Origin of the sequence: Tepidimonas aquatica (assembly GCF_007556585.1) — a bacterium.
Classification (GTDB): Bacteria; Pseudomonadota; Gammaproteobacteria; order Burkholderiales; family Burkholderiaceae_C; genus Tepidimonas; species Tepidimonas aquatica.
Genome location: NZ_VJNA01000020.1, coordinates 1 through 51532, shown reverse-complemented (window position 1 = coordinate 51532; position 51532 = coordinate 1). Strand labels below are relative to the sequence as shown.

43 protein-coding genes and 1 pseudogene are annotated in these 51532 nt (G+C 68.2%); 10 read left to right on the top strand and 34 right to left on the bottom strand.

Annotated features, from left to right (window positions below):
- The first annotated feature begins 57 nt into the window (after positions 1–57).
- Entirely contained in the window at positions 58–2355 is a 2298-nt protein-coding gene (locus tag Taqua_RS08760; protein WP_246094667.1) for a penicillin-binding protein 1A, read from the top strand.
- A 24-nt stretch (positions 2356–2379) separates the two neighbouring features.
- On the opposite strand, the gene cyaY is transcribed toward Taqua_RS08760, so the two are convergent.
- Complete coding sequence (gene cyaY / locus Taqua_RS08755) at positions 2380–2709, bottom strand: iron donor protein CyaY (protein ID WP_144326306.1); 330 nt, start codon at positions 2707–2709, stop codon at positions 2380–2382.
- A 15-nt stretch (positions 2710–2724) separates the two neighbouring features.
- Here cyaY and lptM point away from each other — a divergent pair, with 15 nt between their 5' ends.
- Both lptM and lysA read left to right on the top strand, forming a co-directional pair.
- A complete protein-coding gene (gene lptM / locus Taqua_RS13790) occupies positions 2725–2877 on the top strand; it encodes an LPS translocon maturation chaperone LptM (protein WP_144326305.1) in 153 nt (50 codons plus the stop codon).
- Positions 2864–4165 (top strand): diaminopimelate decarboxylase, encoded by a 1302-nt coding sequence (gene lysA, locus Taqua_RS08745; RefSeq protein ID WP_144326304.1) that lies wholly within the window; start codon positions 2864–2866, stop codon positions 4163–4165. The genes lptM and lysA overlap by 14 nt, the downstream gene beginning before the upstream one ends.
- A 113-nt stretch (positions 4166–4278) precedes the next feature.
- Here lysA and ccsB read toward each other — a convergent pair whose 3' ends face one another.
- The 3 genes from ccsB to Taqua_RS08730 form a co-directional block, all read right to left on the bottom strand.
- Positions 4279–5637, bottom strand: a complete 1359-nt coding sequence (gene ccsB / locus Taqua_RS08740; protein ID WP_144326303.1) for a c-type cytochrome biogenesis protein CcsB — start codon at positions 5635–5637, stop codon at positions 4279–4281.
- Position 5638: 1 nt separating this feature from the next.
- Positions 5639–7780: a cytochrome c biogenesis protein ResB gene (locus Taqua_RS08735; protein WP_144326302.1), complete on the bottom strand. Its 2142-nt coding sequence runs from the start codon at positions 7778–7780 to the stop codon at positions 5639–5641.
- A 168-nt stretch (positions 7781–7948) separates the two neighbouring features.
- Positions 7949–8563: a c-type cytochrome gene (locus Taqua_RS08730; RefSeq protein ID WP_144326301.1), complete on the bottom strand. Its 615-nt coding sequence runs from the start codon at positions 8561–8563 to the stop codon at positions 7949–7951.
- Positions 8564–8688: 125 nt separating this feature from the next.
- Between Taqua_RS08730 and yihA the strand changes: the two genes are divergently transcribed.
- The gene (yihA, locus tag Taqua_RS08725) at positions 8689–9330 is read left to right on the top strand and encodes a ribosome biogenesis GTP-binding protein YihA/YsxC (RefSeq protein WP_144326300.1); all 642 of its coding nucleotides are present in this window, start codon (positions 8689–8691) and stop codon (positions 9328–9330) included.
- A gap of 41 nt (positions 9331–9371) precedes the next feature.
- Positions 9372–10298 carry an alpha/beta fold hydrolase gene (locus Taqua_RS08720; protein WP_144326299.1) on the top strand — a complete coding sequence of 309 codons (927 nt, stop codon included), beginning with the start codon at positions 9372–9374 and terminating at the stop codon, positions 10296–10298.
- Here Taqua_RS08720 and Taqua_RS08715 read toward each other — a convergent pair.
- A complete protein-coding gene (locus tag Taqua_RS08715) occupies positions 10278–11123 on the bottom strand; it encodes a lysophospholipid acyltransferase family protein (protein ID WP_144326298.1) in 846 nt (281 codons plus the stop codon). The genes Taqua_RS08720 and Taqua_RS08715 overlap by 21 nt on opposite strands.
- Positions 11124–11324: 201 nt before the next feature.
- Between Taqua_RS08715 and metK the strand changes: the two genes are divergently transcribed.
- Positions 11325–12509: a methionine adenosyltransferase gene (metK, locus tag Taqua_RS08710; RefSeq protein WP_144326297.1), complete on the top strand. Its 1185-nt coding sequence runs from the start codon at positions 11325–11327 to the stop codon at positions 12507–12509.
- A gap of 254 nt (positions 12510–12763) precedes the next feature.
- On the opposite strand, the gene Taqua_RS13235 is transcribed toward metK, so the two are convergent.
- The 25 genes from Taqua_RS13235 to rfbB all read right to left on the bottom strand — a co-directional run bounded on the left by Taqua_RS13235 (position 12764) and on the right by rfbB (position 42056).
- Positions 12764–13096, bottom strand: coding sequence for a hypothetical protein (locus Taqua_RS13235; protein WP_185969595.1), 333 nt, complete (start codon positions 13094–13096; stop codon positions 12764–12766).
- Between the two features lie 91 nt (positions 13097–13187).
- On the bottom strand, positions 13188–13706 hold the full coding sequence (locus tag Taqua_RS08700) for a hypothetical protein (protein ID WP_144326296.1): 519 nt from the start codon (positions 13704–13706) through the stop codon (positions 13188–13190).
- A gap of 102 nt (positions 13707–13808) precedes the next feature.
- Positions 13809–15344, bottom strand: coding sequence for a methyltransferase regulatory domain-containing protein (locus Taqua_RS08695; RefSeq protein ID WP_144326295.1), 1536 nt, complete (start codon positions 15342–15344; stop codon positions 13809–13811).
- A gap of 165 nt (positions 15345–15509) precedes the next feature.
- Positions 15510–18386 carry a DUF4214 domain-containing protein gene (locus tag Taqua_RS08690; RefSeq protein ID WP_144326294.1) on the bottom strand — a complete coding sequence of 959 codons (2877 nt, stop codon included), beginning with the start codon at positions 18384–18386 and terminating at the stop codon, positions 15510–15512.
- Between the two features lie 212 nt (positions 18387–18598).
- Positions 18599–19609: an acyltransferase family protein gene (locus Taqua_RS08685; RefSeq protein ID WP_144326293.1), complete on the bottom strand. Its 1011-nt coding sequence runs from the start codon at positions 19607–19609 to the stop codon at positions 18599–18601.
- Between the two features lie 27 nt (positions 19610–19636).
- Positions 19637–19840, bottom strand: coding sequence for a hypothetical protein (locus Taqua_RS08680; protein WP_144326292.1), 204 nt, complete (start codon positions 19838–19840; stop codon positions 19637–19639).
- Between the two features lie 58 nt (positions 19841–19898).
- Positions 19899–22112, bottom strand: a complete 2214-nt coding sequence (locus tag Taqua_RS08675) for a glycosyltransferase (protein ID WP_144326291.1) — start codon at positions 22110–22112, stop codon at positions 19899–19901.
- A 19-nt stretch (positions 22113–22131) separates the two neighbouring features.
- Positions 22132–23145, bottom strand: a complete 1014-nt coding sequence (locus tag Taqua_RS08670; RefSeq protein WP_144326290.1) for a class I SAM-dependent methyltransferase — start codon at positions 23143–23145, stop codon at positions 22132–22134.
- The gene (locus Taqua_RS08665) at positions 23142–24368 is read right to left on the bottom strand and encodes an ABC transporter ATP-binding protein (protein WP_185969594.1); all 1227 of its coding nucleotides are present in this window, start codon (positions 24366–24368) and stop codon (positions 23142–23144) included. Before Taqua_RS08665 ends, Taqua_RS08670 begins: the two co-directional genes overlap by 4 nt.
- A complete protein-coding gene (locus Taqua_RS08660) occupies positions 24358–25182 on the bottom strand; it encodes an ABC transporter permease (protein WP_144326289.1) in 825 nt (274 codons plus the stop codon). Before Taqua_RS08660 ends, Taqua_RS08665 begins: the two co-directional genes overlap by 11 nt.
- Positions 25183–25202: 20 nt before the next feature.
- Entirely contained in the window at positions 25203–26258 is a 1056-nt protein-coding gene (gene gmd, locus Taqua_RS08655) for a GDP-mannose 4,6-dehydratase (RefSeq protein WP_143969576.1), read from the bottom strand.
- 115 nt (positions 26259–26373) lie between these two features.
- Positions 26374–27492, bottom strand: a complete 1119-nt coding sequence (locus Taqua_RS08650) for an MraY family glycosyltransferase (RefSeq protein WP_246094666.1) — start codon at positions 27490–27492, stop codon at positions 26374–26376.
- Positions 27493–27495: 3 nt separating this feature from the next.
- On the bottom strand, positions 27496–28701 hold the full coding sequence (locus Taqua_RS08645; RefSeq protein ID WP_185969593.1) for a glycosyltransferase: 1206 nt from the start codon (positions 28699–28701) through the stop codon (positions 27496–27498).
- The gene (locus tag Taqua_RS08640) at positions 28679–30118 is read right to left on the bottom strand and encodes a mannose-1-phosphate guanylyltransferase/mannose-6-phosphate isomerase (RefSeq protein WP_143969578.1); all 1440 of its coding nucleotides are present in this window, start codon (positions 30116–30118) and stop codon (positions 28679–28681) included. The genes Taqua_RS08645 and Taqua_RS08640 overlap by 23 nt, the downstream gene beginning before the upstream one ends.
- Positions 30119–30130: 12 nt before the next feature.
- Positions 30131–31510, bottom strand: coding sequence for a TolC family outer membrane protein (locus tag Taqua_RS08635; RefSeq protein ID WP_144326288.1), 1380 nt, complete (start codon positions 31508–31510; stop codon positions 30131–30133).
- A gap of 4 nt (positions 31511–31514) precedes the next feature.
- Positions 31515–32882, bottom strand: a complete 1368-nt coding sequence (locus tag Taqua_RS08630; protein ID WP_144326287.1) for an HlyD family type I secretion periplasmic adaptor subunit — start codon at positions 32880–32882, stop codon at positions 31515–31517.
- A 46-nt stretch (positions 32883–32928) separates the two neighbouring features.
- Positions 32929–34689, bottom strand: a complete 1761-nt coding sequence (locus Taqua_RS08625; RefSeq protein WP_058615472.1) for a type I secretion system permease/ATPase — start codon at positions 34687–34689, stop codon at positions 32929–32931.
- Between the two features lie 11 nt (positions 34690–34700).
- A complete protein-coding gene (locus Taqua_RS08620) occupies positions 34701–36473 on the bottom strand; it encodes a type I secretion system permease/ATPase (protein WP_058615471.1) in 1773 nt (590 codons plus the stop codon).
- Positions 36457–37107 carry a hypothetical protein gene (locus Taqua_RS08615; protein WP_058615470.1) on the bottom strand — a complete coding sequence of 217 codons (651 nt, stop codon included), beginning with the start codon at positions 37105–37107 and terminating at the stop codon, positions 36457–36459. Before Taqua_RS08615 ends, Taqua_RS08620 begins: the two co-directional genes overlap by 17 nt.
- Positions 37108–37129: 22 nt before the next feature.
- Positions 37130–37702, bottom strand: a complete 573-nt coding sequence (gene rfbC, locus Taqua_RS08610; RefSeq protein WP_058615469.1) for a dTDP-4-dehydrorhamnose 3,5-epimerase — start codon at positions 37700–37702, stop codon at positions 37130–37132.
- Positions 37687–38577 (bottom strand): glucose-1-phosphate thymidylyltransferase RfbA, encoded by an 891-nt coding sequence (gene rfbA / locus Taqua_RS08605; RefSeq protein ID WP_144326286.1) that lies wholly within the window; start codon positions 38575–38577, stop codon positions 37687–37689. Before rfbA ends, rfbC begins: the two co-directional genes overlap by 16 nt.
- A gap of 88 nt (positions 38578–38665) precedes the next feature.
- The gene (locus Taqua_RS08600; RefSeq protein ID WP_235587504.1) at positions 38666–39193 is read right to left on the bottom strand and encodes a FlgO family outer membrane protein; all 528 of its coding nucleotides are present in this window, start codon (positions 39191–39193) and stop codon (positions 38666–38668) included.
- A 35-nt stretch (positions 39194–39228) separates the two neighbouring features.
- On the bottom strand, positions 39229–39915 hold the full coding sequence (locus tag Taqua_RS08595; protein WP_144326285.1) for a hypothetical protein: 687 nt from the start codon (positions 39913–39915) through the stop codon (positions 39229–39231).
- A gap of 66 nt (positions 39916–39981) precedes the next feature.
- Entirely contained in the window at positions 39982–40953 is a 972-nt protein-coding gene (rfbD, locus tag Taqua_RS08590) for a dTDP-4-dehydrorhamnose reductase (RefSeq protein WP_058615465.1), read from the bottom strand.
- Complete coding sequence (rfbB, locus tag Taqua_RS08585; RefSeq protein ID WP_144326284.1) at positions 40950–42056, bottom strand: dTDP-glucose 4,6-dehydratase; 1107 nt, start codon at positions 42054–42056, stop codon at positions 40950–40952. The genes rfbD and rfbB overlap by 4 nt, the downstream gene beginning before the upstream one ends.
- 353 nt (positions 42057–42409) lie before the next feature.
- Here rfbB and Taqua_RS08580 point away from each other — a divergent pair, with 353 nt between their 5' ends.
- Together Taqua_RS08580 and Taqua_RS08575 are read left to right on the top strand one after the other, a co-directional pair.
- Positions 42410–42916, top strand: coding sequence for a ComEA family DNA-binding protein (locus tag Taqua_RS08580; protein WP_144326283.1), 507 nt, complete (start codon positions 42410–42412; stop codon positions 42914–42916).
- A 78-nt stretch (positions 42917–42994) separates the two neighbouring features.
- Positions 42995–43252 carry an acyl-CoA-binding protein gene (locus Taqua_RS08575; RefSeq protein ID WP_144326282.1) on the top strand — a complete coding sequence of 86 codons (258 nt, stop codon included), beginning with the start codon at positions 42995–42997 and terminating at the stop codon, positions 43250–43252.
- A 73-nt stretch (positions 43253–43325) separates the two neighbouring features.
- Here the strand turns inward: Taqua_RS08575 and Taqua_RS08570 are convergent, their stop codons facing one another.
- Positions 43326–45431, bottom strand: coding sequence for a molybdopterin-containing oxidoreductase family protein (locus Taqua_RS08570; protein WP_144326281.1), 2106 nt, complete (start codon positions 45429–45431; stop codon positions 43326–43328).
- Positions 45432–45519: 88 nt separating this feature from the next.
- Between Taqua_RS08570 and Taqua_RS08565 the strand changes: the two genes are divergently transcribed.
- Positions 45520–46731 (top strand): M20 aminoacylase family protein, encoded by a 1212-nt coding sequence (locus Taqua_RS08565; RefSeq protein WP_144326280.1) that lies wholly within the window; start codon positions 45520–45522, stop codon positions 46729–46731.
- A gap of 9 nt (positions 46732–46740) precedes the next feature.
- Here Taqua_RS08565 and Taqua_RS08560 read toward each other — a convergent pair whose 3' ends face one another.
- From Taqua_RS08560 to Taqua_RS08550, 3 genes are read right to left on the bottom strand one after another with little or no spacing between them, the layout of a single operon-like run.
- Positions 46741–47583, bottom strand: a complete 843-nt coding sequence (locus tag Taqua_RS08560; RefSeq protein WP_144326279.1) for a type III pantothenate kinase — start codon at positions 47581–47583, stop codon at positions 46741–46743.
- 46 nt (positions 47584–47629) lie between these two features.
- Complete coding sequence (locus Taqua_RS08555; RefSeq protein WP_144326278.1) at positions 47630–48754, bottom strand: MBL fold metallo-hydrolase; 1125 nt, start codon at positions 48752–48754, stop codon at positions 47630–47632.
- Between the two features lie 28 nt (positions 48755–48782).
- Positions 48783–49028: a metal-sensitive transcriptional regulator gene (locus Taqua_RS08550; RefSeq protein ID WP_144326277.1), complete on the bottom strand. Its 246-nt coding sequence runs from the start codon at positions 49026–49028 to the stop codon at positions 48783–48785.
- 209 nt (positions 49029–49237) lie between these two features.
- Here Taqua_RS08550 and Taqua_RS08545 point away from each other — a divergent pair.
- Positions 49238–51388, top strand: a pseudogene (locus Taqua_RS08545) (methylmalonyl-CoA mutase family protein); the annotation flags it as partial.
- Positions 51389–51532: the final 144 nt, after the last annotated feature.

The window sequence follows — 51532 nt, the reverse complement described above, 5'->3', positions numbered from 1 at the left end:
CCCCGCGCCCAACACACGCCCACCCCCAAGACCGCGCCCAAGCCGTGGTGGTTGCGCGTGTTGCTGGGCACGTTGGGGGTTTTGGTAGCGTTGTTGGCCACCGGTGCGATGCTGGTCGCGCTGGGGCTGGCGCTGGCCTATCCCAACCTGCCCGACGTCAGCGAGCTGGCCGACTACCGACCGAAGCTTCCGCTGCGCATCTACGCCCGCGACGGCACGTTGCTGGGCGAGTTTGGCGAAGAACGCCGCATCGTCGTGCCGTTCGAGGACATCCCACCGGTGATGATCAACGCCGTGCTGGCCATCGAGGACGCGCGCTTCTTCGAGCACGGCGGCGTGGACTACCGGGGCCTGCTGCGCGCGGCGCTGGCCAACCTGGGCGAAGCCAAAAGCCAGGGCGCCTCCACCATCACGATGCAGGTGGCGCGCAACGTGTACCTCTCCAGCGAAAAGAGCTACCTGCGCAAGCTGTACGAGATTTTGCTGACCTTCAAGCTGGAGCACACGCTGACCAAGGAGCAGATCCTGGAAATCTACATGAACCAGATCTTTCTGGGGCAGCGCTCGTACGGTTTTGCCGCCGCGGCGCAGGCCTATTTTGGCAAGCCGCTCAAAGACTTGACGGTGGCCGAAGCGGCGCTGCTGGCGGGACTGCCCAAAGCGCCCTCGGCCTACAACCCCTACCGCAACCCCAAGCGCGCGCGGGCACGCCAGCTCTACATCATCGATCGCATGCTGGAAAACGGCTTCATCACCGAAGCCGAGGCCAAGGCTGCGCGCGCCGAGCCGCTGCGTCTGCGCCGCGGCGCTGACGACGATGGCGTGCGTGCCGAGTACATCGCCGAGATGGTGCGCCAAACCATCGTCGCGCGCTACGGCGAGCACGCCTACACCGCCGGGCTGCAGGTGTACACCACGGTGGATGCCAACCTGCAGCGGGCCGCCTGGCGGGCGCTGCGCAACGGCGTGCTGGCGTTCGAGCAACGGCAGTTCTACCGTGGACCGGAGCGTTTTATCGACCTGCCGGCCGACCCAGCCGCACGCGAAGCCGCGATCGACGAAGCGTTGGCGGCATTGCCGGACAACGACACGCTGCTGACCGCGGTGGTGCTGTCGGCCAGCCCGACCAAGGTGGTGGTCGCGCGCGGCGACGGCGGCACCATCGACATCACCGGTGCGGGGCTGGACCCGGTGCGCTCCGGCCTGCACGCCAAGGCGCCGCCGCAGCTGAAGCTGCGCCCGGGGGCGGTGGTGCGCATCGTGCAAACCCCGCAGGGGTGGGTGTTGACGCAAACGCCCGAGGTGGAAGCGGCGTTCGTCGCCGTCGACCCGCGCGACGGCGGCATCCGCGCGCTGGTGGGGGGCTTTGACTTCGACCGCAACAAGTTCAACCGCGTCACCCAGTCGCAGCGCCAGCCGGGCTCGAGTTTCAAGCCGTTCATCTACTCCGCCGCGCTGGAAAAAGGCATCATGCCGGCCACCGTGGTCAACGACGCGCCGCTGTTTTTCCCGGCCAGCGTCACCGGCGGCAAGCCTTGGGAGCCCAAAAACTACGATGGCCAGTACGACGGTCCGATGACGGTGCGCACGGCACTGGCCAAATCCAAAAACATGGTCTCGATCCAAATCCTGCGCGCCATCGGCACCGACTACGCGCAGCAGTGGATCACCCGCTTTGGCCTCGACCCGGCCAAGCACCCGCCGTACCTGACGATGGCGCTGGGCGCCGGCGCGGTCACGCCGCTGGAAATGGCCGCCGGCTACGCCGTGTTCGCCAACGGCGGGCACTACCTGCCGCCGGTGCTGATCACCCGCATCACCGACCCCAAGGGTCGGGTGCTGCTGCAAGTACCGGGGCAACAGACGGACGAGGCCAACCGCACCCTGCCCGAGCGCAACGCCTTTGTGATGAGCCAGTTGCTCAACGAAATCACGCGCAGCGGCACCGCGGCGCGCGCCCAGGCCACGCTCAAGCGCCCGGACGTGTACGGCAAAACCGGCACCACCAACGACGCGCAGGACGCGTGGTTCGTCGGCTTTCACCCCACCTTGTCAGCCGCCGCCTGGTTGGGCTACGACCAGCCCCGCAACCTGGGCCGGCGCGCCACCGGTGGGGCGCTGGCGCTGCCGATCTGGATCGACTTCATGGCGCAAGCGCTGCGCAACGAGCCGGTGCACGAACTGCAACCACCGGCGGGTGTCGCCTTCAGCGGTGGCGACTGGGTGTTCGAAGAATACGCTGGCGGCAACTACGTGCGTCGGCTGGGCTTCGAGGGTGACAACAGCATGCCCGCCGCCGGCGAAGCCGCGCCCGGGGACGAGCGCCGCAGCATCCTGGATTTGTTCCGCAACTGAGCACGGGCCGACCCAGCGCCGTGTTCAGGGCCGAAACGTCAACGGCATGCCGGCTTGCGCCGAGGCCTCGCGCGACAGGTGGGCAAAAAACTCCCCGGCGCCCTTGGTGTCCATCCAACGCTGGCCGTCAAAGCGGTAGTGGTAGCCGCCGGAGCGCGTGGCCATCCAGATCTCGTGCAGCGGCTTTTGCAGGTTGATGACGATCTGGCTGCCGTTGCGAAACGTCAGCGTCACCATGCCCCCGACGCGCTGGTTGTCGATGTCGGCGTCGGTTTCGTCGTTGAGGCGGTCGCAGTTGAGCTCCACCGCCTTGAGCACGCTTTCGGCGCGGTCCAGGTATTCGAGGTCGGTCATCGCTAGAATCGCCGTATGCCTAAGTGCCCCATTGTAGGCCGCCGCTGGGTGTGGCTGGCCGCCGTTTGCCTGATGACCCTGGGCGGATGTGGCCAAAAAGGCCCGCTGACCCTGCCCGCCACGCCCTCCGCCGCCGCTGCCCCGACCACACCCGATGCCCCCCGCTGACCCCACCCCCCCCTACCTGCCTGGCGCCCCTTACGTTGCTTACCGTGACGGCGAGCTTTGGGTGGAAGATGTGCCGCTGGCGCAGCTGGCGCGCGAGCATGGCACGCCCTTGTTCGTGTACTCGCTGGCGGCGCTGCGCGCAGCCGCCGCGGCGTGGCAGCAGGCGCTGGCCGGGCGCGACGCCCAGGTCTGCTACGCGATGAAGGCCAACTCGACGCTGGCCATCGTGCAGGCGCTGGTGCAGGCCGGCTGCGGCGTCGACATCGTCTCCGGCGGCGAGCTGGCGCGTGCGCTGCGCGCGGGCGTTGCGCCGGACCGCATCGTTTTTTCCGGGGTCGGCAAAACGCGCGCCGAAATGCGCGCCGCGCTGCAGGCCGGCATTGGCTGCTTCAACGTGGAAAGCCGCGCCGAGCTGGAAGTGCTTGACGCCGTAGCGCGCGAGCTGGGCGTGCGCGCGCCGGTGAGCCTGCGCGTCAACCCGGATGTCGACGCCCAGACCCACCCCTACATCTCGACGGGGCTGCGCGACAACAAATTCGGCATCGCGCACGACGAGGCGTTGGACGCCTACCGCCACGCCGCCGCCCTACCTGGGCTGCAGGTGGTGGGCATCGACTGCCACATCGGCTCGCAAATCACCACGATCGCGCCGTACCTCGATGCGTTGGACCGTGTGCTGGACTTGGTCGAGGCGATCGAGGCCGACGGCATCGCCCTGCACCACCTGGACCTGGGCGGCGGGCTTGGCATCGAGTACCACGGTGAGCAGCCCCCCACGCCGCAGGCGCTGGTGCAGGCGCTGCTGGCACGGCTGGACGCGCGGGGCCATGGCGGGCGGCGTTTGCTGTTCGAGCCCGGGCGCTCGCTGGTGGGCAACGCCGGCGTGTGCGTCACCGAGGTGTTGTACCTCAAGCCCGGCACGGGTAAAAACTTCCTCATCGTCGATGCTGCGATGAACGACCTGCCGCGGCCGGCCATGTACGAGGCCTGGCACGCCATCGCACCGCTGCGCCCGCGCAGCGATTTGCCGGCCATCGAATGGGATGTGGTGGGGCCGGTGTGCGAAAGCGGCGACTGGCTGGGGCGTGGGCGGCGGCTGGCCGTGCAGCCGGGCGACTGGCTGGCGGTGGGGTCCGCGGGCGCTTACTGCATGAGCATGGCCAGCCACTACAACACGCGCGGCAAAGCCGCCGAGGTGCTGGTGGCCGGCGCGCGCAGCCAGCTCATCCGCGCGCGCGAAACGGTGGCCGACCTGTGGCGGCAAGAGCGCGTGCTCGCGCTCGACTGACCGCCTGCCACAACCGCCGCTCGGTGGCCAGGCTCCAGCGTGGGTGCGGCACGTCCGGGTTGACGTTGGCGTAAAAACCGTACTCGTGCGGCGCGGCCATCGTCACATGCGCATCACAGCGCCCCGTAGCTGTGCAAGCCGCTCAGGAACATGTTGACCCCGAGGAAGGCAAACGTTGTGATCGCCAACCCGGCCAGCGCCCACCACGCGGCCACCGTGCCGCGCAGGCCTTTGATAAGGCGCATGTGCAACCACGCGGCGTAGTTCAGCCACACGATCAAGGCCCAGGTTTCCTTGGGGTCCCAGCTCCAGTAGCCGCCCCAGGCCTCGGCCGCCCACAGCGCCCCCAGCACGGTGGCGATGGTAAAAAACGCAAACCCCACCGCGATGGCCTTGTACATCACGTCGTCGAGCACCTGCAGGCTGGGCAGCCGATCGGCGATGCGCCGCCGCGCCGCCATGATGCCGCCCACGATCAGCGCCGACACGCCAAAGTAGACGAACCAGTACCCCGCCCCCTGCTCGGCCGCGCCCCGGCGAAACACCAGCGGCTCGAAGCACAGCACGATGCCCAGCAACCACAGCGGCGCCAGTTTGTACCAGCGCGTCTCGCCCGCGCTTTGCTTGATCAGGTAGGCAAACGCCAGCATCGCCGCGATGGCGAAGGTGCCGTAGCCGATGAAATTGGCCGGCACATGCAGCTTCATCCACCAGCTCTGCAGCGCCGGCACCAGCGGTTGGATTTGGTGCGCTTCGCGCACCACCGTGTACCACAGCAAAAAGCCGACCGCGGCGCTGACGATCAGCATCGCAAACGCGCCCATGCGGCGGGTCTGGTAGCGGTCTTCGTAGTACAGGTGGTAGGCGGCGGTCAGCCAGGCGAACAGCACAAACACCTCGTACAGGTTGCTGACCGGGATGTGGCCGATGCCGGGGCCGATCTGGTGGCTTTCGTACCAACGCACCATCGTGCCGGTCAGCGCCATCACGACACCCGCCCAGGCCATGCGCGAACCGAGTTTTTCGGCGGTGTCACCGCGCGGCGCCAGCAGCCCGATCCAGTAAAACACCGTGCTCATAAAAAACAGCACGCTCATCCACAGGATGGCCGACTGGCTGGACAAAAAGTACTTCAGCGCGAACACCTGCTCAGCGCGCCCGAGGTCGGCGCGGCCATCCACCTGGTACAGGCCGATGGCCAGCAGCGACAGCGCCGCCACCCCCACGGTGAGCGCCTGCACCGGCCGCCAAAACCAGGCCAGCGCCACCAGCGCCGGCGCCACGCCAGCCAGGATGGCTTTTTCGTAGCCGTCCATGGCGTGACCCCACTGAGCGTAGGCCACACCCGCGCCCACCAGCACCAGCACGGCGTACAGCCAGTCCGACCAACGGCGGCGGGCCAGCCAGCCGCGCGCCCCGCGTTGGGCGGCGCCCTCCAGACGCAGGTCGATGGTTTCGGTTGCGGTGTTCATCTCACGCAGTCTCCTCAGAACGGGGTGGGCTCAACAGCGCTCGCAAGGCATCGAACTCACGGTCATTGTCCAGCAGCTTGCGGTTGCTCGACAAGGCCATCAGCGCGTGCGCGCCCTCGCCGCGCGGCGCCAACCACACCCACAGCCGACGCTCGCGCACGTACAACATCGCAAACACCCCCACGATCAGCAGCACGCAGCCGGTGTACACGATGGTCTTGCCGGGCGCCCGCGCCACCTGAAAGACGCTGGCCTGCACCTGCTCGAACTCGGTCAGTTGCAGCACCAGCGGCGCGGGGTAGAAAAACGCATCCGACAGCGCCAGCACCGCCTGCGTCATGAACGCGGCGCTGGCCTCGCCGCGTTCCGCCGGCGGCCAGCCTGCCTGGGCGCGGCTGAGCTGGTACAGCTCCCACAGCGTACCGTTGAGGATGCGCAGCAGCACGTCGCTGAAGCGCTCACGCTCGGCCTCGGGGATGTTGGCTTCGACAAACGCCGACAGTGCCAGCAGCCCCCCGAGCCGCGGCGCGTCGCCCTTGGGCAACCGCTGCAGCTCCGGGTCGTCGCCCGCGAAGAGGTCGATGGCGCGCTGGGCCGACCCCAGCAACGCGGTGCGCACGGCCTCCGGCTGGTCTGCCGCTGCCTGCGCCACGTAGCGCTGCGCGGCCTGGCGCCGCAGCGCCGGGTCGGCCAGCGCGGTGCGCAGGTGCACAAACCCCTCCAGCCCGTCGCGCTCGTCCACCGGCACGCGCAGGTAACGGAACGGCTCAGCCGGCGTGTCGCGCACGCCCAGCAGGTACACCCGCTGGCCGTCGATATCCACCGGCAGTTGGTAGTTGTGGAACTCGCGCGCCTGGCCGGCGTCGTCGCGCAGCTTGTACGTGACGCTCGGGCCCACGTTGCGCAACTGGCGCTCGCTCGACGTTTTGTTGCCCGCCCCCAGGCGCGCCTCGATCGCCTGGCGCAGGTCCACCTTGCGCACGTCGGCGCCTGCCGTGTTCGAGCCGCCCATATTTTCGACGTTGATGACGCGCAGCCCCGTGAACTCCAGCCGCAACCGCTCGTGGCCGTTGGTCAGCGTCGTGGCCTCGCCGATGCGGCCCTGCACCTCGAACGGCTTGACCGCCGCGCCCAGCGGCAGCGCGCGCAGCTTGACCAACGAGCCACCGTCGTCGAAGCTCGACTGGTAGATTTGGATGCCGCGGTGCTCGACGGGGTGGTTGACCTCGACCCGCGCGGGCTTGGCCTCGCCGCTGTAGCGGTCGTGGATGACGATGTCGCTGGCAAACAGCCGCGGCATGCCGGTATCGTAGTACTCGACGATGAACTTTTTCAGCTCGACCTCGAACGGCAACTCCTGCAGCACCACGCCCTCGGGCTGCAGCAGCACGGCCACGCCAGCCCGGGTACCTTCGGTGACCAGCAGGTTGCCACGGAAGGTGGGGTTGGCGTCGCTGAGACGGTGCTTGTCGGGCACCTCGGCGATGAGTCCGCCGCCGCGCAGCGGCTCTTTGCCGCCAAACCACAGCTGCAACCGCACCATCAGGTCGCCGTCGAGCAAGCCACCGATGCAGATGATGACGATGGCCGCGTGCGCCGCCAGGTAGCCGATCTTGTTGGCCGCCCCGGCCTTGGCCGCCACCATCCAGCCGGTGCCGTGCTCGGTCGGGCGGGCTTGCAGCCGCACCTTCCAGCCGCGGCGCAGCAGCGCTTGCCCCATGCGCTCGGCCGCTTGCCGCGGTGGCTCGGGCAGGTCGGCCTCGGCTTTGTGGTGGAACGCGCGCAGGCTTTGCTCGCGCACATGCTCCTTGAACTGGCGCATGTCGGCCAGGATCTTGGGCGTGTTGCGCACGATGCACAGCGACGTGCTGACCACCAAAAACGCCAAGATCAGCAAAAACCACCATGCGCTGTAGACCGAATACAGGTCCAGCCGCGCGAACACCTCGTACCAAAACGGCCCGAACTGGTTGACGTAGTTGCTGGGCGGCTCGTGCTGCTTCAGCACGGTGCCGACCACCGAGGCGATGCAGATCACGCTCAGCAGCGCGATGGCAAACCGCATCGACGACAGCAACTCCACCCACGCGGCCAGGCGACGGTGGACACGGGGCAGTTCGATGCCGGCGGTGGATGCACTCATGCGACGCTCGACAAAAAAGGCAGGTCCACCACGGACCTGCCTGCCTTGAGAGGAGGCGCGCGGCGCTTGGTTCCCGCCGCGCGGCCGCGCGTGGCGGCGCCTATATTAACGGAGACTGATATTCCCTGACCCGCGTGGGACCAACGGTCCACCGCGCGCACCGGCGCATCAACGCAAGCCGGCGATGTAATCGGCCAGCGCCGCGATTTCGACGTCCGTCAGGTAGCGCGCGATCTCGTGCATCTGCTTGTTGTTGGCGCGCTCGTTGGTGCGGAACAGCTTCAGCTGCGTGGCCGTGTACTCGGCGTGCTGGCCGCTCAGGCGCGGGTACTCGGCCGGGATGCCCGAGCCCGCCGGCCCGTGGCAGCCCGCGCAGGCCGGGATGCGACGATCCATCAGGCCACCGCGGTAAATGCGCTCGCCCAGACGCACCTTCTCGGCGTCGGTGGCCGCCCCCGTGGTGGCTTTTTGGCTCGCCAACCAGTAGGCGATGTCGCGCATATCCTGGTCCGACAGCGGCGTGGCAAACCCCACCATCACGGCGTTGGCCCGCTTGCCCGACTTGAATTCCTGCAGCTGCTTGATCAGGTATTCGGGGTGCTGCTGCGCCAGCTTGGGGTTGGCGGCGGTGGTGGAGTTGCCGTCCGCCGCATGGCAGGCCACGCACACCTGGCCGTACAGCGCCGCCCCACGCTTGAGGTCCGGCTGCGCCGACTGGGCGTGGGCAGACCAAGTCAGGGTGGCGGCCATGGCGGCGCCGATCAGCGTGACGATGGGTTTCATGGCGAGGTCGTGACGTAGGTTGGTGAGACAGCCCAGGCACCGCGGCGGCACGCACCTTGGCGCCGGCAGCGTGAGCGAAACGCCACCGATTCTACAATGCCCGCCCATCCTGCCGCGAGTTTGCCATGGACCACACCCCCCCCTCCCCCGCCCAGGCGCACGCCTGGCTGCACACCGCACGCTTCCTGACCGAAGCGCCGCAGCTGCGCGACCTGCCGGTGCTGAGCGTGCCGGAAATCGCCTTCGTCGGCCGCTCCAACGCCGGCAAATCCACCTGCATCAACACGCTGGCGCAACAGCGGCAGCTGGCGTTTGCGTCCAAAATGCCGGGACGTACGCAGAGCATCGTGTTGTTCGCGGTGGGCAAGCAAGGCACCACCGATGCTGTGCTGGCCGACTTGCCCGGCTATGGCTATGCCGCCGTGCCGCAGGCGGCCAAACGGCGCTGGCAGCAGGTCATGGCCAATTACCTGGTCAGCCGCCCCAACCTACGCGCGGTGGTGCTGCTGGCCGACGCCCGGCTGGGTTTGACCGAGCTGGACGAGGCGCTGCTGGACGTGATCCGCCCGCGCGTCGAGCAGGAAATGCCGTTTTTGGTGTTGCTGACCAAGGCCGACAAGCTGTCGCGCCAGGAGCAGGCCAAGGCGCTGTCCGTTGCGCGACTGCAAACCCGCGGTGGCGATGCGATGCTGTTTTCCGCCCTCAAGCGCATCGGGGTCGACGAGGTGGCGCAACGGCTGTGGCAATGGGGCCGGCCGGCGCCGTAGCTCCGAGCCGCGGCGGGGCCATCCACCGGAGAGCACCGTCCATGGTCGAAACGTTTGAGCTTGCGCTGCCCCACGGCATCACCCTGAGCGTGCGTGCCGCCGGCCAGACCGGCCGGCCCGTACTGCTGTTTTTGCACGGCTTCCCGGAGGCCGCCTTCGTCTGGGACGAGGCGCTGGTGCGGTTTGCCAAGCCAGAGCATGGCGGCTGGCGCTGCATCGCGCCCAATCTGCGCGGCTACGAGCGCTCCAGCGCCCCAGCCACGGCCGAGGCTTACCGGGCTCGTCACCTGATGCAGGACATCGCCGCGCTGATCGACGCCGTCACCGCTGCGGGCCCCACCCCCGGCCGCGTCGCCGCCGTGGTCGCCCACGACTGGGGCGGCGCTGTGGCGTGGAACCTGGCTGCGCTGCAACCACAGCGGCTGCAACGGCTGATCATCCTGAACTCGCCCCATCCGGGCGCGTTTTGGCGCGACCTGCGCCACTCCCCCGCACAACAGGCCGCCAGCGCCTACATGAACTTTCTGGCCCGGCCCGACGCGGCGCAACGCCTGTCGGCCAACGGCTATGCCCGGCTGTGGGCGTTCTTTCGGGGCATGTCGGACACCTCGGCCTGGCTGACGCCAGCCCTGCAGGCGCAGTACGAGGCCGTGTGGGCGATGGGGTTGCAAGGCGGGCTGAACTACTACGTCGCCTCGCCCTTGCGGCCACCCACTGCGGACGACCCCGGCGCGGCGGGGGTGGAGCTGCCCGATGAGCTGCTGCGCGTACGGGTGCCGACGCAGGTCATCTGGGGCCTGAAGGATCAGGCCCTGCTGCCCGGCCTGCTGGACGGGCTGAGCGACTGGGTGCCGGACCTGCACATCGAACGGCTGCCGCAAGCCTCGCACTGGCTGCTGCACGAGCAACCGGCGCAGGTGCTGGCGTTGATCGGCGGGTTTCTCCCATCACCCGAGCGCACGGGGTGACTTGTAGCGCGCGTAGCCCCACAGGTATTGTTCGGGGCAGCGGCGAATCAGCAGCTCCATCGCCCGGTTGATCTGGGCCGCCGCCTGTGCCGGGTCGGTGGCCAGCGGCTCGTCCATCACCTCGGCCCACGGCTGCACGTGCACCACGTAGCCGCGCCCCCACGGCAAGCGCTCGCCCCAAGCCAACAGCACGTGCACACCGGGTTGCTGGGCCAAGCGGGCCGCCAGCGTCATCGTGTAAGCAGGCGCGCCCCAAAACGGGGCCCACACACCCAGGCCTTGCGGGGGCACTTGGTCGGGCAGCAAGCCCACCGCCTCGCCGCGGCGCAGGGCTTGCATCAACTGCCGCACACCGGCCAGCGTCGTGGGCGCCGCCGCCATGCCAGGCCGCTGCCGCGCTTGACGCAGCACGGCGTCCAGCGCGGCGTGGCGCGCCGGGCGGTACAGCACCGTGATCGGGCGCCCCTGCACCCCAAACCGCTCGGCGTAGGCGCGCGGGGTGACTTCGAAGCAACCCAGGTGCGGTGTCAAAAACAGCACCCCGTGGCCACGGGCCAGCGCCGCCTCGATGTGCGCTGCCCCCCGCCATCCCACGGGCACCGGCGGTCCAAACCACAGCCGCGGCAGCTCGGCCACCTGTTGGCCCGCCGCCCCCACCGACGCCCAGCGCGCCCGCCCATTCAAGCCGGCCTGCCGGGTGTGCGCCCGCCACCGGCGGCGATAGGTGGGCGAGGCCAGCCACACCAGCCAGCCGCCCATCCAACCCAGGGCATGCAGCGCCGGCAGCGGCCAGCGCCCCAACGTTCGAAACAGCGTGATGAGCATCGTTGCGTTGTGCAGCCCCCAAGGGGCAACAAGGCGTGCCGCACCCTCGGCACATCCTTTCGGTTAGAATGGCATCCTATCGCCGAGTTACTGAACTACTTGCGGGCGATTCACAAATGCCGCTAAAGCGTTCGCCATCACGCCCCTGTGAGGGACCGGCGCAACGCCGGCGCCCCACGATTCCTAAGGAGTGTAGCAACCATGGCGAACGACTTTCTTTTCACCAGCGAATCGGTCTCCGAAGGCCACCCGGACAAGGTGGCCGACCAGATCTCGGACGCCATCCTCGACGCCATCCTCGAGCAAGACCCGCGCAGCCGCGTGGCGGCCGAGACGCTGTGCAACACCGGCCTGGTGGTGCTGGCCGGTGAAATCACCACCAACGCGCACGTGGACTACATCCAAGTGGCGCGCAACACCATCAAGCGCATCGGCTACGACAACACCGAGTACGGCATCGACTACAAAGGCTGCGCGGTGCTGGTGGCCTACGACAAGCAAAGCTACGACATCGCCCAGGGCGTGGACCATGCGTCGGACGACTACCTCAACACCGGCGCGGGCGACCAAGGTCTGATGTTCGGCTACGCCTGCGACGAAACGCCCGAGCTGATGCCGGCGCCGATCTACTATGCGCACCGCATCGTCGAGCGCCAGGCGCAACTTCGCAAAGATGGGCGGCTGCCGTTCCTGCGCCCGGACGCCAAGAGCCAGATCACAATGCGCTACGTCGACGGCCGCCCGCACAGCATCGACACCGTGGTGCTGTCCAGCCAGCACAGCCCGGAGATGAGCGACGGCAAACACATGAAGCCGGCCTTCATCGAGGCGTGCATCGAGGAAATCATCAAGCCCGTGTTGCCCAAGGAGTGGCTGCACAACACACGCTACCTGATCAACCCGACCGGTCGCTTTGTGGTGGGCGGACCGCAGGGTGATTGCGGCTTGACCGGGCGCAAGATCATCGTCGACACCTACGGCGGGGCCTGCCCGCACGGCGGCGGCGCCTTCAGCGGCAAAGACCCGACCAAAGTGGACCGCTCAGCCGCCTATGCCGCGCGTTACGTGGCCAAGAACATCGTCGCCGCCGGCCTGGCTCGTCAGTGCCAGATCCAGGTCAGCTACGCCATCGGCATGGCCCGCCCCATCAACGTGACGGTGTACACCGAAGGCACCGGCGTCATCCCCGACGACAAGATCGCCAAGATCGTGGGCGAGGTGTTCGACCTGCGGCCCAAGGGCATCATCCAGATGCTGGACCTGCTGCGGCCCATCTACAGCAAAACCGCCGCCTACGGCCACTTCGGCCGCGATGAGCCGGAGTTCACCTGGGAGCGCACCGACAAGGTGGCGGTGTTGCGGGATTTGGCGGGGATCGCGCGCTGACCGGACGCGGCCGAACGCTCCACGCCCACTGCGGCAGCCATCGGGCTGCCGTTTTTGTGTCAAAACCGTGCTACACTACGTCCTATATGAACTTCCTCCGGATCTGTGTACCGCTTGCCACATCACCCGACCAAGCGGCGCGGCTCCGGGATCTGCAGCGGACGTTTGCCCAAGCCTGCAATTTTTTGGCCCCCATCGTAAGGCAACATCGCTGCTGGAACCGTGTTGCGTTACACCATTTGGCGTACCGCGCACTACGCGAAAATCTTCCTGCGCTCGGTTCGCAAATGGCGTGCAATGCCATTTACTCCGTCTGTCGATCGGCGCGTTTGGCATTTCAACATCCGCAAAGCCCGTTTCATATTCAACGCTGGGGCAACAAAACTTTGCCACTGCTCCGCTTCTCGGAAAGCTGCCCAGTCTATTTCGATCGCCACACCCACCACGGTGATCACGACCTCTTCCTCATCCGGCTTGCCCAGATGGAGATAGGCGCCTTCGCCCAGCGGCAGCCAGCCGATGGATTCGGCTTCGATGGCGTCGAGTTCGGCCAGCTTTGCCGGCCGGTCAAGAAGCAGCTCGCTCATTCATTTTGGCAACACTCTCCCCACCAGCTCTCGCAGCCCCCCTCCATGGCTCCTGGCTTGTCGAGGTCGGAGAAGGAACCGTGATCCTCCATTATTCGCTCAGCACACTGCGGATGATATCGTGCGCCTGCGTGCGGCGGCGCTGCCCTCGCTCTTGATCAGAACCACTCACTCCTTCATCGACGACGTGAAGGCGCAGCCGCCGATTGCCACAGGCACTGAAATACGCCTGGATGTCCCCGATGCGCAGCTCCGCGTGCAAGTCCCACTTGTAGCGCAGCAGGAGCAAATGGATTTCGTCGAAGGGCTGGAAAGCCGGGCTGCCAAGAATGCGGCACGCGTCGTTGGTGGGCTCCCGGCTGGGGCAGAGCACGCTAATGAGGTCTTGCGCATCTGCCGGCGCTTTGCGGACGCGCTTGTCGATCAAGTCGATGTAACGCTGCTGCCCGGTATCGTCGTTGGAGTGGGATTCGACGGTAAAGCGCCGCCCGACATCGCGCTGCAGCCGATAGCCGTAGCCCACAAGAAATCGTTGCTTGCCAAACAGGTCATAGACGAGCGTCGTCTTACCCCAGTTGTTAAAACCGACGATCAGAAATGCGCGTCGCATCGCTCCTCCTTTTTCATCTCTTCCGTAAGAGCCCTGCCCCACCCGCAAGGCCCTTATGGAAAAAACCCTGCCCCTCTTGCGAAGGACGGGGCTTCCATCACCTCAAGCCGTCTGCAGGGCTTTCAGAATGGGCAACTGCTTCTCAGCAAAGGCCTGCGCCTGGGCGGTGAGCTCGGCGAGATTTTCATCTGCGGCCTCCAGCACCTTGCCCTCTTTGGTGAGCCGCTGGCCCAGAGCCTGCAGATGCTCCCAGACAAAGCGCGCCCATTCCTCGGGCATCTTGCGCCCTTGATGGCGGGCCAGCAAAAAGAGCTGTTGAAAGCGGTTGACCTGCACCCCGCCGCCGGTGACGGGGCTGGCCAGATACGCCAGGTCGTTGCTGGCGCGGCTTTTGTGCATCAGGTGCTGGTTGAGGCGGTCACAGGGCTTTCTGGCGCGGCTGGCGCTGGCCTCGTCCTGCGCCACCGCCACATCGCCCTTGCCCACCAGAATCAGCGCCGCCTGCAGAATTTGCGCGAAGGTGATGCCCCGCGGCGCCAACTGCTGCTCGACCTGGCCGAGCGTGTGTGGCTTGTGGCCGGCCAGCAGGTCCAGAATGGGCCGGTACACCCCTTCGTTCAACGTCGCCTCGCCCCGGTTGCCGGTGACCTTGAGCTCCACCGCCTGAAGCGGGCTGGTGAGGATGAGGCGCTGCGCGCGCAAGCCTTCCAGACGCTCTAGCGCCGTGGGCTGACGCACGCCCTTGATCCAGTAATCTCGACGGAACTGCGTGTTGCAGCAAAAGTCCCGCACCAGTTGGCGAAAGCCGGCATCCGGGATGCCGTTGAGCAAGGCCTGTTGTTGCTCCGACAGGTTGATGGCATCCACATGATCCAGATAGTGGGCCGAGGCCGCGTAGCCCAGCTTGGCCGGCGCCAGCCATTCGGCCATCTTGGCCACCGACATCGGGTGCCAGTCGCGGTTGAAGTATTCGTGGGCCAGGTAATGGCGGTTTTGCTCCTGCATCTTGGCGATGCGCTGCGGCACCTGCGGATTGGCCGCCGCATAGGCAGGTTGGGCGGCAAAAAGCTGCTCGGCAAAGCCCAGCGCCGCATCGATGCGGTTGACGATGCCCTGCCCCTTGGCCGCCAGGGCATCGCCGTGGGCGATCAGGAGTTCGCGCATCGGCACCATGGCCGCCCAGCCGGGCTGGGTGTTGTAGCTGATGTAGAGCACCCCGCCGACCTTGAGCTTGCGCCGGATGAAATCTACGATGACCGCGCGGTTCTCGTCCGAAATCCAGCTCCAGATGCCGTGCAGACCGATGAAATCGAAGTCCGGCAGGTCGGGCCGGGTGCAGAACTCGGCAAAGGCCTGGTCATACAGCTTGGCAGCGGCGCCGGAGGCGGCGGCCAGCTCCTGCGCAAAGCCGGCCTGTGCGGGGTTGAAGTCCGTGCCCCACCAGGCGGTGCCACTGGCTGCCGCGTGGATGTTGACGCTCATGCCCTGGCCAAAGCCCAGCTCGCAGGCGGCCTCCACCTTGGGCGGTGCAATGCCGGCCGCTAGAAGCGGAAGGGCCAGTCGCTGCGGGTTGAGCTCGGTGTAGTAGCCGTAGGTGTAGCCAATTTCGGAGACGTAGCCGGCGGTCCAGTCGGTCATGGTGGTGTCCTTTTCGGTGTTCGAGGTTTTTTCATGATACGGCCGGCATCATGAAAAAACCCCGCCCCTGCGAGAGGAGACGGGGTCGAGATCACGTCAGCCAACAGCACACAGCTGGCTGGCGGCAGGCATCCAGCGGTTGCTGGATACCTGCCCCATCAGGGCTTAGACGATGGTCAGCGTGTCGGTAGCCTGCGCGGTCGTGGAGTTGCTCAGGTCGACCAAGCCCACCAGCTTGACGATCTGATCGGTACCGGCATCGAAAGTACCATTGCCGGCTTTCTCCCAGACCAAGTAGGTGTCGCCACCGAACTGGAACCACGACAGCGTGCCCACCGCTTTGCCCGCCGCAGCGTTGAGGAAGGTCTGATAGTCGTTGACCCCGCTGGTCAGCGCGGCGCCGAGCTTGCCGTCGGTGTTGGTGATGTCACCCAGCTTCGAGAAGTCAAGCTTGTCGCCCGCGGCGATGTCGGTGATGGTGGTGAAGACCGCGCTGGACGAGGCTGCGGCTTTGAATACGACCGTATCCTTGCCCGCGCCCAGGGTCAGGGTGTTAGCGCCCTTACCCACGGTGATGGAGTCATCCCCCGCACCGGCGTTGATGGTGTTGTTGCCATTGCCGACGGTGACGGTATCCGCACCCGCGCCGCCGGTGATGGCGTTCTTGCCGTCACCGGCGGTGATTGTGGAGATACCCGAGCCGTTGACGGTGATGGTGTTGTCACCCTTGCCGGCCGTGATGGTCACGCCGGTCTTGGTGTCGCCGCCACCTGCCACGATCACGTTGTTGCCATCGCCCACCTTGATGGTGTCGTTGCCCGTGCCAGAGTTGATGGTATCCACCTTGCCTGCAGCGCCTACGGTGGTGATGGTGTCGGCGCCAGAACCGGTGGTTACGGTGACGCCCGTGGTCACGCCCCCAGTCAAGTCGATGACCAGATCGCCCTTGGAGGCGCCCCCCGCAACGGTCGTCACGGCGGTAAGGGTGGAGCCGGTGAAGTTGATACCGGCATCGCCCGTCACATTCAGGGTCGTGGCACCCGAAGCGTCGATCGTCAGCTTGTGCTGCACAGCCGCCTTGCTGGTGTCGGCATTGGCGGTGATGTTGACGGTTTCGAATTTGGTCGCGACGATGCCGCCGCCTGTGGTCAGGTCGATGGTGGCGCTCTTGCCGTTGCCGATGGTCAGGTTCAGCACGTCGGCCGAGCCATCTTTGGCGAGGGTAATCGTGGAGCTTTTGGCCTGCGATGCCAACTGGGTGAAGTTGAAGCCGGAAGCGACGTTCTTGAACGTCAGGTTTTCGGCATCCGTGGTGGTGTTCAACGTCACATTGACCATACCGGCAGGCAGGTTCGCCACGTCAAGCGTGCTCTTTCCAGCATCCTTGGCGGTACCCACCGCCCCCGTCAGCTGGATGGTCTGGAAGTTGGTGGCGTTGGCCAGGCTGGTCTTGGTCAGAGTGGTGAGGTCGGCAATCGCGTCCAAGGACAGGGTGTTGGCGCCCGCGCCACCGTCGATGGCCTTGGTCGGCGCAGCGGCCAACAGAACCGTATCGGCGCCCGAGCCGCCCTTGTAGGTCGACTTCGTGCCGTCCAGCGTGATGCTGTTGGCGCCGGACGAAGCGGAGGCATCCACGGACGTCGTGCCAGCCGCGGAGAAGTCGGCCGTGACACCACCCGAGCCAGTGATGGTCACGGCGGCCAGCTTCGTCGAATTGGTGGCAAAGGTCAGCGCCGCGTCACCGCCCAGGGTGGCAGCGGTGAGGGTACCGGCCGTGTTTGACTTGACAGCAATGTCCGACGCCTTGCCGGTGGCGTTCACGGTCACCGTGCTGTAGTTGTCTTTGGTGTCGGTGATCTTGGCGCCGCCCGTGACGTTGTTCACGTTCAGGATCAGCGCACCCTTGCCGGAAGCCGTGGCATTCACGACGTCAGCATCTTGTTTGGTGTTCGCCAGGGAAACTGTCGCAATGGCCTTGCCGGTGAGCGTGGCTTGGCCCGTGTTACCGTCCACGGACACCGTGGTCAGGACATTGGCGTTGGTCGTACCGTCGGTAACCGCAACCGTGCTGCCACCCTTGACGGAAACCGAGGCAGCGCCAACCGTGACACTTTGCGCAGCGGCTGTACCAACTTGGGTCACATTGACTGCATTGCCGCCCCAAGCGGAGACATCGGCAGTCAATTTGTCGTCAACATTGAAATTGATGGTTTCAACATTCTTGACCGTGGCGGAGGTGCTAAATTTGGACTGATCGCCGGTGAGGAAAATATTCAGCGTATCCGTGCCCGCGCCGCCGTCAATGGCGTCGAACGAGGTCAACGAAGGCAGCGTGGCGGTGCCTTTGGTGACGTCAACGACCAAGGGCGCATTGATGGTGTCGTTGCCGGAGGTGCCGGTGATGGTGTCCACACTCGCAGTGAGCATGAAGGTCTGGCCTTGGGCGCTTTGGTTGGCCGTCTGCGCCGCGGCTACGGCTTGGGTGGTAGTCTGACCAGCCTGGGCGGTGGCTTTGGTCACCGCGGTTTGCAGAACTTGCGTGCCCTTGGTGATGGCGTCATTACCCGTGAGGCCGGTGCTGTTGTTGGCAAACCAGTCCCCCACTGCCTTGCGGTTTTCCAAGTAGGTGCCGACCCACTTGTACGGGTCATTGGCCGGCGCGTTGGCGACGTAATTCTTCGCTTCTTGAATCAGCTGCATGACGAACTCGCCGCGGGAGACTCCACCGTTTTGCAGCTTGGTCTTCCAGTACGTCATGCCAGCGGCATCGACTTGGTCGCGGCCCAGCACGTTTTGGTACACGGTGGTGATGAACTGCTCCACCGTCATGGCCGAGCTGTACACACCAAACTGCACGCCCGCGTCGTAGAAGCGGTTGGCGATGCCGGCGAAGGCTTGCGCTTCGCTTTGCCCGGCGTTGAGGGTAGCCAGCAGTTGGCCAGCCCAGTAGCTCAGACCAGCAGCCTCGGGCGCACGGTTGAAGTAGCCGATGTACAGCTCGATGAGCTTCTCACGTTGTTGAGCGGTGATGAATGAAGCCATTGATATCTCCAAAGGAGTGGGTTGAAACGAGCACCATACGCGCAACACTACAACGGAGTGGCTGCTGCGCACTGTCGCCCACACAGTATAGCGGCATTTGCAGGCGCTTCAATAGGGGCATGTTCGATGAGCGGCGCGGCTGGCTCGGCCGGCGGCAGAACCAGCGCGACCTGTTGCACGGGTCCAACGCCCTGCCCGGCCCGACGCGGGTTTTATGCGCCGCAGGAGGGCGCGGCTTGGGCTGCGGCACGCAGACGGCGGCGCCAGTGCAGCCAGGGGCGCTGGGCAACCAGGTGGACGGCAGCGGCCAGCGCGAGCGCCAGGCATAGGTAGGCGGCCAGCGCCAGCGGGGCCTGGGGTGAGGGCTGCCTGCCCGCGCCTTGCAGCGCCCACAGGGCGGCAAAGTGCACCAGGAATAGAGGGTAGGCCAGGTGGGCCAGGGCGTCGTCCCAGCGGCGGCGGCTCAGGCGCGCCAGCGCGGCCACCAGCGGCAGGCCGAGCAGGTAGCCCACGGCCACTTCGGCCACGAAGGGGGTGCCCCAGCGCCCCAGCGCGGCGGTGGCAGCGGCCACGACGGCCACGCCAGCCCAGGTGAGGTACAGCGCCGCGCGCCAGCGCGCGGCGTTGGCCGCCGGGCCATGCTGCACCCAATACAGGGCGGCACCGCTGAGGAAGATGTAGAGGTTGCCCACCAGCAGGCGGTAGCCAAAGGCGTCACTGGGCAGCAGGCCCAGTTGGGCGGCTGCGCCCACCGCAGCGCTTGCGGCCCAGGCCAGCGCGGCGCGCCGCGGCGCGGCCAGCAGCCAGGGAGCCAGCAGGTAAAACTGGATTTCCAGCCCCAGGGACCACGCGGGCGGCACGGGGGTGAAGGTGTCCAGGACAGGCCACAGGGTGGCGTAGTTGAGGGGGATGATGGCCAGCGCCGCCAGCCACAGGGCGGGCTGGCCGGCGCCGCTGAAGAATGGGATGGCCGCGCCGCTGAGCAGCCACACACCCACGCCGAGTGCCGCCGCGGTGTAGTACGGCGGCAGCAGGCGCAGGGCGCGCTCGGCCCAAAAGGCGCGCCACGCCGGCGCGCCGTGCAGCATGGCGGCCACGACGTAGCCACTGAGCAGCAAAAAGACCACCACGGCGGGCACGCCCAGGTGGTAGCCGCGCACGCTCACACCCACGTGGCTGAGGGCAACGAGCAGCGCCAGCAGCAGGCGCAAGGACCCAAACATGCGGTGAACGCAGCGCCGGCGACGCCTTTAGGCCAGCGCCAGGGTGACGGCGTGCAGGGCGCTTCGGTCGGACTGCGCCAGCGCCTGCGCGGCGCTGTCACCGCGCGCCAGGGCGGCTTGCAGTTCGCCCTCCCAGTAGGACAGGCCCTGCGCTTCTGGGGCGCGGCCAAAGTAGCCGATGTAGAGCTCGATGAGCGCGGTGCGGTGCGGTTGACTGGCGGTGCTGACCATGGCGCAAAAAGGCGGTGGGTTGGGGGCGTCTTTGTGCATTGCGGCGGCGGCAAGCAGTCTAGCACCCGAGTTCCAGGGCACGCAGCAGGCGCTGGGCGAAGGCGTGGTCGCTGTAGTGGGCAAGGTAGTGGGCGCGCGCGCGCTGCCCCATGGCGGCGCGCCGCTGGGGCTGCTCGATGAGGGCTTGCAGCGCGTCGATGAGGGGCGGTGGGCCATCGGTGCCCACCGCCACACCGATGTCGGGGCTGAGGAGTTCGCCGCCACCGCCGCCTGCGCCGCCGATGCAGGGTTTGCCCGCGCGCATGGCTTCCAGGTAGATGAGGCCGAAGGATTCGTAGCGGCTGGGGGCGATGAAGAGGTCACATTCGCGGTAGGCGCGCAGCAGGGCGGCGTCGCCGACTTCGCCTTCGAAGTGCACGCGGGCCAGCCAAGGCTGGCCGCGGTGTTGGCTTTCGAAGAGCTGGCGGTAGGTGGTGTGGGGTTGCTCGGGGTGCGGCAGGCGGTCGTTGCCGATGAGGCGCCAGTGCACGTTGGGGTACTGCGGGGCCAGTTGGGCGATGGCGTGCAAGACGAGGTCGATGCCTTTGCGCGGCTCAAAGCGCCCGACAAAGAGCACGGTGCAGGCGGCAGCGCTGGCCGCGGCGGCGCTGGCGCCCGCCGGCGCGGCCGCCGGATCGTCGGGGATGCCAAAGGGCACGTGGTGCACCGTGGGCACCGGGGCGCCGGCGCCGAGCTCGGGATAGGTGGCTTGCACGTCGTGCCAGATTTGCTGGGTGCTGGCCAGCAGGGCGTGGCTGTGGCGCAGCAGCCAGCCTTCGGCCTGGATGATGGGCTGCACGTGCTGGCGCAGGTAGTGGGGGTTGCCGCCCCAGTCGGGCTTGTGCGGCAGGTTCAGCGCGTAGCTGGTGACGAGGTAGGTGAGGACGCGCCAGCCGGGTTGGCGCGCGAGGTCGTAGGCTTCGACGTCCCACAGGGCGGCGATGGCGGTGTCGATGCCCAGGCGCTGGCGCAGGCCGGCGGCGGTGTGCGCCACGGCGTGGGTCCACTGGCGCAGCACCAGAGGCAGCGCGGGCCGGTCTGGCGGCGGCGGGGGGCAGTCGTGCGCGGCGGTGGGTTCGATGCGGTGGACCCAGACGCCGTCTTCGAAGTCGGTGCGCACGCTGTCGGTGGTTTGGGCGATGACGTGGACTTCGTGGCCCAGACGCGCCAGGGCGTGCGCCAGGGTGTGGGTGTAGCGGGCGATGCCGCCGATGGGCTGGGGCGGGTAGTTGCGGCTGATGAGCAGCAGGCGGGCTTTGGGGCCGGCCGGCCACGGGGGCTGGGCGGGCAGCCAGGCGGCCGGGTCGGCCGGGCGCAGGGCAACGGTGCGCCCGGCGGGGTGGGCAAAGGCGTCGTGCGCGGCGTCGGCGCTGGCGCGCCAGATGTCGTCGCGCAGGCGCTGGGCTGCGGCGGCGTCGATTTTGCCGGCGGCCCGCAGGTGTTGCACGGAGGCCAGCAGATCATCGCGCTGGCGCTGCACGATGGCCAGGGGCCGCAGCGGCGGCTGGGGTTGGTGGCGCAGCGCGTAGTAGATTTTGCTGCGGGCGGTGAGGTATAGCGTGGTGGGGACGCGCTGCGGGGTGCGCAGGTGGCTGGGCGCGTAGGCGTGGTGGACTTCGGCGTCATCGAGCGTGCGCAGGCGCCAGCCTTTTTCCAGCAGGCGCAGGCAGACGTCGGTCTCGTCCAGGAAGTAGGCGTATTCTTCGTCAAAGCCGCCGATGTCGGCCAGCGCTGCGCGGCGAAAGGCGCTGTTGACGCCGATGAGGCTGGGAAACCAGTCGGGGTGTTCGGCCTCGGGCGCGCGATCGAAAAATTGCGCCTCACCCCAGCGGTTGCAACGGATGTGCCGGGTTTGGTAGGCCACGCCGGTGTGGTCGCGCACGTGGCCGCCCGCGCCGCCCAGGCGGGGGTCGGCCTCGAAAGCGGCCACCAGGGTGTCGAGCCAGTTGGCTTCGGGCAGGCCGTCGTCGTCGGTGAAGGCGACGATGTCACCGGCGGCGTGGTCGATGCCGATGTTGCGCGCCATGGACAGGTTGGCCTCGGGGCAGTGCAGGATGCGCACCCTGCCCTGCCAGGGTTTGAGCACGTCCAGGGTGTTGTCGGTGCAGGGGCCGACCACGACCAGGGTTTCGCGCGCCGGGTAGCGCAAATAGTCCAGCGCCTGCAGGGTGCGCGGCAAGCTGGCAGCGCGGTTGTAGGTGCAGATGACGAGGCTGACGCGCAAGGATGGCATGGCGGCAAACGGGAGCTGTTCAGTTTGAGGCGGACGTCGCAGCGGCGTCGGGCGTGTCGGCTGCTGTGGTCAGCGCACCGGCGTGGGCCAGCAGTTCGAACTCCAGGCACAGGCCGTTGGGGCGGCCGTGGGCAACCACCTGGATGTCGGCAAAGCCGTGGGTGGCCAGCAGGGCGCTGAGCGAAGCGGGGCTGTAGGCGTGGTAGTGAAAGTCGCCTTCGTAGTCTTGCCCGCCGTAGAGGACGTGGACCAGATCGGCTTCGCTGAGTTGGCCCTGCAGGTGGGCGCGCAGCATGGCGGCCAGGTCGGGCGTGATGAGGCGCAGCCGCCCGCCAGGCGCCAGGACGCGGCGCCACTCGGGCAAGATGCGGTCAGCAAACTGCTGCAGGGTGAAGTGCTCGACGAGGTGGGCCGCGCGCAGGTCGCGCACGCTGGCGTCGGGCAGTGGTAACTGGCCGACGTGGGCGATGATGTCCACGCCCGGCAGGGGCCGCAGGTCGATGTTGATGCGCTCGGGGTCAGGCCGCTCGCCGCAGCCGAGTTCGAGCCACAGGCCTTGGGGCCGGTCGCGGTGTTGGGCGAGTTTGTGCGGGTTGAGGATGCGCGGAGCGGCCAGGGGCTGGGTGGACTGCAGGATGGCTTGGCCGAGGTGGCGTTCGGCGCGCTCGACGCGGCGGGTCAGGGCTTCCAGCGCCCCATCGACCTTGAGGTTGAGGGCATGGCTGTGGGCGTCGAGCGCCGCTTGCCACGGGGGCTCGCCGACGTGTCGTCCGTCAAGAACATCGAGTCGGCGCTGCAGCTGGGACACAGCCGTGCGCAGGCCCACCAGCATCCACTCCAGGTCTTGCAGCGCCGTGGGCGCTGCCGGGGCGACGCCTGTGCTGGCGCGCCCTGCCCCGTCGAGCCGCAACGCCAGATTGCGCAGGCAGTAGGCCAGCCCGCGGTGGGCGCGGATCCAGCGCTCGATGCGCGGGCCAAGGCCGGGCAGGCGGATGAGCCAGCCGTAGAGGCGGTAGAGAATAGCGGTGATCATGCGGCGGCTGAGGAAGACTGTGCGACGTTGAGTTGGTACGGCAAGCGGCAGTGGCCGACACTGGTGCTGTCGGGATCCACAATTTCGATGGCTATAGCACCGAATTGCCAATAGATAACGTTGCGGGTGTAGTCAAGCGCGTCGTGCACGGCAACAGTGACGGTGTAGTGGCCGGCACCCAGCAGCAGCTGCGCCCGCAGAGTGACGGTGCAGGTGTCGCCGGGGTGGGTCAGGTCGATACGGTGTCCGGCCAGGTGGGTGTTGACACCAAACAGGTCTTGGCCGCGCGCGTCGTGCAACATGAAGCCGGCGGCGAGTTGCTGCACGCTTTGGTTGGCGCGCAGGTGCACGGTGATGTCGAGCCAGTCACCGCTGCGCAGGACGATGTCGCGGGTGGGGCGGCCGTTGAGCAGCAGCGCGGTGACGGTGGCTGGGGTGTCGGCGCTGTCCTGCTCGCCGCTTGCGGCGCTGGCCGAGCCCGCGCCCAGCAGTTGGCTGAGATAGGCGTCGCACACGGCGGCGGGCTGGCCCTGGGCGCGAATGGCGCCGTCGTCGAGCAAGATGGCCCGCTGGCACAGTGTTTTGACGCTGTTGAGGTCGTGCGAGACGAACAGCAGACCGCCACCGCGGGCCAGGTGCTGGCGGATGGAGGCCAGGCATTTTTGCTGAAAACGCGCGTCGCCCACGGCCAGCGCCTCGTCGATGATGAGCAGCTCGGCCTGCGCATGAATGGCGATGGCGAAGGCCAGCCGCAGCAGCATGCCCGAGGAGTAGGTGCGCACGGGCTCGTCGATGGCCGTGCCCAGCTCGCTGTAGGTGATTATGGCGTCGGCTTGACGGGCCAGGACATCGGCGGCCACCCCCCACAGGGCGGCTTGCAGGGCCATGTTTTGGCGCCCCGTTGCCGCCAGATCGAAGCCAGCCCCGAGTTCGATGAGAGCGCTGATGCGGCCGCGGCACTCGATGGTGCCCTCGTCGGGCAGGAGGCTGCCGGTGATGAGTTTGAGCAGGGTGGACTTGCCGCTGCCGTTGCGGCCGATGATGGCCAGCGCTTCGCCCGGCCAAAGGTCGAGATCGATGTCGCGCAGCACGGTGTGGGCCGCACCGGCGGCGGCGCCGCGCCACCCCAGCAGCGCCGCCAGCGCCGCGCGCCGGCTGTGGGTGTGGGGATAGAAGCACTTGCGCAGCCCCCGAATTCGCAACAGCGGCTGATCAGAGCGCATCGAGGAGTAGCTTGCGGCCATGGCGAACGATACGGCGCAACACGAGGGCGTGGATGGCGCCCAACAGCAGCGGCAGCAGCGCGGCGCTGGGGGGCACGCTGGCGGGCAGCCCGGTCCAGGCGGCCTGCACGGGTGCGATCAGCCCGTACCAGGGGTGGCCCCAGGCGAGTACACCGTGCAGGGGGGCTGGAATGAGGCTGGCTGGATAGACGATGGGGGTCAGCCAAAAGCCCACCTGCAGCAGCGGAGCCAGCGCATGTCGTATGTCGGGCACGATGACGGCGAGGCTGCCCCACACCCACCCGATGCAATAGGCCAGGGCCAGCAGCGCCGCAGCGGCCAGCACGGTGACGCCGATCACGTGCACCCCGATCGGCTGCCACAGCACGCTCACGAGTAACCACAGCAGCGCCAGCCCGACGGCAAAGGGGGCCATTTGCGCCAGCGGCACGTACAGCGGCAGGACGGCCAGATCGACGGCGTTTTTTTTGAGGATGAGGCGCTGCGCGGGCAAGGCGTCGGCCACGTGCAGCAAGGTGTCATGAAACAGTTGCCACAGCAACACGCCAGGCAGCATGTAGACGACGTAAGGCACCGGGGGGCCACCGGCAGCCGCCCCCAGGCGATGTTGCATGACGGCGCCCAGGATGAGGGCCAAGGTGCCGATTTGCGCCAGCTGCGGCAGGATGGACCACCACGCCCCCAGACCCGCCCCGCGGTAGGCTTCGATGAGGCGCTGGCGCGCCAGCAACACCACGAAGCGCCAGGTTTGGCGCCGAGCCGAATCGGCGGCAGACGGCAGCGGATGCACCATGGCCGTGCGCCACTGCGCGGTCACTGCGGATGGGCCGCTGGCTCGGCATCGCCGCTGCGGGCCAGCCGTTGCAGGTCGGCTTGCACCATCAGCTGGCAGAGCCGACGCACGTCGGTGTGCGCTTGCCAGCCCAGCCGTTCGCGCGCGCGGCGGCTGTCGCCCACGAGCAGATCGACTTCGGCCGGCCGGTAGTATTTGGGATTGACACGCACCACGGTGCGACCGGTGGCGGTGTCGATGCCGACTTCGTCTTGCCCCTGGCCGCGAAATGCCAGCGTGATGCCAGCCGCCTCGAAAGCCATGCGCACGAAGTCACGCACGGAGGTGGTGACACCGGTGGCCAGGACATAGGTGTCTGGCTCGGGGGCCTGCAGCATGCGCCACATGCCTTCGACGTATTCGGGGGCGTAGCCCCAGTCGCGCTGGGCGTCGAGGTTGCCCAGCTCGACGCATGTCATCAGGCCGGCGCTGATGCGAGCGGCGGCGTCGGTGATTTTGCGGGTGACGAATTCCAGGCCACGCAAGGGGCTTTCGTGGTTGAACAGAATGCCGCTGGCGGCGTAGAGGCCGTAGCTTTCGCGGTAGTTGACGGTCATCCAGTGCGCAAACAGCTTGGCCACGCCGTAGGGGCTGCGCGGATAAAAGGGCGTGGTTTCGTTTTGCGGGATGGCCTGCACTTTGCCGAACATCTCGGAGGTGCTGGCTTGGTAGAAGCGCACGCGGGGGTTGACGAGGCGAATGGCTTCGAGCAGATGCAGCGGGCCCAGACCGGTGATTTGGGCGGTGGTGCTGGGCTGCTGAAAAGACACGCCGACGAAGCTTTGCGCGGCAAGGTTGTAGACCTCGTCGGGCTGGCAGCGCTGCAACAGGTCCATGGCAGCCCCCGGATCGGTGAGGTCGTATTCGACCAGGCGCAGCGCCGGGTGGTCGTGGATACCGAGGTGGCGAATGCGCCAGAAATTGGGGCTGCTGCTGCGCCGGTAGGTACCGTATACCTGGTAACCCTTGTCGAGCAGGAGCTGGGCAAGGTAGGCACCATCCTGGCCGGTGATTCCGGTGACGATTGCGGTGGTCATGGCGGATGCGGGCGCAAACGCCCGTCTCTTCTAAAGGATGTGGGGCAACCGTCGATGACGGCAAAGCCCACGATTTTATGCGAGGACACGTGCTTGGGCGCCAGCGGCGGCGGCCTCAAGAACGCCCGAGGCGGCGCTTGAGCCACGCGGGGGCGCGAAAGCGCACCAAGCGCACGTACAGCAGCAGATACAGGACTGCGAAGGCCACGGCGCAGGCGATGAGCACGGGCGGCCGATACCAAAAGAGGACAGCGGGGACAACGCTGAGCGAGGTCAGCGCCCACAGATAGGGGGCGGTGGCGGCGTTGCGGCGCGTGAAGTCGCGCGCGGCCTGGGTGCCGGCAGCCCAGCGCAGCAAGCGGCGGTACACCAGCATGTGCAGGTGCAGGGCATCGGGCAAACCAGGGGACATGCGGCGCACGATCCACTTGCGATAGATGGAAAAAAGCGTTTCAACGATCGGGTACAGGCACACCAAGAACGGGAACCAGGGCGACAGTTGCGGGTGACGGCCGACCAGCAAAATGGCCACCTGGGCCAGAGTGAAGCCGAGCAGGTAGGCGCCACCATCACCCAAGAAGATCCAGCCACGGGGATAGTTCCACGCCAGAAAGCCCAGGAGCGCACCGATGGCCGCCAAACACAGTTGGGCCAGGGTCTGGTCGCCCAGCGCCCACGCCACATATCCCATGCCGGCGAACATGAGGGCGCAGGCAGCAGCCGCTAGGCCGTTGAAGCCATCGATGATGTTGATGGCGTGCGTGAGCCCCGTCGTGGCAACCAGCGTGATGAGGACGGCCAGCACACCGACTTCGAGCCCCGGCACCGGCCATTGGTGCAAGAGATCGTCGAGCAGCGGGATACCCAGACGGGGAAGCCAGGCGCCGACGAGCAGGCCCGCCAAGGCCGCCGAGCCGGCAGCGGCCAACAGCCGCGCGCGGGGTGAGACGCGCTTGGTCAGGTCTTCGGCCAGACCCGCAGCAAAGACGGGCAAGCTGGCCAGCGCCAAGCCCAGGAGTTTGCTCTCCACCAAGCCGCGCCAGGCCGACCAGGCCAACGCGACGACCACGGCGACGAACACTGCGACGCCACCGATGCGCGGGACGGGGCGGGTGTGGAACTTCTGGACGCCCTCGAGCGGATCGTGGATGGGGTGCAGGTGCTGGCTGCCCAGGCGCATGATGGCCAGGGTGGCCAAGTAAGCGACGATGGTGGCGACGAGGACGGTTTGCACGGGTCAGGCGGGTGTGGCGGGGGCGAGCAGGCGGCGATAGAGCTGGGCCGTGGCCTGCGCCATGGCTGCCGCAGAGAAGCGCTCGTGGATGTGGCGGCGGGCGGCCTGACCCAGGCGCTCGCACTGCGCCGGGTTGCTGGCCAGGGTATCCAGCGCGGCCGCCAGCGCACGTACGTCGCGCGGCGGCACGACGATGCTGGTGACGCCATGGCGGTTGAGGACGTTGACGCCATTGCCGAGGTCGCAGACGACCGTGGGTTTGCCGCAGGCCATGGCTTCCGCGCTGGCCAGCCCAAAGGCTTCGGCCGGCTCGATGGACGGCAGGGTAAAGAGCTGGCAGGCATGCATGGCCGCAACGAGCTGCGCGTGGCCGGCGCGGCCGAGAAAGAGCACACGGTCGCTCAAGCCGCGTTGGCGCACTTGTGCCTGCAATTCGGCCGTCAGCGGCCCCTGCCCGATCATGACCAGGACCGCCGAGGTTTGCATGGCATGCAGCGCATCGATCAAATACGCGTAGCCCTTGTAGTACACGTGGCGACCGACGGTGAGGATGATGGGACGCCCAGCGGCCCATTGCCGCAAGGTGGCGGTCGTGGCCGGGTCGGCCCAGCGGGGATCGAGCGGCTCGGTCTCGATGCCGTAGGGAATGACCGCCACGTCGGCATGCGCCGGGATTTGCGTGCTGCCCTGCTGGTGGGCCAGCGTGGGGACGATGAGGCTGCGCAAGCGCGCGCACGTTGCGCGCTGCACATACCGGTACAGGGGAAGTGCCCAGCGTTGTCGCACGATATCGCTGTGCCAGGTGGCCACGATGGGCAGCTGCGGCGGCATGGCGTGCACGATCACGTCGGCCCACGGGTTGGGCAGGTGCAGGTGGACGAGTTGGCAGCGATGACGGCGGCACTCGCGCATCGCCAACGCAACGACACCCGGTGTGATGAACGCGGACGCCAGGCGCCCCCAGTTGCGCGCGAGCACGGTGCGATAGGGGGTGGTGGGCGGGTGCTGCGGCGCCGCCGGGCTATCCCCAGCCACCAGGGTCGGTTCGACGCCGTAGTTGGGCAGGTGGCGCAACAGGGTGTCGATGTGGGCCTCGACCCCTGCGGGCGGCGGGGGAAGGTATTTGCCCAGGTGCAGCACCCGCAGCGGCTCGGCGCTTGCTTCAGTGCCCGGGCACAGGTGGGCATCAGGAGCGTGGAGGATCGGCACGGCCGTAGTCGTCATCAAAGCGCACGATGTCGTCTTCGCCCAGGTAGTCGCCACACTGCACTTCGATGAGCACGAGGTCGACTTTGCCCGGGTTGATGAGCCGGTGCTTGTGGCCGGCCGGAATATAGGTGGATTCGTTGGTGCGCACCAAAATGTGCTGCTCGCCATTGATGACCTGTGCGACGCCGCTGACGACGACCCAGTGTTCGCTGCGGTGGTGGTGCATCTGCAGGCTGAGCGCCGCCCCGGGCCGCACTTCGATACGCTTGATTTTGAAGCGCGGCCCCTCCTCCAGCACGGTATAGGTGCCCCACGGGCGCACGACCGTGCGATGCAAGCGGTACGCCTCGTGTCCGTGCTGCTTGAGATGTTGCACGACTTGTCTGACATCCTGCACTTTGTCGCGATGCACGACGAGAACGGCGTCGTCGGTGTTGACGACAAATAAGTCGCGCACGCCCACGGCGGCAACGAGGTGCCGCTCACTCTGAATGAAGGTGTTGTACGAGTCCAGCGCCACCGCGTGACCGATGTGGCGGTTGCCGTGCTCATCGGGTTCGACGAGTTGGCTGAGCGCGCTCCAGGAGCCGATGTCACTCCAGCCCAGATCGCACGGCACGACGGCGACGTTGTGCGCCTGCTCCATGACGGCGTAGTCGATGGAGATGTCGGGAAGCTGGCTAAAGCTGGCCGCATGCAGCTCGACCATGCCGCTGCCGGGGGTGCCCGACTGGGTGGTGAGCGCCCAGCACTGGCGTGCCGCTTGCAACAGGTGCGGACAGGCGCGCTCCATGGCGTGCAGCAGGCTCTGGGCTTGAAAGCAGAACATGCCCGCATTCCAATAAAAACCGCCACTGTCAAGAAAAGCCGCGGCGCTGGCGGCGTCGGGTTTTTCGATGAAGCGACGCACCGCGTAGCCCGGCGGCTGAGGGTCGCCTACTTGGATGTAGCCGTAGCCGGTCTCGGCAGCGGTGGGCTGCACGCCGAAGGTGACCAGGCAGCCCTGCTGCGCCAGCTGTGTTGCCGCAGCAACGGCCTGACCGAAGGCGTCGGGGTTGGCGATGAGATGATCGGCCGGCAAGGCCAGCAGCACCGCTTCGGGGCCGAAGCGTTCCCCAACATACAGCGCGGCCATGGCCAGCGCAGGGGCGGTGTTGCGCCCCACGGGTTCGAGCAAATAGGTGCTTGCCAGGCGCGCTTGGGTCGCCTGGTATTCGTCCTTGGTGCGAAAGTAGTAGTCGCGATTGGTGACGGTGATGACTTCGCCGACGTTGGGCAAGTTGACAGCGCGACGGTAGGTTTTATGCAAGAGCGTTTGTCCGTCGGGTAGCTGGATGAAGGGCTTGGGGTGGGATTCGCGCGAAATCGGCCACAGGCGCGTGCCTGCCCCACCACTGAGGATAACGGGGTACAACATAACTGGGCGATATCAGGGCTGTGCACGCAGCGCCGCATTGATGCGCTCGATTTCCGCTTCGACATTCTCGCCGGCCAGCGCCATCAGGCGCACACGCGCCAGCAGCACTTCGTAGCGGGCTTGCGCCAGGTCACGCAAGGCGGTTTGGCGCTGTTGTTGGGCATTGAGGACATCGAGCACGGTGCGCACCCCCGCCTCGTAGGAGCGTTGGTTGGAGATGACGGCTTGCTCGGCGGCGGCCACCGCGCGCTCCAGTGCCCGCACGCGCTCGATGCCTTCGGTGATGGCGCGGTATTCGCGGTGCAGACGCACGCCGAGATCGCGGCGGGTGGCTTGCAGGGTTTCTTGGGCCCGCGTCAGTTCAGCCATGGCTTGGCGCGTGGCGGAGTTGACGCCCCCCCCGGCGTACAGCGGCAGGTTGAACTGCACGCCGACGCTGCGGTTGGTGTAGCGCGAGCTGGGAGTGGTGACGTTTTCGCTGGCGCTGTGGGTGACCTGGGCGTAAGCGTCGAGCGTGGGCAGGTGCCCCGCTTGGGCACGCCGGACTTCTTGCTCGGCGACTTGGACGCGGGCTCGCAGGGCTTGCAAGGTCGGGTTGCCCTGCTCGGCCTTGGCCACCCACGCATCGAGGTCGAGCGGTTGCGGGGGACTGAGCACGAGCAGCTGCGGGTCGAGGACAGCCAGGGCGTCGGGTTCGCGGTCGATGAGCGCGCGCAGGCCGTGACGGGTAAAGTCGAGCTGCTGGCGCGCGCGCAGCTCGTCTGCACGTAGCAAGTCCAGCCGAGCTTGCACTTCGTCGACATCGGTACGGGTGCCGGTGCCGGCTTGCCAGGCCTTGACAGCAGCGTCGAGCTGGATTTGCGCAACCCGCACTTGCTCGCGCACGAGCGCCAATTGGTCGTGCGCGTAGAGGGTTTCGAAGTAGGCGCTGGCGACGCGGGGCCCGAGGTTGTCCAGTTCGGCTTGCAGGGTGGCGTCGGCATCGGCCACGACGGCCCGTGCTTGCTCCAAAGCGGCCCACAGCGCAGGGCGGTACAGCGGCTGGCGTAACGTCAGGTTGGCGTTTTTGCTGTAGTAGCGCTCGTCGCTGGTGACGGGTTGTCCCAGGATATTGGCCTGGGTGCGCGTGAGGTCGTTGTGGGCGCGCGCGGCACTGGCGCCGATGTTGGGCAAGAGCTGGGCGCGCGCTTGCGGCAGGCGTTCGCGTTGGGCCTCGGCGGCGGCACGCGCAGCGCGTACCGTCGCGTCGTTGTCGAGCGCGAGCCGATAGGCTTCGGTCAAGTCCAGCGCTGCGGCCGGGCTAAGCGCCGCACACGCGATCAGGGCCGCACCGCCCAGGCGCAGCCAGCGCGGCCCACGCGCGGCCAGCGTTTGCAGTGAGGGGGACGGCATCGGCTCACTCCTCCTTGAGACTGGCGGCGACCCGGCGCACCAGCGGGCCCATCAGGTAGGTCAGCAACGAACGCTCACCCGTTTTGATGATGATGTCGGCCGGCATGCCCGGCTGCAAGCGGCGTTGCCCGAGCGCCGCCATACCTTGCGGCGTGAGCACCACGCGCAACAGGTAAAAGCCCGCGCCGGTGTGCGGGTCAGTGAGCAGGTCGCCGGAGACGGAGACAACCTCCCCCTCCACCACCAGCTGCGGGTCGTGCGAGAAGGTGGAGAAGCGCACATCGGTCCGCAGGCCCGGCCCGACCTTGGCGATGAGGTGCGGCTCCAGCCGTGCCTCCAGCAGCAGCAGCTCGTCTTCCGGCACAATGTCCATCAGCTTTTGGCCGGGCTGAATGACAGCACCGACGGTCTGCACCGCCAGCCCCACCACCTGTCCGGCCGCGGGAGCGCGGATCTCGGTGCGCTGCAAATCTGCAAGCGCCGCACGGTAGCGCTCGGCATCGGCCTGCGCCTCGAGGTTGACGCGGGTGAGCTCGTTTTCGACATCCTTGCGGTAGTCCTGCTGGCGCGCCAGCGCGCGCTGGCGCAGCTCGGCGATCGCGCGCTGCGCGCGCTCGATATTGCCGAGCAGCTCGGTCTGCTGGGCCTGCAGCTCGGCCACCTGGCGCTGCAGTTCGCTCTGGCGCAAGCGCGGTGCGTAACCTTCGGCCACGAGGCTGGCGATGTTGCGCAGGTCTTCCTGCAACAACACCAGCTGCTCGCGCCGGCTCGGCAGCACGCCCTGGTAGGCGCGCAGCAGCGCCTGCTGGCCCTCGATGGCCTCGTCGATCGCGCGCAGCTCCGCCTGCAGCCCCTCACGGCGCGAGCGCAGCAGCTGCTGCTGGGCCTGCATCTGGGCCGCGATCCACGGGTCGTCGCGCGCCGCGAGCAGATCCTCGTGCCAGGCGATGCTGGCGCTGCCGACCTGCTCGGCCAGCAGGCGACCCTGCATCGCCCGCAGACCGAGGTAGCGCTGGCGCACGGCCTCGTAATTGGCGCGCGCGGTCTTGTCGTCCAGCAGGATCAGCGGCTGCTGCTCCTGCACGACGTCGCCTTCGCGCACGAGGACCTGGCGCACGATGCCGCCACTCAAGTGCTGCACGGCCTTGCGCTTGGTGTCGATGGCGACGACCCCGTGGGCGGGCACGCCCTCGTCCAGCGGCGCCAGCGCCGCCCAGGCGAGAAAGCCGCCGAAGCCCAGCAGCACCGCCAGCACGCCCCAGCGCGTGGCGCGGCTGGCAGGCCGGGGCAGCAGGCGGTCGGCGCCGGGGGAGGCATCACCCTCGGCCGGGACGCCGGCGCGCGCGCCGGCGGGGGAAGCGATTTCGTTCATGGGTTCAGGCTTTCGGTACGGGCATTCACGGGTATCGGGATCCGGCTCAAGCCACGGCGGGCAGGCCGCCGCCCTCGGGTGCGGCAGGCATGGCGGCCGCCGGGGCTGCGCCCGGGCGCAGCGCGGCCAGCACCTGATCGCGCGGACCCTGCGCGACGATGCGCCCGTCGCGCATCAGCACCACGCGGTCGGCCACCGCGAGCACGCCCGGGCGGTGGGAGATGACGACCACGGTGCGCCGCTCGGCCTTGAGCGCCTGCAGCGCCTGCTGCAGCGCGGCCTCGCCGGCGTCGTCGAGATTGGCGTTGGGCTCGTCCAGCACCACGAGGCGCGGCTCGCCGTAGAGCGCGCGCGCCAAGGCGACGCGCTGGCGCTGCCCGCCGGAGAGCAGCTGGCCGGCCTCGCCCATCGGCGTGTCGTAGCCCTTGGGAAAACGCAGGATGGCAGCGTGTAGCCCGGTGGTGCGGGCGGCGCGCACGACGGCCTCGGCATCCGGCTCGTCCATGCGGGCGATGTTTTGCGCGATGGTGCCGTCGAACACTTCGATGTCCTGCGGCAGGTAGCCGAGGTGGGGCCCGAGCTCATCGCGGTTCCAGCCGTCCAGCGGCAGGCCGTCGAGCAGCACCTCCCCCTGCACCTGCGGCCAGATGCCCACGATGACGCGCGCCAGCGTCGATTTGCCGCTGCCAGACGGCCCCATCACCACCGTGACGGTGCCGGGCCGGCATTCGAGGTCGATGCCCTTGAGAATGGGCTCGGCGCGGCCCGCGGCGCTGGCCACCACGCCGCGCAGCGTCAGCAGCCCCTGCGGGGCCACACGGCGCAGCGCTGTGTCGCGCGGCGGGTGCCGCTGCAGCAGCCGCTCCAGCCGCTGCCAGGCCATGCGGGCGCTCAAGAACCCCTTCCACGTGCCGACCAGTAGGTCGATCGGCGCGAGCGCCCGCGTGCCCAGCACGCTGGCGGCGATCATCGCGCCCGCGGTGAGTTCGCCATCGATGACCAGCAGCGCGCCCGCGCCCAGCATGAAGGACTGCTGGCAGTAGCGCACGAACTTGCTCCAGGCGGTGGCGCGGTGCGAGCGGGCGTGCGTGCGCGCGTGCTGCTCCAGCACCTCGTCGTGGCGGCGCTGCCAGCGCGCCTTCAGCCCCGGCAGCATCCCCATGGCCTGCACCACCTCGGCGTTGCGCAGTTTAGCCTGCAGGAAGCGGCTTTCCTCCTGTTGCATGCGCTGCAGCGCCTCGATGGGCACGAGCGCGCTGCGGTGCCCCCACCAGGCCATGGCGGTCTGCACAAGCGCAAAGCCGATCGCCAGCCACCCGAGCAGCGGGTGCATCACGAACAGCACGGCGATGTAGACCGGCACCCACGGCAGGTCGAAGAACGCCAGCACCCCATTGCCGGTGATGAACTGGCGCAGCTCGGTCAGGTCCGCAAACGCACGGCCCTGGCGCGCGTCGTTGGGGCCGAGGCTGGCGTCGAACGACGCCTGGAAGACCCGGTTGCTGAGCACGTCATCGATGCGCATGCCCACGCGCACCAGCACGCGCGAGCGCAGCCATTCCGCCACCGCCATGATGGCAAGCAAAAACAGCGCCAGCAGCGACACCGCCAGCAGCGTCAGCTCGCTGCGGCTGATGAGGACGCGGTCATACACCTGCAGCATGTAGAGCGTCGGCGTCAGCATCAGCACGTTGGCAATCATGCTGAACAGGCCAACCGCATAGAACTCGCGCCGGAAGGCCCACAGCGTGCGGCGCAGCTCGCTGCCGCGCGGCTTGGGATTGGACACGTTGGCTTTCTGTGACATGGCGTTCGCTTTCAGACCCCCGCCATCGTGGCGGCCGGGCCGGGGGTGGCCACGGGGTTGGCTGGCGTCGGCTGGGCCGGCGGCTGGCCGCGCAGCGCGGCCAGCACCTCATCGCGCGGGCCGAAGGCGCGCGTGGCGCCGTCAACCAGCACTAGCATCTTGTCCACCACCGGCAGGATGCTGGTGCGGTGCGTCATGACGACGAAGGTGGTGCCGCGCGCTTTGAGCGTCTGGATGGCCTGCGCCAGCGCCTGGTCGCCCGCCTCGTCGAGGCTGGCGTTGGGCTCGTCCAGCACCACCAGCACCGGCTCTCCGTAGAGCGCGCGGGCCAGCGCCACGCGCTGCCGTTGACCGCCGGAGAGGATCAGGCCATCGGGGCCGACTTCGGTGTCGTAACCCTGCGGCAAGGTTTCGATGAAGGCATCCAGTCCGACCAAACGCGCCGCCTCGCGCACGCGGCGCAGGTCCACCTCGCCGAAGCGGGCAATGTTCTCGGCGATCGTGCCTTCCAGCAGCTCCACCCCCTGCGGCAGGTAGCCCAGGTGGGGCCCAAGCTCTTCCTTGCGCCAGGTAAAGACGTCGGCGCCATCCAGCCGCACCTTGCCGCCCAGCGACGGCCAAAGACCCACCAGCGCGCGTGCCAGCGTCGTCTTGCCGGCGCCTGAGGGGCCCACCACCGCCAGCACCTCGCCCGGCTGCAGGGCAAAGCTGACGCCGCGCAGGATCGGCGCCTGCCCGCCCGGGGGCGGCACCAGCACGCCCTCCACGGCCAGGTGGCCGCGCGGCGCCGGCAGCGGCATCGCCTCAGGCGCCGGTGGCAGCTGGCGCAGCAGCTGGTCAAGCCGCTTCCAGGCATCGCGCGCCGTGATGACCGTGCGCCACTGCGTGACCAGCTGCACCAGCGGCGCCAGCACCCGCCCGCCCAGCACCGAGCCGACGATCATCATCGCCGCGGCGCCGGGCAATGCGTTTTCCAGCACCAGCCACGCCCCCAGCCCAAGCAGCAGCGACGACCACACGACCTGGATCCATTTGGTCAGCGCCGCGAATGCCCCGGCGCGGTTGGAAGCCAGCGCCTGCAATGACAGGAACTCCTGCTGCAGCGTCCACCAGCGCGCGCGCAGCCCGCGCAGCATGCCCATGGCTTCCACCACCTCGGCGTTGCGCAGCATGCCGTCGGCGGTCTGCTGCGCGGCGATCGCGGCGCGGTTGGCGGCGCTGAGCGGCGGCTGCGTCAGCCGCTCGTTCCACCACGCCAGACCAACCTGCAGCACGGCGCCGATCAGCGCCGCCCAGCCGAGCACCGGGTGAATGAGGAACAGGATCAACAGGAACACCGCCGCCAGCGGCGCCTCCATCGCCGCGGCAATGGCCGGCTGCTGGAAGAAGTCGCGCAGCGTGCGCAGATCCACCATCGGCTGCACGCTGCCGACGCCGAGACGGCGCAGATTCATCTCGTGGATGAGATCGACCACGCGCGGGGCCAGCTGGCGGTCGAACCAGTCGCCGGCGTCACGCATCACTTCGCTGCGCACCCACTCGAGCAGCTCCATCACGGCGTAGGCCAGCACCACCGCTAGCGTCAACATCAATAGCGTCACGTGGCTACGGCTGGTGACCACACGGCCATAGACCTCGAACATGTAAAACGTTGGGGCCAGCACCAGCAGCGCCGCCACGGCGGCAAAGCCCCAGGCGCGCCGCACCAGCGGCCACAGCGGCTGCAGCGCCGCGCTCAGCCCCACGGATCGGGCAGCACCGGCGGCATCAGGGATGGAGGACATGGGATGCAGGCTCCACTTGGAGATAGGGGGGCCAGAGGACGGAGCATTCGCCCTCGTCCCCGGGCTGGACGTGCAGCTCGGGCTGCGCTTCGTCCGCGGCGGCCTCGGCGTCGCCGAGCGAAAACGTCAGCGCATACGCCGCCTCGGCCGCACCGGTCAGAACCACCTCGCGCAGCCGAAGGCGGCCGAACGCCTGCACCAGCTGTTCCGGCAGCGCCAGCTCAAAGCGCAGCCGGCCATCGAGCGTGAACATCGACAGGCCGCCGGGGCGCACGCTCAGCGTGTGCCGGTCAAAATATACTGGGCAGCTGTCGGTGAAGCGCAGCAGCGGCAGCGGACGTGCGCCCAAGCGCTGGACGTGAAACGGGCTGGCCGGATGCTGATACACCAAGCGCGCCGCCCGGCAGACCGAATAGATGGCGTTACAGGCCATCTGCGAGCCGAGCCCGGGCATCGCCTGCCGCAGCTGCCGGTAGGCCAAGTGGTGCAGCGCCACGCGGTTCCAGCAGCGATGCTGCTGCACCACCGGGGCCAGCAGGTTGCACGCGCGGGCGAACGCCGCCTGCAGCGCGACCAGCCGCTCGCGCTGCTCAGGCGTCGGCGACAGGGGCGCGGTGATATGCAGGTGGCTCACAGGGCGGGATCATACTTGATTCCTATATGAAAAGACTGCCCGCCTGCACGACTTGCGACATCAATGCACCCTTCCGGTCCTTGGCCGACAGCAGCGGGGCCATGCCCAACGACGGCCAGTCGATGCCGATCGTCGGGTCATCCCACCGGATGCAGCGCTCCGACTCGGGCGCGTAGTAGTCGGTGGCCTTGTAGAGAAAGTCGGCGCTGTCGGTCAGCGTCAGAAAGCCGTGCGCCAGCCCGGGCGGGATCCAGAGTTGGCGGTGGTTGGACTCACTCAACTCCACCCCCACCCACCGGCCAAAGGTCGGCGAGCCGCGCCGGATGTCCACCGCCACATCGAAAACCGCCCCGCGCGCCACACGCACGAGCTTGCCCTGCGCGTGCGGCGGCAGCTGGTAGTGCAGCCCTCGCAGCACGCCGCGGCGGCTGCGGCTGTGGTTGTCCTGCACGAAGGCGATGCCGCTGAGCCCGGTGGCCGCCTCGAAGTCGCGCTGGTTGAAGCTTTCCAAAAAGAAGCCACGCTCGTCCCCGAACACGCGCGGGGTGAGGATGAGCACATCGGCAATGGCCGTCGGGGTCACGGTGTAGGGCATGGCGATTCACCCTGCAGCAGGCCCAGCAGGTAGCGCCCGTAGCCACTTTTGGCCAGCGGCTCGGCCAGGGCCTGCAGTTGGGCGTCGTCGATCCAGCCCTGGCGCCAGGCCACCTCCTCTGGGCAGGCGATCTTGAGGCCCTGGCGCCGCTCCAGCGTGGCGATGAACTGCCCCGCTTCGAGCAAGCTGTCGTGCGTGCCGGTGTCCAGCCAGGCGTAGCCGCGCTTCATGATCTGCACGTTCAGTTGGCCGCGCTCCAGGTAGGCCTGGTTGACCGAGGTGATCTCCAGCTCGCCGCGGGCGCTGGGGCGCACCGCGCGCGCGATGTCCACCACCTGCGCGTCGTAAAAGTACAGCCCGGTGACCGCGTAGTGGGAGCGCGGCCGCGCAGGTTTTTCTTCGATGCTGACGGCACGCCCCTGGGCGTCGAACTCGACGACGCCGTAGCGCTCGGGATCGTGCACATGGTAGGCAAACACCGTGGCCCCTGAGGGCTGGTCGTACGCGGCTTGCAGCAGCGTTTCCAGGTCGTGACCGTAGAAGATGTTGTCGCCCAGCACCATGGCGCAAGGGCTGCCAGCCAAAAAGTCCGCGCCGATGATGAACGCTTGCGCCAACCCGTCCGGGCTGGGCTGCACGGCGTACTGCAAATTCATGCCCCACTGGCTGCCATCCCCCAGCAGTTGGGCAAAGCGCGGGGTGTCCTGCGGCGTGCTGATGACGAGCACGTCGCGGATGCCGGCCAGCATCAGCGTGCTGAGCGGGTAGTACACCATGGGCTTGTCGTACACCGGCAGCAACTGCTTGCTGACGGCCAGCGTGGCCGGGTGCAAGCGGGTGCCGGAGCCGCCGGCCAGGATGATGCCTTTGCGCATAAACGGAAGCCACCCGACCCGGCGGGATCAGGCGGTGATGATTGAACGAAGAAACCCGCCCCCATGCGGCGCAAGGAGCGGCTGGCCGTCAGTAGTCGCCCGTGGGCTTGCGCACCAACCGCTGCACCTCCCGATCCATCGGCAGGGCGTAATCATAACCGCGCAGAATCTGCCCGGACTCGGTGCGTACAAGCTTGATACTGACGTACACAAACTGACCGGCCACCGAGTACGTACCCACCAGCACCGCCCTGGCCTGGTGGGTGCGCGCAATGTCCTTGAGCTCACGCGACAGCAGCAGTTCGCCGGTTTGTTCGCGCACGAAGACGTCACCCCGCAGCTTCATCTCGCGCACGTCCACCCCTGCCGCCGCAGCGGCCGAGCTGTACTGCTCGGAAAGCGTGCGTCCCAACGGCGACGAGACGCGCAAGTCGTTGACATCCACGATCGTGGCCACCAGCATGGGCGACGCGTCGGCGGGGCTGAGACCAGCCACCAGTTGCTGCAGCGCTTCGCGGTTGGCTTTGATAAACGGGTGGGATGCCGCTTGCTCGTAGGTGGGCAGCGCCTGCGCTGCCGGGGTGGAGCTGCACCCCCCCAGCGTGATGGCGGCCACTGACAAGACCAAGCTCCCCAGCCAGACATGCGGTTTCATTGTGACACCACCTTGTACTCACGCACGGCAGGCAGACGCGGCGGCTGCATGAACAAGCCGACATCAGCGTCCTCGAGATAGTACACGCTGGTCATGCGCCCTAAGTGCCGGTCACCTTGCATGATGCTCGTGGTCAACACGAGCTCGGTGTGGGTGGGGCCACCCGTGTATTGGCTGCGCGCGATGTCAGCCACCGCAGCCAACCCGAGACCGCCGGCCAAGGCGGCATCTTGGTGCGCATGCACGCCCAAGTAGTGCGCGACGTACACACCCGCCGTCAAGGCCGTGAATATCCCAGGGATCAGGTGGGGGCGATCGCTTGAATGACGCACGAGCTGGGCTTTGTACACCACCTTGATGGGGGCGTCGGCCGATTCCACCACTTGCACACCCGCTTGGCTGAAGTGGGTCAGCAGCATTTCGCGGAAGACACGGTCGAAAACACTGGGATTGTCCGGCAGGGTAACTTGCACAACCGTGGCTCGACCACCCGCCTGTCCAGTACGCTCCAGCGTCGTGGCCATGGCGTGCTGCGCCACCACGTCCCAATGGCCTGCGGAACGCACTTTTTTTTGCGCCGTGTAGGGAAAGTTTTCAGCCACTGGGATGGGCGCGTGAGAGCACCCCCCCGCGGCCAGCAGCGCTACCAGCGCCGGCCCCACGATCCATCGTTTAGGGTTCATGGTCTTCCCCTCGAGCGGTGCTTGTGTGTTGGGCGGTTGTGACAGTATCAGCCTCGGGCTGCGCGGTCAATGCCCAGTACCCGTGGGCGCGCAGCAGCGTAGCGTGGGTGCAACGCTGGCCACCCACCGCGCCACCCCGTGCTGCCAAGGCGGCAGGTGCAGCCCGAATGTGGTTTGCAGGCGCGTCGTGTCGAGCCGCCCGTTGGATGGGCGGCGCGCTGGCGTGGGGTAGGCGGCGGTGGGGATCGGTTCGATCGCCTGCACGCGCCAACCGGCGTCGGGCGCGGCTTGCCGGGCTTGCTCGACCAGGTAGCGCGCGTAGCCGCACCAGGTCGTCGCACCGGCGGCGGCCAAGTGGTAGGTGCCGCTGAACGTGTCGGCCGCGCCGCCAGCGCTCAGCACACGGTGCAAGGCGTGGGCGGTGACGTCGGCGATCAGGTCCGCCCCGGTGGGCGCGCCCCATTGGTCGTCCACCACGCGCAGCACATCGCGCTCGCGCGCCAGCCGCAGCATGGTGCGCGCGAAGTTGCCGCCGCGCACGCCGTACACCCACTGGGTGCGCAGGATTAGGTGGCGGCAGCCGCTCGCACGCACAGCCTCTTCGCCCGCCAGTTTGCTGTGGCCGTACACACTCAGCGGCGCCGTCGGGTCGTCTTCGCGCCACGGGCGTTCGCCGCGGCCATCGAAGACGTAATCGGTGCTGTAGTGCACCAACCACGCCCCGCAGCGGGCGGCGGCCTGGGCCAGCACGGCCACGGCGTCGGCGTTGATGCGCTGGGCCAGCTCAGGCTCACGCTCGGCCTGGTCCACCGTGGTGTAGGCGGCGGCGTTGACGATGGCGGCCGGCCGCACCGCCGGCACGGTGGCCGCCAAACCTTCGAGGTCGGCGAGGTCACCCACCAGCGGCGCGCCCGTGGCGGGCTCGGTGCCACCGGCGCGGCCCAGCGCCACGAGCTCGCCCAGCGGCGCCAGCGCGCGCTGCAGCTCCCAGCCCACTTGGCCGTCTTTGCCCAGCAGCAGGATGCGCGGGGCGCTCATGCCGCCACCGCCGCGCCATAGTGCTGGGCCAGCCACGCGCGGTACGCACCGCTTTGCACGCGCTGCACCCACTCGGGGTGGTCCAGGTACCAGCGCACGGTTTTGCGCAAGCCCGTCTCGAACGTCTCGGCCGGCGTCCACCCGAGTTCGCGTTCGATTTTGCTGGCGTCCATCGCGTAGCGCCGGTCGTGCCCGGGCCGGTCGGTCACGAAGGTGATCAGCTCGCTGTAGTGCCGCACGGGCTGGCCGGTGCGCGCATCGACGACGGCGCGCGCCGGGGCCGGCGCCAGCTCGTCGAGCAACGCGCACACGGTGCGCACCACCTCCAGGTTGGTTTTTTCGTTGCGGCCACCGATGTTGTAGGTTTGCCCAGGCTGGCCCGCGTGCAGCACGCGGCGGATGGCGCTGCAGTGGTCACCCACGTAGAGCCAGTCGCGCACCTGCTGGCCGTCACCGTACACCGGCAGCGGCTTGCCAGCCAAGGCGTTGACGATCATCAGCGGTATGAGCTTTTCGGGGAAGTGGTACGGCCCGTAGTTGTTGGAGCAGTTGGTGGTGAGCACAGGCAGCCCGTAGGTGTGGTGCCAGGCGCGCACCAGGTGGTCGCTGGCGGCTTTGCTGGCCGAGTACGGGCTGTTGGGCTCGTAGCGGTGTTGTTCGGTGAACGGGGCATCGTGCGGCCCCAGGCTGCCAAACACTTCGTCGGTGCTGACGTGCAAGAAGCGAAACGCCGCCGCCTCGGGCGCCGGCAGGCTGCTCCAGTAGGCCCGCACCGCCTCCAGCAGCCGAAAGGTGCCCACGACATTGGTCTGGATGAAGTCCTCGGGGCCGTGGATCGAGCGGTCCACGTGGCTCTCCGCCGCGAAGTTGAGCACCGCCCGCGGCCGGTGCTGGGCCAGCAGCCGCTGCACCAGCGCACGGTCGCCGATGTCGCCCTGCACAAAGGTGTGGCGCGCATCGCCCTGCAGGCTGGCCAGGTTGTCCAGGTTGCCGGCGTAGGTCAGTTTGTCCAGGTTGACCACCGGCTCATCGGACTGCGCCAACCAGTCCAGCACAAAGTTGGCGCCGATAAAGCCCGCGCCACCGGTCACGAGTATCGTCATAAGCAATACATTCCCTATTGGGGGTAGGCCGATGCAGGCCGCCACCAGCAATCATGCGCTCAAGGTCGTCTCAGCGGATGTAGCCCCGTGCGCCGTCGGCTCGTTGAGGGGGTCGATCAAGCATGTCGGCGTACCGACGGCGAGCTCTGCCCATTGTAGACCGATGCAGTCCTTTCCCCTGGGGCAGGACCGAAGGTCAGCCGCCCCCAAGGCGCCCTCCCTGCCCGACGACCATGGCCCCAACCCGTTGCGCGGCGGCGCAACGGTGGGGTAGAGTCTTTGGCGCGGCGTTGGTGTATGCCGTGGTTGGCGCAGTGCGCCATGGTTGGGGATCTCGAAGGGAGGAGCCGTCGATGCCGACGTTTGTCCGAACTGGCGTCCGTGCGGGTTGGATCCGCCTGCGTGCGTGCATCCGGGCGCTGACATGGGTGTGGCTGGCGGCGTGCATGCCTGCACTGGCGCAGGTGCTGGAGGCCAACCAGGCCAGCGCGGCGCAGCTGGTCACGCTCAGCGGCGTGGGGCCCGTGCTCGCGCAGCGCATCGTGCAGTCCCGTCAGCACCGGCCCTTCAGCGGGTGGGACGATTTGCAAGCGCGCGTGGCTGGCGTCGGCCCCAAGACGGCCGAAAAACTCTCCGCCCAGGGGCTTCGGGTCAACGGGCGCAGCTACGGCACGGAGCTGGCGCAAGCCGCAGCCGCGGGGCGCGGCGCCAACCTTGCTCCGTCCGCTCCGCCACAGCCCCCGGCCCCGCCCACCGCACAGCCCTTAGGTGCGGCATCGCATCAACGCGCTGCGGGCAGACCCTCCGCGCCGCCCGCGGCGTACCCGGTGATCCCGGGGCTGTCGGCGCCCACGCGCTGAACGCTGCTGCGAGTGCAGCCAGCCGCCTGCGGCAGGTCACGGTTGACAAACGAACGAACGTTCGTATTATTACTGGCCATGAGCACCGACGCCCAAACCGCCTTCGAAGCCGCGCTGCAGCGCGTCAAGACGCTGACGCGCCGCCCGGACAACAACACCCTGCTGCAGCTGTACGCGCTGTACAAGCAAGCCACCGAGGGCGACAACACCAGCCCCAAGCCGGGCCTGACCGACCTGGTGGCGCGCGCCAAGTGGGATGCGTGGACCAAGCTCAAGGGCCTGGCCCGTGACGAGGCCATGCGCCGCTACGCCGCGTTGGTGGACACACTCGAATAACCAGCACCGCCGCGCGACGCCGCGGCCCGTGCCGAGCGCAGCGGCTGGGCCCACGGTCGTCCGAACCGCCAGGTCACGCCGCTGCGCAGCGGCGCACCTGCACGGCACAGTCGTAAAAGGTGGGGGCTCGGCCCAGGTCGGTCAGCGCCTGGCTGGTCAGCTCGTTGACGTTGGTGCCGTCGAGCCCGTCCTTGCGCCACCAGATACCCAGGCCGACGACGACACCGGGGCGCGCGCGGGTGGTGACGCGCGCGCGGGTGCGGTGCCGCCCGCGGTCGTTGAACACCTCGACGGTGTCACCGTCGGCGATGCCGCGCGGGGCGGCGTCATCCGGGTGGATTTCCAGACACGGCTCACCCTCGGCGTCACGCAGTGACTTGACGTTGACGAAGGTGGAGTTGAGAAAGTGCCGTGCCGGCGGTGAAATCATTGCCAACGGGTAACGTGGGTCGGCCCCGGCGGGTTCGTGGTTCGGCAACACCTCGGGCAACCCATCCAGCCCCTGCGCCGCCAGCGCGGCGCTGAACAGCTCGCACTTGCCCGACGGGGTCGGAAAACCCCCGTCGGCAAACGGCACGTCGGGCACCGGCAGCGGCGCCCAGCCATCGCGCAGCAGCCGCTCGAAGTCCACCGCCGTGCCAAACGCCTGCCGGCACAGCGTCAGGTCGTCGTCGTCGAAGCAGGGTTCATCGAACCCCAGGCGGCGCGCCAGCGCCCGAAACACCGCCGTGTTGGGCCACGCCTGCCCCTGCGGCGCGATCGCAGGGCGGTTCAGCAGCACGTCGGTGTGGCCGTAGCTGAGGTGGATGTCCCAGTGTTCCAGTTGCGTGGTGGCCGGCAGCAGGTAGTCGGCATGGTCGGCGGTGTCGGTCTGGAATTGCTCCAGCACGACGGTGAACAGGTCATCGCGGCGCAGGCCCTGCACCACCCGCCCTGACTGCGGCGCCACGGCCGCAGGGTTGCTGTTGTAGACGATCAGCGCCTCGATACGCGGCCCGAAGCTGCCCCCGCCGGGATGCAGCAGGGCGTCGCCGATGGTGCTCATGTTGATGGTGCGCGGTTGCGGGCAAGGGCTGCGCGCCAGCAGGTCCGGGCGGTACAGCACGTCGCGCTGCACCGGAAACCAGCCGGAGCTGGACAACAGCAAGCCACCGCCACGGCGCCGCCACGCCCCCAGCACGGCCGGCAGGCAGGCCACCGCGCGCACGGCGTTGCCGCCGCCGCGTGTGCGCTGCATGCCGTAGTTGAGGCGAATGCCGATGGGCTCGCCGCGCTCGAAACAGGCGCCCAGCTCGCGCGCCAGCGCCTCGATCGCCGCCACCGGCAGGCCGCACACCGCCGCCGCGCGCGCCGGGGGCCACTGCAGAGCGCGCGCCCGCAGCGCTTGCCAACCCACCGTGTGGCGCTGCAGGTAGTCGTGGTCCACCCAGCCGTGCACGAAGCACTCGTGCATCAGCGCGTAGGCCAGCGCGGCATCGGTGCCCGGCCGCAGCGCCAAGTGCAGGTCGCACTTGTCGGCCGTCTCGGTACGGCGCGGGTCGATGCACACCAGCTTGGCCCCGCAGCGCTTGGCCTGCTGCGCCACGCGCCAAAAGTGCAGGTTGCTGGCGATGCTGTGGCTGCCCCAGATGAGGATGAGCCGGCTGTCGGCAAAGGTGTGCACCGGCATGCCGACCTTGCCGCCCAACGTGACTTGTAGCGCAGCCGCGCCGGCGCTGGAACAAATGGTGCGGTCCAGCAGCGACGCGCCGAGGCGGTGAAAGAAGCGCGCCGCCATCGCTTCGCCTTGCACCAGGCCCATGGTGCCGGCGTAGCTGTACGGCACGATGGCCTGCGGGTCACGCGCGGCGATGGCGCGCAGCCGCGCGGCGATATCGTCCAGCGCCTCGTCCCACGACACGGGCTCGAAGCGTCCCGCCCCCTTGGGGCCGACACGCCTGAGCGGCTGCGTCAGGCGCTGCGGGTGGTAGACCCGTTCCAGGTAGCGGCTGACCTTGGTGCACAACACCCCGGCGGTCTGCGGGTGGTCAGGGTTGCCACGCAGGTACACGGCCCGCCCAGCGCGCACGGTGGTCACGAGCGAACAGGTGTCGGGGCAGTCGTGCGGGCAGGCGCCCAGCACCGTGGCGTCGTGCGCCGGTGCCGCGGCCGTGCCGTGGGTGGAGGCAGCGTGCGTCATACGCCCATCATAGACCGCCCACGATGGCGCAGGGGTCGCGCGGGGCATTGGCCTTCCGCGCCGCGGCGGCAGGCGCTACGATGGCGGCATGAAGCTGATCGAACCGATCGTGCAGCGCGCCGCCGAGTACGCCGCGCTGCGGCGTGACCTGCACGCGCACCCTGAGCTGTGTTTCGAGGAGCGGCGCACCGCCGCGCGGGTGGCCGAGCGGCTGCGGCAGTGCGGCATCGAGGTGCACGAGGGCCTGGGGCGCACGGGCGTGGTAGGTATCGTGCACGGGCGCGACGGCGGCGCCTGTGGCCGCATGGTGGGCCTGCGTGCCGACATGGACGCGTTGCCGATGACCGAGCTCAACACCTTTGCGCACGCCAGCCGCCACCCTGGGCGCATGCACGCCTGCGGCCACGACGGCCACACCGCGATGCTGCTGGCGGCGGCCGAGCACCTGGCGCGCACGCGGGACTTCGACGGCACCGTGGTGCTGATCTTCCAGCCGGCCGAAGAAGGCGGCGGTGGCGCGCGCGAAATGATCGCCGACGGCCTGTTCGAGCGCTGGCCGGTGCAGGCCGTCTTTGGCATGCACAACTGGCCCGGGTTGCCAGCGGGGCACTTCGCCGTCAGCGCCGGGCCGGTGATGGCCTCCAGCAACGAATTTCACCTCACGCTGCGTGGCAAAGGCGGGCATGCCGCCCTGCCCCACCTGGCGCAAGATCCCGTGCCCGCGGCGTGCCAGCTGGTGCAGGCGTGGCAAACCATCCTGACCCGCAACCTGAAGCCGGTGGAGCCCGGCGTGATCTCCGTCACGATGATGCGCGCCGGTGAAGCGACCAACGTCATCCCCGACCATGTGGAACTGCAAGGCACGGTGCGCACGTTCAGCGTCGAGGCGCTGGACCTGATCGAGGCGCGCATGCGCGGCATCGCCGACGGCGTGGCCGCTGCCTACGGCCTGCAGGCCGACTTTGCGCTGCGGCGCAACTACCCGCCCACCGTCAACCACGCCGCGCCCGCCGCGTTCGTGGCCGAGGTGATGCGCGACCTGGTCGGCCCCGACGCCGTGCACCCGCAGGAGCCAACGATGGGGGCGGAGGATTTCGCCTACATGCTGCAAGCCAAGCCGGGGGCGTACTTCTTCATTGGCAACGGCGACGGCGCGCACCGCGCCGAGCACGGGCCGGGCCACGATGCCGGGCCGTGCACGCTGCACAACCCGCGCTACGACTTCAACGACGCCCTGATTCCGCTGGGGGCCACGCTGTGGGTGGAGCTGGCGCGGGCGTGGCTGGCCCAAACGCGCTGACGACCCGCGTCAGCGCGCGGCGCCCAGCGCCGACGGGGTGGCGGCGGCCATGGCGGCTGCGGCCATGCCGAAGCGCTCGCGCGCGATCGTCAGCAGCCCATCGAAAATCAGGCCCTCGACCAGCTCGAACGGCACCGTCATGTACGGCGCCATTTTCCAACCCGCACCGCCGGTCATCAGGCACACGGGGTCTTGCTGGCAGTGCGCGCGCAGGTTGTCCCACATGCGCTGCACCGCGCCGGCGATGGCAAAGGTGCCGCCGCTGGTCAGCGCGTCGCTGGTGTTGGTCGGAAAGGGCCGCACATCGCCGGTGGGCACGTGCAAGCCCGCGGTCCCGGACTCCAGCGCGCGCAGCATGATGCCGTGCCCGGGCAGGATGATGCCGCCCAGAAAATGCCCGTCGGCGTCCAGCGCCTCCACCGTGACCGCCGTGCCCACCATGACGACGATACAGGGCCGCTGCTGCCCGCGCGCCAGCAGGCGCTGGCGCGCCCCGATCATGGCCACCCAGCGGTCTGAGCCCAGCCGCGCCGGGTGGTCGTAGCCGTTGACCACGCCCGCTTCTTGCGCGCGCGGCACCACCCACTGCGGCGGGGCGTCCCATTGTTCGAGCTGCTCTTCGACGCGGTGGCGCACGCCGGCGCCGGCCACGATGCTGCCCAGCACCCAGCGCGGCGCGCGCAGCTGGCGCCAGTCGCCTTCGGCCAGGGTTTCGATATTTTCGAGGAACTGCACGCCGTGGGCCAGCAGCCGCGCCCCCGGCAGGGGGGCGTCGTACAGCGCCCACTTCAGGCGCGTGTTGCCGACGTCGAGCGCCAGCAGCGTGGTGTCGTGCGGGGCCACCGGTGTCATGCAGCCATCATAAACCGGTGCACCGCCCGCCCACCGCGGCGGCCGATCAGTTTTGGCGCCACGGCAAACCGCGCCTGCGCCAGCCACCCAGCGTGCCGCGGTGGCCGTCAGCGTCAAGGTCGCCCTCGAACCCCTCCAGGATGTTGTAGGCGGTGGCCCCCAGCTCGGTGGCCCGGCGCGCTGCCGCGATCGAGCGCGCCCCGCTGCGGCACAGCATCAACAACGGCTTGCCCTGCGGCAGCAAGGCCCGCACACCGTCGTCGAACCCGGGGTTGGGCTGCATGCCAGGCCACTGCTTCCAGGCCAGCGCCACGGCACCGGGCACGTAGCCGACCCACTCGCGCTCGGCGTCGGTGCGCACGTCCACCAGCAGCGCCTGCCCCTGCTGCACCCAGGTCCAGGCCAGCTCCGGCGCGATGTCGCCTGCGTAGCCTTGCGCTGGCCGGGGCACCTCGCGCTCGGCGCCGTCGGCGTCGTGGCGCACGCCGCCGCGCAGGTTGGCCGGCACCGCTTCGTCGATGCGGTGCGGTTTGGGCAGGTTGAGGTTGGCCATGATGGCCACGAACTCGGCTAGGGTCTTGCCCGCCAGCCGCGGGTTGTGCGCCTTTTCGTGGCCGATGGTGGAGTGGGTGCGGCCGTGGTAGTCGTGCCCCGGCCACACGATGGCGTCGTCGGGCAGCGCGAACAGCACCTCGGTGATGCTGCGGTACAGCGCCTCGGCGTTGCCGGACTGGAAGTCCGTGCGGCCGCAGCCGCCGATCAGCAAGGTGTCGCCGGTGAACACGTGCGTGCGGCCCTCCACCTGCCACACGTAACTCATGCTGCCGGCGGTGTGGCCCGGCGTGGCCAGCGCACGCAAGCGCTGCGCGCCAAACGGCAACTCGTCGCCGTCGTGCAGCGGCTGGTGCACGGTGACGATGCCGCACGCCGCTGGAGCCGCGGTGCGTGCGCCGGTGTGCTCGGCCAGCCGCAGCGCGCTGGTGATGTGGTCGGCGTGCGCGTGCGTCTCCACCACCCAACGCAGGCGCAGACCGTACTCGCGCAACACCTGCAGGTCACGCTCCAGTTGCTCGTCCACCGGGTCGATGATGACGGCTTCGCGCGTGTCAGGGTCGAACAGCACGTAGGTGTAGGTGCATGAGTCGGGGTCAAACAGTTGGATCGGTCGCATACACGTCATCGTAGCCGTAAGCGGAACTTCAGGCAAAACGGGCCAGCAGGTTGGCCACGTCGTCGGGCGGGGTGTCCCCCTGCACCATCACACAGCCCACCATCGCATAAAAGGTTTTGTCCAGCGCCTTGCGGGCGGCGGCCAGTTGCTGCGCCACCTGCTCGCAGTCGGCGTCGCCTTCGATCAGGCGCTGGATGCCGCGCAACTGCCCCTCGACGCGCTTGAGGCGCAACAACAAGGCTTTTTTGCGCTCGGGGTCGTGCACGGTGGTCATGGCAAAGGCGCTGCATCACGTTCAGCTAAATACTCCAGATAGTATACGAATACGACCGCAGCGTCAAAAACAAGCCTGCCGCCCTCCGGTAGCCATGCGGCTTGATAACGCCGAAGGTTGCCGACCGTGGGGGCGGTGGGCCACCATTGACGTTTACGTAAACGTCAAACTAAACTTGCGCCCCACCCCACCAGCCGCAGGAGACCGCCGTGACCCAACTGAGCGCCGACTACCAAGCCCTGGCCCAGTACCGCCCGACGCACAAGGTGCGCTTCGTCACCGCCGCCAGCTTGTTCGACGGGCACGACGCCGCCATCAACATCATGCGCCGCATCCTGCAAAGCATGGGGGCCGAGGTCATCCACCTGGGGCACAACCGGTCGGTGGACGAGATCGTCACCGCCGCGCTGCAGGAAGACGTGCAGGGCATTGCCGTCAGTTCCTACCAGGGCGGGCACATGGAGTTTTTCACCTACATGGTGGACCAGCTGCGCGCGCGCGGCGCCGGCCACGTGCTGGTGTTTGGCGGCGGCGGCGGCGTCATCGTGCCCAGCGAAATCCGCGCGCTGATGGACTACGGTGTGGCCCGGATCTACAGCCCCGAGGACGGCCAGCGCATGGGGCTGCAGGGCATGATCGGCGAGATGGTCATGCGCTGCGACCATGACCTCTCGGGCTACGCGCCGCGCTCGCTGGAGGCCATTCAGGGCCACAGCGACACCGCGTGGCGGGCGCTGGCGCAACTGATCACCGCTCTGGACAACGGTCGGGCCGACCCTGCACTGCTGCAAGCGCTGCGCGAGCAAGCCCGACAGGTGCGTGTGCCGGTGCTGGGCATCACCGGCACCGGGGGTGCGGGCAAATCGAGCCTGACCGACGAGCTGATCCGCCGCCTGCGGCTGGACCAGGACGACGCGCTGCGCGTGGCCGTCATCAGCATCGACCCCAGCCGCCGCAAAAGCGGCGGCGCGCTGCTGGGCGACCGCATCCGCATGAATGCGATCGGCCCGTGGCGGCAGGGTCCACGCGTGTACATGCGCAGCCTGGCCACGCGCGACTTTGGCAGCGAAATCTCGGCCGCGCTGCCGGACGTGATCGCCGCGTGCAAGGTGGCGGGCTTTGACCTCGTGATCGTCGAAACGTCCGGCATCGGCCAGGGCGACGCCGCGATCGTGCCGCACGTGGACGTGCCGCTGTACGTGATGACACCGGAGTTCGGCGCGGCCAGCCAGCTCGAAAAGATCGACATGCTGGACTTTGCCGAGTTCGTCGCCATCAACAAGTTCGACCGCAAGGGCGCGCTGGACGCGCTGCGCGACGTGTCCAAGCAGGTGCAGCGCAACAAGGAGGCATGGGGCAAGCGCCCAGAGGACATGCCGGTGTTTGGCACGATGGCGGCGCGCTTCAACGACGACGGCGTCACCGCGCTGTACCAAGCGCTGCTGCTGCGGCTGGCCGAGCTGGGGCTGCACCTGCCGCTGGGCGTGGACGGCGGACGGCTGCCGCGCGTGCACACGCGCCACAGCTCCAACCTACACGCGATCGTGCCGCCGCAACGCAGTCGTTACCTGGCCGAAATCGCCGACACCGTGCGCGCCTACAAGCGGCGCGTGCACGAGCAAGCCCGGCTGGCGCGCGAAATCCAGCAGCTGCGTGCCACCGCGGCGATGCTGGCGGTGGACAAGCCCCACCGGCCCAAAGCCGCCGAAGCCACGCTGGACCTGGCCGCGCAGCGCGAGCAGCGCCTGCACCCCGACGCACGCAAGCTGCTGGCGCAGTGGCCCGACATGCAGAAAGCCTACGCCGGCGACGAGTATGTGGTCAAAATCCGCGACAAGGAGGTGCGCACGCGGCTGGTGCACACGACGCTGAGCGGCAACAAGATCCGCAAGGTCGTGCTGCCCAAGTACGAAGACCACGGCGAGCTGCTGAAGTGGCTGATGCTGGAAAACGTGCCCGGCAGTTTCCCCTACACCGCCGGGGTGTTTGCCTTCAAGCGCGAAAACGAAGACCCCACACGCATGTTCGCCGGCGAAGGCGACCCGTTTCGCACCAACCGCCGCTTCAAGCTGCTGTCCGAAGGGATGCCCGCCAAGCGTCTGTCGACGGCGTTTGACTCAGTGACGCTGTACGGCCACGACCCCGATCCGCGCCCGGACATTTACGGCAAGGTGGGCAACTCCGGCGTCAGCGTGGCCACGCTGGACGATATGAAGGTGCTGTACAGCGGCTTTGACCTGTGCGACCCCAGCACCAGCGTGTCGATGACGATCAACGGCCCGGCGCCGGCCATCCTGGCGATGTTTTTCAACACCGCCATCGACCAGCAGATCGACAAATTTCGGGCCGACAACGGCCGCGTGAACCGCCCCGGGAATCGAGGAGGCTGTTGGGTTTAAGTTGACACCTCCATCGAGGAGTCGCTGACGGCGAGTTGCCGCCAGTAGTTTGCCTCAGCTTCTGCCGGAGGAATGCCCCCAATCGGCGTGAGCAGTCGGGTTTGG

What these genes read in the sequence shown, in the direction of transcription:
- Taqua_RS08620 (WP_058615471.1), bottom strand. Translation starts at nt 36,473, where the DNA reads ATGTCCTCCATCCCTGATGCCGCCGGTGCTGCCCGATCCGTGGGGCTG.
- Taqua_RS08695 (WP_144326295.1), bottom strand. Translation starts at nt 15,344, where the DNA reads ATGACCGACTGGACCGCCGGCTACGTCTCCGAAATTGGCTACACCTAC.
- yihA (WP_144326300.1), top strand. Translation starts at nt 8,689, where the DNA reads ATGGACCACACCCCCCCCTCCCCCGCCCAGGCGCACGCCTGGCTGCAC.
- Taqua_RS08560 (WP_144326279.1), bottom strand. Translation starts at nt 47,583, where the DNA reads ATGACACCGGTGGCCCCGCACGACACCACGCTGCTGGCGCTCGACGTC.
- lptM (WP_144326305.1), top strand. Translation starts at nt 2,725, where the DNA reads ATGCCTAAGTGCCCCATTGTAGGCCGCCGCTGGGTGTGGCTGGCCGCC.
- rfbC (WP_058615469.1), bottom strand. Translation starts at nt 37,702, where the DNA reads ATGCCCTACACCGTGACCCCGACGGCCATTGCCGATGTGCTCATCCTC.
- Taqua_RS08550 (WP_144326277.1), bottom strand. Translation starts at nt 49,028, where the DNA reads ATGACCACCGTGCACGACCCCGAGCGCAAAAAAGCCTTGTTGTTGCGC.
- Taqua_RS08630 (WP_144326287.1), bottom strand. Translation starts at nt 32,882, where the DNA reads ATGAACGAAATCGCTTCCCCCGCCGGCGCGCGCGCCGGCGTCCCGGCC.
- rfbD (WP_058615465.1), bottom strand. Translation starts at nt 40,953, where the DNA reads ATGAGCGCCCCGCGCATCCTGCTGCTGGGCAAAGACGGCCAAGTGGGC.
- rfbA (WP_144326286.1), bottom strand. Translation starts at nt 38,577, where the DNA reads ATGCGCAAAGGCATCATCCTGGCCGGCGGCTCCGGCACCCGCTTGCAC.
- Taqua_RS08670 (WP_144326290.1), bottom strand. Translation starts at nt 23,145, where the DNA reads ATGATCACCGCTATTCTCTACCGCCTCTACGGCTGGCTCATCCGCCTG.
- Taqua_RS08735 (WP_144326302.1), bottom strand. Translation starts at nt 7,780, where the DNA reads ATGAGTGCATCCACCGCCGGCATCGAACTGCCCCGTGTCCACCGTCGC.
- Taqua_RS08715 (WP_144326298.1), bottom strand. Translation starts at nt 11,123, where the DNA reads ATGCTCATCACGCTGTTTCGAACGTTGGGGCGCTGGCCGCTGCCGGCG.
- Taqua_RS08685 (WP_144326293.1), bottom strand. Translation starts at nt 19,609, where the DNA reads ATGTTTGGGTCCTTGCGCCTGCTGCTGGCGCTGCTCGTTGCCCTCAGC.
- lysA (WP_144326304.1), top strand. Translation starts at nt 2,864, where the DNA reads ATGCCCCCCGCTGACCCCACCCCCCCCTACCTGCCTGGCGCCCCTTAC.
- Taqua_RS08730 (WP_144326301.1), bottom strand. Translation starts at nt 8,563, where the DNA reads ATGAAACCCATCGTCACGCTGATCGGCGCCGCCATGGCCGCCACCCTG.
- Taqua_RS08690 (WP_144326294.1), bottom strand. Translation starts at nt 18,386, where the DNA reads ATGGCTTCATTCATCACCGCTCAACAACGTGAGAAGCTCATCGAGCTG.
- Taqua_RS08640 (WP_143969578.1), bottom strand. Translation starts at nt 30,118, where the DNA reads ATGTTGTACCCCGTTATCCTCAGTGGTGGGGCAGGCACGCGCCTGTGG.
- Taqua_RS08700 (WP_144326296.1), bottom strand. Translation starts at nt 13,706, where the DNA reads ATGCGACGCGCATTTCTGATCGTCGGTTTTAACAACTGGGGTAAGACG.
- cyaY (WP_144326306.1), bottom strand. Translation starts at nt 2,709, where the DNA reads ATGACCGACCTCGAATACCTGGACCGCGCCGAAAGCGTGCTCAAGGCG.
- Taqua_RS08595 (WP_144326285.1), bottom strand. Translation starts at nt 39,915, where the DNA reads ATGAACCCTAAACGATGGATCGTGGGGCCGGCGCTGGTAGCGCTGCTG.
- rfbB (WP_144326284.1), bottom strand. Translation starts at nt 42,056, where the DNA reads ATGACGATACTCGTGACCGGTGGCGCGGGCTTTATCGGCGCCAACTTT.
- Taqua_RS13235 (WP_185969595.1), bottom strand. Translation starts at nt 13,096, where the DNA reads ATGAGCGAGCTGCTTCTTGACCGGCCGGCAAAGCTGGCCGAACTCGAC.
- Taqua_RS08720 (WP_144326299.1), top strand. Translation starts at nt 9,372, where the DNA reads ATGGTCGAAACGTTTGAGCTTGCGCTGCCCCACGGCATCACCCTGAGC.
- Taqua_RS08675 (WP_144326291.1), bottom strand. Translation starts at nt 22,112, where the DNA reads ATGCCATCCTTGCGCGTCAGCCTCGTCATCTGCACCTACAACCGCGCT.
- Taqua_RS08570 (WP_144326281.1), bottom strand. Translation starts at nt 45,431, where the DNA reads ATGACGCACGCTGCCTCCACCCACGGCACGGCCGCGGCACCGGCGCAC.
- metK (WP_144326297.1), top strand. Translation starts at nt 11,325, where the DNA reads ATGGCGAACGACTTTCTTTTCACCAGCGAATCGGTCTCCGAAGGCCAC.
- Taqua_RS08565 (WP_144326280.1), top strand. Translation starts at nt 45,520, where the DNA reads ATGAAGCTGATCGAACCGATCGTGCAGCGCGCCGCCGAGTACGCCGCG.
- Taqua_RS08575 (WP_144326282.1), top strand. Translation starts at nt 42,995, where the DNA reads ATGAGCACCGACGCCCAAACCGCCTTCGAAGCCGCGCTGCAGCGCGTC.
- gmd (WP_143969576.1), bottom strand. Translation starts at nt 26,258, where the DNA reads ATGACCACCGCAATCGTCACCGGAATCACCGGCCAGGATGGTGCCTAC.
- Taqua_RS08625 (WP_058615472.1), bottom strand. Translation starts at nt 34,689, where the DNA reads ATGTCACAGAAAGCCAACGTGTCCAATCCCAAGCCGCGCGGCAGCGAG.
- Taqua_RS08580 (WP_144326283.1), top strand. Translation starts at nt 42,410, where the DNA reads ATGCCGACGTTTGTCCGAACTGGCGTCCGTGCGGGTTGGATCCGCCTG.
- ccsB (WP_144326303.1), bottom strand. Translation starts at nt 5,637, where the DNA reads ATGAACACCGCAACCGAAACCATCGACCTGCGTCTGGAGGGCGCCGCC.
- Taqua_RS08660 (WP_144326289.1), bottom strand. Translation starts at nt 25,182, where the DNA reads ATGGTGCATCCGCTGCCGTCTGCCGCCGATTCGGCTCGGCGCCAAACC.
- Taqua_RS08680 (WP_144326292.1), bottom strand. Translation starts at nt 19,840, where the DNA reads ATGGTCAGCACCGCCAGTCAACCGCACCGCACCGCGCTCATCGAGCTC.
- Taqua_RS08555 (WP_144326278.1), bottom strand. Translation starts at nt 48,754, where the DNA reads ATGCGACCGATCCAACTGTTTGACCCCGACTCATGCACCTACACCTAC.
- Taqua_RS08635 (WP_144326288.1), bottom strand. Translation starts at nt 31,510, where the DNA reads ATGCCGTCCCCCTCACTGCAAACGCTGGCCGCGCGTGGGCCGCGCTGG.
- Taqua_RS08665 (WP_185969594.1), bottom strand. Translation starts at nt 24,368, where the DNA reads ATGCGCTCTGATCAGCCGCTGTTGCGAATTCGGGGGCTGCGCAAGTGC.